Consider the following 57671-nt stretch of genomic DNA (forward strand, 5'->3'; position numbering starts at 1 on the left):
AGGGGGGGCAAATTATCGGCCAAGGCGCGCATCTGCTCCTGGGCCATCACCGTAATCAGCGCATATTGCCCCATCCGGGCAAGCCGGGCCTGTTGGGTATCCATCACCAGGGCACCCATAACAGCGGCCATCTGTTGCAGCAGATGTGCGTTGCCCACGGCCACGCAGAACGCGGGAACCAGTTCCGCCGGCATCCTGTTGGTGCGGCTTTCGCCGGTCCATGTATCGATCATGGGCTTGGTGATGGCGCGCCCGGTCAGGTCGGACATGATTTCGGCAATCTGCGGACGGCTGAACACAGACTGTTCAATGGCTTCGTTGGTCCACCGCCGGATACGGCTGGTCAGGTCCAGGGAGGCGGGTTGACGCGACGGTTCGGCGGGCACCGGAACTTGTTCAGCCGCTTCCACCATCTTGAACAGGTCGCCCTGGGTGTTATCGGCGGCGCTTGCGCGCCTATACCTTTTGCCGCGTTGGCTTGGCATGATCGAACACCTACAATCGTATCTGATTGAACCCCGCATTTCTTCGGCATCTGCCGAAGATGGGTGTTCACGCGGCCATCATGTTTTGAAGCGGATCAGCGGCATTAACGGTGTTAATGTGCTGCCCATGAAGACGACGGGGGGGATGTAAGGACAAACCGGAAGCGTCATAACGCGACGGCCAAATTTGCTCGGGGCGTACTTTCAGTACCTTGGCAATGGCGGCCTGCGCGTCATGGTACGGAAGGCGCAGGGCGTGGCGGCACGCATGATTGGGTAGGCCGCTTTCGCGGGCTAGGCCGACCAGCGAATATCCAGCCTTCGCCAACGCCGCCTTGATATCCGCCGGGTGCCAGTCTGCGGCTTTGTGTCGTTTAGCCATTGGCTCCACTTTCCAGCCGGCTCTGCCAAGCCGGCTTTCTTTGAGGGTTCGTATCTACGAATGAAACTACGATTGGAACTACGTTAGGAGGGAGAATGCCGCAGATTTGCAGCATCGATCAAGCAGAAACTTGGTGTCCGGCAAAAATAATGCCGCATTTATGCAAATTTGAGCAGATTTGCGTTATCCATCAGGGGGTTATATGAAGTCGGACAGCACAAATGTGGCCGGACGTGAGCGTCCGGGTAAAGACCTGGAAGTCGGACGACGCATATCAGCGGCATTGCGTCTCTATGACAGCAAAAATGCAGCGGCCAAAATTGCGGGCGTCTCCCCTGATCAGTTGACCCGCTATGAGCGCGGGGCAAGCACTCCGCCCTTTGATGTGGTTATACGGTTGGCAGCCGGGGTCGGTGTGTCTCTTCAGTGGCTAGCCACTGGGGAAGGTGAGATGCAACCTCACAAAGGGGATACAGCACAAGCCGGATCGTCGGAACCTGTACCGTTGGAAGCCAAGCCGACAGAGATTGATCCTCGGCTTCTGGCGATCTGTACCCAAGCGGCGGACAATGCCTTGACGGAACTTCGCGTGCACGCAGACAGGGAACAGCACGCTCAATTAGTGGCGCAGCTTTACAATCAATACCTAAAGGCGACGCCTGAGGAAATTAAGCGCGATGCTGACATTGAAAGAAAGCGCTTAATAAATAAAAGAGCAATGGAAGATAAAAAATCTAATAAAAATCTACTCGCATCATAGAACCTTATTGGGTTGCATACTTACGCATGTCGCAACCTGTTGGTTGACTTGCCATATTCTTTAGGATAGGTGTGTCAAGCCTGCGGCGCTCCAATGCCGGGGGCCGCGCCTTTGGACGGCGCGACACGAGGACGCCTATCCTCGCAAGTCAACCGATATAAGGTTGCTTCCCCGACGCCGCTTTGCGGCTGGTGGAGGCATGTTGAGGCACGCCAATGACATTGCAATACTATGGCGCGGAAACTTGTCTTGCCATCGGCACTTGGGCTTATCGCGCAATTATCTTAAACGTATTAACATCCAGTAAAGAGACGTTGCCGCCTTCAAACGATAATTCGAACGCTCAACCGGTAACCGTTCAAAACCAGGGGGAAAAATCAAACCCTTTGTCCTTCGGCGCGCTTTACCCGGTTTCGATCAAACCCAAAGCGCGCCCGCCCCTGACACGGTTTAAGCAGCCCCGATGCCTTGCAACCCCGCCAAATCCCTCGCTTTCATCCCGCCACATCCCGCGCCGTCTCACCCAATCCCACTTCGATCATCCCCTATGTCTCCCTTCAGCCGCCATGGCCCGGTCCAGCATCGCCGGGCTGATGGGGCCATAATCCACCACCTGGCCATGTTCCAACACGGCCACCTTGTTGCACAGCCGCTGGATCAGGTCGCGGCTGTGGCTGGCGATCACCATCAGGCTGGACCGGTCGATCAGCTTGTTGACCCGCACCTCCGCCCGTTCCATGAAATTGGCGTCGCCGGCGGTGATCCATTCATCCAGCAGCAGGATTTCCGGCGACACGGCGGTGGCGACGGAAAACATCAGCCGCAGCAACATGCCCGAGGAATAGGTCTTTACCGGCAGCTCCAGATATTCGCCCAGGCCGGAAAACTCCCCGATCTCGGCGGCATATTCCTCGATCTCCGCCGCCGTCATGCCCAGTAGCAGGCCGCGCAGGCGCAAATTTTCGTTCCCCGTCGCATCATGATCGATGCCCAGCATCAGATCGAACATAGGGGAGACGCGGCCGCTGACCCGGATGCGCCCGCCCGTCGGCTCATAGATGCCGGCCATGGTGCGCAGGATGGTGCTTTTCCCGGCCCCATTATGGCCGATCAGCCCCACCCGATCACCTTCCCGCAGGTCGAGATTGACATTGCGCAGCGCGTCGATATGCACCCGGCCCGACGCGCCGGAACCGATGCGCCCGCCGGTGGTGAGGCTGAGCGCCGTCTTCTTCAATGACCGCCCGTGCAGGCCGAAGATCTGAAAGCGGACGGAAACGTCCTCTAAGGTGATGTGAACGGACATGATCGCTTCAGATCCAGAAAGTGACGCGGGGGCGGGAAACGCGGAAGACCAGCAGGCCCAGCACCAGACCGGCAATGGCGATCCAGCCGACAACAATCCAGTGCATGGCGTCCACCGTACCGGTGGTCAGCGGCTGGCGCACGATCTCCACCAGATAATGAAACGGGTTGAAGCGCAGGGCCGGATGGCTGGGGTCCAGGAAATTGCCCTTCCACAGCACCGGGGTGATGAAGAAGGCACCGGTCAGGATGGTCTGGACGATCTGCGCCACATCGCGGAACCGCATACAGACACAGGCCAGCATCAGGCCCCAGCCATAGCCGCAGACCAGCAGCAACAGCACGGCGGCAATGGCCAGCCCGACGCCTGCCAGGGTCACGCCCGTCTCATAGAGCAGGCTGACGCCCACCACAATCAGTACATGATGCAGCAATATTAAGGCATTACGGGCGATGACCCGGTTGACGAACACCGTCAGCGGCAGCCGCACCTGCTTCAGATAGCCCTCCGCCCCCACCAGGGCCGTACAGCTCTCACTGATCAGGCCGGTGATCAGGGTCCATGTCACCATGCCGATGGCGACATGGGGCAGATATGCTGGCACATCAATCTTGAAGATGGCCGCATAGACAATGGCGATGCCGGCGGTGAAGGCCGCCATGCTGAGCGTCACCCACAGCGGCCCCAGGATGGAGCCACGATATTTCTGCCGGATATCGGTCCAGGCCAGGGTGAACCAGATCCGCCAGGAGGCCAGTCCCACCGCCATATCGGCGAAGGCCGCCGCCAGTGTGGCCCGTCCATCGGACGAAAAGCCCCTATACCAGCCACCGACAGCCGATGACGGTTGTTGCTGCGACATTGTTACTTCTACTCCCACTTTCCTGGCACCGGGTGCTAGTCCCTTGTTTGGCCATAACCTGCAAACATCACTCAGGTGCTGTGCTGTGTCTCAATACAACTAACATGTAGAAATTTCGACCATATCAGGGCAAGTTCACCACTGATCCCACCGGATGGGTGTCCATATCAGGTCATGCGTGCCATGTCCCCACATTCTCCCATGACCGGTTTCAGCCATCTGGACTGGCTGGAAGCCGAGAGCATCCACATAATGCGGGAGGTCGCGGCGCAGTTCCAGGCCCCGGTGATGCTCTATTCCATCGGCAAGGACAGTGCGGTCATGCTGCATCTGGCCTTGAAGGCGTTTTATCCGGCCAAGCTGCCCTTTCCGCTGCTGCATGTGGATACGACCTGGAAATTCCGGGAGATGATCGCGTTCCGCGATACGCGTGTCCGGGAGTTGGGGCTGGACCTGCTGGTCCATATCAATCCGGATGGGGTGGCCCAGGGGGTGGGGCCCTTCACCCATGGCTCGGCCGTGCATACGGATGTGATGAAGACCCAGGCCCTGAAGCAGGCCTTGAACCGTTACGGTTTTGATGCTGCCTTCGGTGGCGCGCGCCGGGACGAGGAACGGTCGCGCGCCAAGGAACGCATCTTCTCCTTCCGCAATCAGGCCCATGGCTGGGACCCCAAGAATCAACGGCCTGAATTGTGGAACCTGTATAATGGCCGCATCGCCAAGGGGGAGAGCATCCGCGTCTTCCCCCTGTCCAATTGGACCGAACGGGATGTCTGGGCTTATATCAAGCGGGAGAATATCCCCATCGTCCCGCTCTATTTCGCCAAACTCCGCCCGGTGGTGGAGCGTGATGGCGCGTTGATCATGGTGGATGATGCGCGGATGCCCTTGGCACCGGGGGAGCAGCCGGAAATGCGCTGGGTGCGGTTTCGCACGCTGGGCTGTTACCCGCTGACCGGTGCAGTGGAAAGCCGGGCGGACAGTCTGGATGCCATCATCGACGAACTGGCCGACAGCAGCCAGTCGGAGCGCCAGGGCCGGATCATCGATGCCGATGGTGCCGCCTCCATGGAGCGCAAGAAGCAGGAAGGCTACTTCTGATGGATGCGATGTTGGAAGAACGCGCCGGCCTTCCCCTGCGTTTCATCACCTGCGGGTCGGTCGATGATGGCAAGTCAACCCTGATCGGCCGGTTGCTGCATGATTGCGGTGCGGTGCCGGCGGATCAGCTGGAACAGCTGCGCCGGGACAGTGCTGCCCATGGCACCACCGGGGAAGGCACGCTGGATTTTGCCCTGCTGGTGGATGGGCTGGCGGCAGAGCGGGAGCAGGGCATCACCATTGACGTCGCCTACCGCTATTTCAGCACGGTCCGGCGCAAGTTCATTATCGCCGACACGCCGGGGCATGAACAATATACCCGCAATATGGCCACCGCCGCCTCTACGGCGGATCTGGCCGTGTTGCTGGTGGATGCGCGTAAAGGTTTGCTGCCGCAGACGCGGCGCCATGCCGGCATTGCCGCCCTGATGGGGATCCGCCGGATTGTACTGGCGGTTAACAAGATGGATGCCATTGGCTGGAATCAGCTGGCCTTCCAGGTGATTGAGGCGGATTTCCGCGCCTTTGCCGCCGCCCTTGATTTCCAATCCATCAGTGCCGTGCCGTTGTCGGCCCGAAGCGGCGACAATGTCACCCGCCGATCGGCGGCGCTGGGATGGTATGGCGGGCCGACCCTGCTGGACCTGCTGGAAAGCTGCCCGGCCACAACGGGTGACCAGGACGGGCCGTTGCGCCTGCCGGTGCAATGGGTCAACCGTCCACATCAGGATTTCCGGGGCTTTGCCGGCACCATCGCGGCGGGGCGCGTGCTGCCCGGCGATCCGGTGATGGTGCTGCCCTCCCGCCGGCAGAGCCGGGTGGCCCGCATCGTCAGCATGGATGGCGATCTTCCCAGTGCCCGGGCCGGCCAGGCGGTGACCCTGGTGCTGGCCGACGAGGTGGATGTCAGCCGGGGTGACCTGATCGCCGCCGCCGCCGCCCCGCCGCCGGTGGCCGATCAGATTTCCGCCCACCTGATCTGGATGCAGGACCGGCCATTGGTGCCGCACCGCTCCTATCTGCTGCGTCTGGGTGCGGCCTCGGTCGGGGCCCAGGTGACGGAACTGGTCCATCGATTGAATGTGGATGACTGGCAGCCCCAGTTGGGTGGCCAGCTGGGGCTGAACGATGTCGGCTATTGCCATCTGACGCTGGATCGCCCCATCGGCCTGTTGCCCTATCGCCAGTCGCGCGCCCTGGGTGGTTTCATTCTCATTGATCGGATCAGCAATGCCACCGTCGCGGCGGGCATGGTTGATGCGCCCCTGCGCCGGTCAGGCGATGTGCCCTGGCAGAATATGAAGGTGGACAAGGCCGCGCGGGTGGCCAGCCGGCCGCATCGGCCCTGTGTGCTGTGGTTTACCGGCCTGTCCGGGGCGGGCAAATCCACCATTGCGGATCTGGTGGAACAGGAACTGCACCGGCGCGGCTGCCAGACCATGGTGCTGGACGGCGACAATCTGCGCAACGGCCTCTGCCGCGACCTTGGATTCGGTGATGCCCACCGGGCGGAGAATATCCGCCGGGTGGCGGAGGTGGCGCGGCTGATGACGGATGCCGGGTTGATCGTGCTGGTCAGCCTGATCTCCCCCTTCCGGGAAGACCGGGAACGGGCTCGCGCCATCCTTCCGGCCGGCGAGATGGTGGAGATATTTGTGGATACCCCTTTGGTTGAGTGCGAACGGCGCGACGTCAAAGGCCATTACCGCCGCGCACGGGCGGGGGAGATTGCCCATTTTACGGGTGTCGACAGTCCTTATGAAGCGCCGGATAATCCCGACCTGCACCTGCGTTTTGGCGATGGTACCCCCGCCGAACAGGCGCTGCGCGTGGTGGATTGGCTGCGAGGGCGGGGATTGGTGGAATGACGCGTCGCAGCGAATTGGTTTGATCCATCCCGCAACTTTGAGGTAGTCATACGCGCTCTCTGCCGAAATGCATGGCGGGGAGAATGATTGGCGTATGCGAAGGACAGACATGTCTCAGGCGGAGCGAGCCCCTGATAGCGAGGGGATTTCCCCAGCCGACCCAGCCGTTTCGCACACGATGCTGGAGGCTTTGCGCTTCATTGCGCGCCATCATGGGCTACATCTTTCCCGTGAACAATTGTTACGCGCCTACGCGTCTGGTCCTGAAGAGGTTCGTCCGTCCATCGTTGTTGCTGCGGCTGAACAACATGGGCTGAAGGCGCGGGTGGCGCGGATGCGGTTTGACCAGCTGTTGCGGCTCGGTCGGGCGGTGCCAGCATTGATCCGCCTGCGCGATGGAACGGCGCGCGTGGTCATTTCCGTCAATCCCGGCACCTCGCCGCCGCTGGTGGTGCTTCGCCATCCCGGCGATGGCGCAACACCCGCCCCCTTTGATGCGATCGGCATGGCCGAAATCTGGGATGGAGAGGTGATTCTCTTCAAGCCACGGGGCGCGACCGACAGCCTGAATGAAACCTTCAATGCGGGCTGGCTGCTGCGTCAGGTGATGGCTGAAAAGCGGATCTTCCGCGATGTGGGCATCTCGGCGCTGATCCTCTCCATTTTTGCGCTGGTCCCGCCACTGCTTTACTTCGTTGTGATTGACCGCGTGCTGGTCCACCAGCGGATGTCGACCCTGTTTGTTCTGACGGTTGGTGTATTCTTTATCGTCGTTTTCGACACGATATTCGGCTATCTGCGGCGTTGGCTGGTGGCGGAGGGGGCGGCGCGTATTGATGCGCGTATCAGCACCTATGTGTTTGAAAAACTGATTGGGTTGCCGATTGACGTATTCGAGAGTCAGCCTACGGGTGCAATTTCCCATAAGGTCCATGAAATTTCCCGAATCCGCACCTTCATGACCGGTCAGCTCTTTTCGGTCTGTTTGGATAGTTTGACCTTGTTGGTCCTTTTGCCGGCAATGTTCTATCTGGACGTTTCGTTGACGTTTTTTGTGCTGGGCATCGCCGTCCTGATGTTCCTCATTGTCCTTTTCTACATGCCTATCGTTGGGCGTGCCTATGGCAGGGTGGTGCGGGCGGAACAGAGCCGCGGCTCGTTCCTGGTTGAAACCATTCACGGGATGCGCACCATCAAGTCTCTGGCGCTGGAAGGTGGCAAGCGGCAGGAATGGGACCGCTACTCATCGGAAGCGGTGCGAGCGCACCGGGATATGGGGTTCATCAGCAATCAGCCGCAGACCATTCTGCAACCCCTGGAAAAGCTGATCTATGCTGGCAGTCTGCTGCTGGGCTGTTATCTGGCCCTGACATCGGACGGCGCCGCGGTACTGATGGGTGGGCTGATCGCCTTTGTCATGCTGGCCGGCCGTGCCATCCAGCCGATCGTTCAGATTGCCGGCCTGCTCCAGCAGGTGCAGGAAATGCGGGGTGCCATGAATCTGGTGGCCTCCCTGGTCAATATTCCGGCGGAGGATACCCGCTCCACCCATGGGCTGCGCCCGCGTTTCCAGGGTGGCGTTGTGTTTGACGAGGTTCGCTTCCGCTATCCGGGTGCCAGCACCTATGCCCTGGACAGGGTGAGTTTCGAGATCGCCCCCGGCAGTGTCGTGGGCATCATGGGCCGCTCAGGTTCCGGCAAGACGACCATCACCCGCCTGTTGCAGGCGCTGCATCAGGACTATGATGGGCTGATCAAACTGGAAGGCAATGATCTGAAGCAGATGGATATCCACCATCTGCGCGCCAATCTCGGGGTTGTGCTGCAGGATAATTTCCTGTTCAGCGGTACCATCCGTCAGAATATCGCTGCGGCCAAGCCCGATGCCACCTTTGACGAGGTGATTGAGGCGGCCCGTCTGGCCGGGGCGGAGGAGTTCATTGAACGACAGCCCGCTGGCTATGACACCTTCCTCTCCGAGGGGGCATCCAACCTGTCCGGTGGCCAGCGCCAGCGTCTGGCCATCGCCCGTGCGCTGCTGGTTGACCCCACCATCCTGATCCTGGATGAGGCGACCAGCGCGCTGGACCCGGACAGTGAAGCGATCGTTAACAATAATTTGCGCCATATTGCCGCTGGCCGGACCATGCTGATCATCTCTCACCGGCTGGCGTCGCTGGTCGAATGTGATCAGATCATCGTGATGGAGCGGGGCCGGGTCTACGATATCGGCACGCATGAGGAATTGCTGGAGCGATGCAGCATCTACCGTCACCTCTGGTTCCAGCAGAACCGTCACCAATCCCCGACAGGAGCGAGCAATGAGCGGTCGATCGCTGGTCCTGCGTCCTGACAGCCGGGCTGCCGCCAGTGCCGATCAGGCCATCAATGATTTCCAGTCTGAAATAGCGGAGATCATTGGTGCTCCTTATCCAAATCGCGTGCGGCTGACTGTCCATATCCTGGCGGGAATGGTTCTGTTGGCGATTATCCTCGCCAATATCTTGACGCTGGATATCGTTGTGTCCTCCCGAGGGCGTATTATTTCGCGTACACCGACGATCACGATTCAGCCGCTGGAATCGTCGGTGATCCGGGAGGTTCTGGTCCGCCCAGGCCAGTTGGTGAAGAAGGGGGATGTGCTGGTGACCTTGGATCCGACCCTGACCGGGGCGGATGTGTCACAGTTGCAGTCCCGTGCAGAGACTCTGCAGGCACAGGTGGCGCGGCTGGAAGCCGAGCAGGCCGACACGCCTTTTGTGCCGCAGGACAAGACCAGCACGTCTTGGATGACCCAGCTTGATATCTGGCGTTCCCGTCAGGCGGAGCGCGAATCGCGTTTGGCTGTCTATGACCAGAAGCTCAAGTCCACCCAGGGGACGATCCAGAGCAGTACGCGAGATGCCGAATATTACCGGTCTCGTCTGGCTGTTAACAGCGAGATTGAGAAGATGCGCTCCGAGCTGGCGCGTAAGGAAGTGGGCAGTCGTCTGAACGTGCTGGTGGCGCAGGATAACAAGGCTGAAATCGCCCGTAACCTGTCGAATAGTGAACAGCAGGTCATTACAGCGAAACATGAGCTGCAATCGGTGGTGGCTGAGCGGGATGCCTATCTTCAGGAGTGGAGTTCCAAGGTTGCACAGGAACTGGTGACCCGTCGCACGGAGCTTCAGCAGGTCGCAGATGACCTGTCGAAGGCGGAGTATCGCCGCAACCTGATTGAGCTGCGCGCGGTCAGCGACGCCACCGTCGTCAAGGTGGCCGATATCGGCAACGGGGCTGTTGTTCCTTCTGGGGAGGTCATTGTTTCCCTGGTGCCAGCCAATGCTCAGTTGGAAGTGGAGGCTGATATTGCCGGTGCGGACCAGGGGTTCGTGAAGCCGGGTGATGAAACGGTGATCAAGCTGGACGCCTATCGGTTTACAGAATATGGCACCGTCGCCGGGCGCGTCCGCTCCATCAGCGCCGACAGTTTCAATCGTCTGGATGATGGTACGCCCAGCGGAATGCGCTTCTACAAGTCGCGGATTGAGATCACGCAAATGAAGCTGCGCAATGTTCCGGCGGATGTCGTCCTGTTACCGGGTATGCCGCTTCAGGCTGACATTGTGGTCGGCGATCGCACGATCATGCAGTATCTGCTGGGCAATGTGGTGAAGAACATGTCCGAGGGGCTGCGGGAGCCGTCCTGACAGAGCAGGAACCATCATGCTCTTAGGCCCGCGCCACCAGGGGACATGACCCCTGTCCCCTGGTGAGACGGAGGGGAGGGGGAGATATATCCCCCATTGCGTCCTGAAAACGCGCAGTTTCAGCGTACGATGCCGCTGAAACTGCGCGCTTCAAAATATGCCACCAGTTGTTCTGCCTGCGGATCGCCCAGATCAATGGCAGCGCGGGCCATTTCAATCGCGGCGGGGGCGTCGCGGTCAATATTCCATTTCATTTCCGCCAGAACGGTCATGGCGATGGCCATGCCATGGCTGGCGGCTTCCTGCAGGCGGGTGCGCCAGCGCTCCAGCTCCTCCAGCGGTGCCTGCCGGCTGGTCAACATGCGGACAAGATTGACCTGTGCGGGTACGTGCCCCTGTTCAGCGGCCAGGGTGAACCAATAGAGCGCTTTTTCCGGGTCGGCGGGCAGCAGTTCCTGGCCGGTTGCCAGCGCATGGGCCAACCGGAACTGGCCGGAGGGGCTGCCGAGTTCGGCGGAACGGGCATAATAGCCCATGGCCTTTTCCTGATCCCTGGCGACGCCATGTCCATGGAAATACAGCACGCCCAGGTTATAAGTGGCATTGGGATGCCCCTGTTCCGCTGCCTTCGCCAGCAGTTGGGCTGCCTTGCCATAATCTACCGGAATACCGCGCCCTTCCAGGTGGCTGATGCCAAGATGGAAGGCGGCTTCGACATGGCCGGCCTGGGTGGCCTTTTCCAGGAAATGAATGGCCCGCAGCGGGTCCAGCGGGACAAATTTGCCCGTCTGGTGGGCCAGGCCCAGGGCAGCCAGGGCCCCGGCATGTCCCAGCTCGCTGGCAGCGGTGTACCAGACGATGGCCTCCCCCGGATTGGGCACCGCGGCCTGCCGGCCCATATGCATGTCCGCCAGCAGTGCCATGCATTCTGAATCACCTTTAACCGCCCCGCGCCGCAGCCAGGTTTCGGCAATGGTGAAATTGATCGGTGCGCCGCGCCCACGGCGATGGATAATGCCCAAGGTGCGGCAGGCGGCGACAATGCCGGCTTCTGCCGCCTTGAGCAACCATTCCAGCGCCGCCGGCTGATCCGCCGCCGTGCCGATGCCCTCCAGCAGATAAAGGCCGGTATAATATTGCGCGGTGGGATCCCCCAGTCGGGCGGCCTGCTCGTAAAGGGTGAATGCCTCTGCCGGGCCCTGGCCGGTCACGCTGCCGGCAGCAATCAGGTTGGCCAAGCCCACCATGCCCTTGATGCTGCCCTGGTCGATGGTGCGTTGATACCACATGATAGATTGGGTGATATCCAGCGGCGCCTCCGGCCCGCCATCCCGGGCGTAGAGCCAGCCCAGCAGCACCTGTGCTTCGACCATCCCCTGCTCAGCCGCCAGGGATGCCCAGCGCCGTGCCTGTGCGTCGTTTTTCTCCAGCACAAAAACGTCAGGCTGGCGCTTTGCTGAGGCATCGCCAATACCATTGGCATAATGGCTGGCGAGAAAGGCCTGTGCGCGGGCCACCCCATTTTCTGCCGCAGCCTGATACCAGCGGAAGGCACTGCGTGGATTGGGCAACACCCCCCGCCCGGACTCCAAAGCCTCGGCCAGGGCCATCTGGCATTGCGGGTCGTTCTGCTTTGCCCCTTCCTGCCAGGCGGCGGCGGCATCGGCCAGCTTGCCCTTGGCTGCAAGGCGTACTCCGCGCTCATAGGACGTGCCGCGTAAACCCTTGGCCACGCTTTTTATCAGCGAGGTTAACCTGCTCTCGGTCACGATCACGTCCCTCGAATCCTGTCGGTTAAGGCGTCACCTCTAACGCAGCCGGGCCGGCGGCGAAAGGGGCAAGCATCCCCCCGGTCATACCGGGGCTTGAAAACGGTCGCGCAGCAGCCGCAGCCAAGCCGGCAGGGCGACCCAATGCAGATCATAGCGCTCCACCACGGTCTGCCGGGCGGCACGTCGCATGGCAAGGCGCTGTGTGTCAGGCATTGCCAGTGCCGCCAGCACGCCCTCTGCGATGGCCAGCGGATCGGCGAAAGGCACCAGCAGGCCGCTATGCCCATCTTCCACCACCTCCTGTACCGGTGGGGTGGCGGAGGCGACAAGGCTGACACCGGCCGCCATCGCCTCCAGCATCGACCAGCTGAGCACGAACGGATAGGTGAGATAGAGATGGGCGCGTGACAGCCGCATCAGATTGATGAACTCCTGATGCACCAGTTTGCCGGGGAAATGGACCCGGTCCATCGGCAGCTGGCCTTCCAGTTCCGCCAGCATATGGTTGCGCCAGGTACCTCCATCGGGTGGCGGATTGCCATAAGAGATGCCATCTCCGCCGACAAACACCATATGGGCATCCGGACGCCGGCGTAATATTTCCACCGCCGCCCGCATGGCGGGGCGGAAGCCGCGATAGGGCTCGAGATCGCGCGCGACGTAAGTGACGAGGGGAATGTCCGGCCCCAGGCGACGCCCGTCGGACAGAACCAGCGGGCGGGCGGGGCCAGGGCAGGCCCGCTCCGTATCAATGCCGTCATGGATCTGTACCAGCTTGTTTTGATATTCCAGCGGATAGAGTTGTTTCTGCCAGGCTGTCGGACTGACCCCCAGATCGACGGCTTCCAGCCCGAGCAGATTGATCGCATTCATGGCGCGCACGCGGGCCTGATCATCCAGAGAGCAGCGTTCCTCCGGATCAAATCCGATATCGGCCCCCTGACCGCGATAATAGAACTCAAAATAGCCAATCAGGCCTGCCTGCGGCCATAAATCCTTCAGGAACAGGATCTCGCCCCAGCCATTATGGCCAATGATCAGGTCTGGTCGATAGCCGCCTTGGGCCAGCTCCACGCAATGGGCCAGCACCGCCTGACCCCGCCAGATGGACCGGTTGGGCTCTAACAGATAGGGATGGCTGCCGCCGCCACCCCGGTTGACGAAATGATAGCTATGCTGTTCTACCCCCGCCAGCTGGGCCTGGAAATCGCTGGCCAACGCTCTGACATGCACGCCTGGAATCGTGGCCAGTTTCCTGGCGTGATGCATGAACTGGGCCGGAAATAACTTGTGCAGGAATAATATATTGTACATACCGCACTCCGGTTGGGCGAAAGGCCAAGGTGTATCGGCTGGGGATTAATCCGCAAGATATTTGGGTTTGTTTCGATCGGGCAGGTACCCATATGGTCATCTCGCCGGGGCGCCCGGATGGCGGCATGGCGTTAAGAGATAACGGGGGTTGATGTGGAATTCGTTTGGCAGTCCGACGATAGTGCACCGCTTTCTGCCATCTGCCCTGTCTGTGCCGATCCCGGCCCCCATCGCCCCATTGTGGTGATCCCCCATAGCGGACCCAAGCAGGCCGACTGGACCATTGTCCAATGCCCGTCCTGTGCTTCGCGTTTCTCCACCGATCGGGAAGGGGCGGATTACACGCCCGGTGCCTTGCCCGGCGGGGCCCTGCTCGAATTCTATGTGGAGCAGGGGGCCGGCCTGCGCCCGATGCTGGAACCGCTGGGCTGGGCAGATGTCTCGCCGGGGCGCCGGATGCTGGAAATCGGCGGCGGCTTCGGCTTTACCAGCGACTTTGTGCAAGTGGCGCTGGGCTGGAAGGCAAGAGGTTATGACCCGTCGGGGCTTGCCGCCCTGGGCCGCGACTATCTCGGCCTCGACATCGTGCTGGATTACTGGACAGACGATACGCCTCTGGCCGAACCTTACGACGTCGCCTACGCGTCGGAGGTAGTGGAGCATATCCCGGAGCCGGCTGGTTTTCTGGTGTCCATCCGCCGTGCCGTCGGCACGGCAGGGGTGGTGGTGCTGACGACTCCCAACGGGGCCGCCCTTCATCCCAGTACCAGCCCGGCACTGCTGGCCCCCATCGCTAGCCCCGGTCAGCACCTGACCCTTTTCAGTGCACAAGGGCTGGAGCAGGCCCTGCGCGCTGCCGGATTCCAGCAGGTCCGGGTGGAGGAGCGGGGAGCCACCCTGCACGCCTTTGCCAGTGACGGCAATCTGCCGGCACCCCGGCCGCTGAGTGATGCGCTTTACCGGGATTATCTCCATCGCCGCATTGCCACCCCTGGCCTGGCGCCGGCCCTGCTGTCCGGTTTGCGTTACCGGCTTTACAAGGAGATGGTCAATGCGGGGCAGGCGGCCGATGCGCTGGCGCTGTTCGCGTCCCTGGCAGAGGATGTCGCCACCCGGTTCGGTATCGACATTACCGACCCCACCGCGCTGCGCCCGCCAGTGCCGTCCGACGATGTGCAGCAATGGCTGGCCCGATATCCCGGCAATCTGACCGGTCTGCTCTATTACCGGGCGATTCTTGCCAATAACAGCGAGGGGGATCCGGGGGCGGCGGCGCTTTATACGGCGGTTGCGGCCCTGGCGGGGGCACATATGCGCCGCGTTCTGCAGAATGTGGGGATGGAGGATGGCGAAACCGAAGTGCTGACCAGCGCCGCCGTCCATCTGCACCTTCTTGCCCTGGTCTGTGCCGGGGCTGATTCTGCCCCCTTGCTGTCCGCGGTGACGCAGGGCACACCGGAGCGGGGCTTGATGATCCCCGTTTCTGATCGCCGACATATGCGTCGGGGGTTGCGCCGTGACCTGCGGGCGATGGATCATCCCGATTCCCTTTGGCGCACAGCCAGGGTGGATGTGCAGGGTGACGAATTGGACCTGCTCGCGGCTATTCTGGGGCAGCGTCCGGCCGCAGTAAGAATCGAAGCTTGGGACAGAATATCCGAAGCGCCCGACTCCGCTGCGACGATGGAGGCATTCCGGGCTATCTGGACCCTGCCCGATGCCGACCAGGCACCGACGTCCCTGCGCCATGCGCGCAAGCTGACCCTGATTCGACTGGTCCTGCTGGGGGCCTTCCACGATGCGGACGCTCTGTTCGATGCATGGGATCAAGCAGAGCTGGCAGCTGATTCCTGCGTCGAAACGGCCTTGGGCATCCTGGCCGGTGCCGACCTGCGTTAAGATTCTGTCCTCATTCCAACAGGAGTATATCCTAAAGATGAGGACAGGTGAATCGGCGCTGACCCTTCCGCAGGGGGGCGGCGCCAGATGAATACGGACCGAAGCCCCTCATCGAGAGGTGATGGTCAGGTGTTTGTTTTTGAAAGTATTTTTTGGAAAAGGGTACATCGGCGTTCCTTTCCCGTTCTTCCATTCCGCTGCGGGGTTGGGTGCTATAGCGCACTGCAATATTCGATTGCATGTGAGGGGTTCCGCTGTTATTTTCGCTGCGGTAGTAGGATTGGCGGGGCGAGTTGGTTAACACCCTCCTGGTGGGCCGCGCTCCTCACTTAATCGATTTTGGGGGTAAAAAGATGGCAACTCTGCCTGGCGGTACTACGACGAGCGGCTCCGGTCTGACGACCGCGCAGCTCACCACTGTTTCTAATCTCCTGACTCAGCAGGTTAATACTGGCGCGACTGTTAACAACACCACGCTGGGTGGCGGTACGCCGGTTGTGACTGCCCCGCTGACCACCACGGTCACCATGGGCAACCTGAGCACCAACAGCGTGCGTACGGCCGTCATTACCACTCCGACTGGCAGCAATACGCCTGCCGTGGCGGTGGTGAATACGGGTACAAGCGGCTCAACTGGCGTTCTGACCAACGTATCCGTCGCCGGTCAGGTGAACAGCATTGTCGTTGAAGGTACGGGCAATAACAACGTTGCTGCGGTGATTTTCGGCTCCAGCAGCGCGGGCAAGACGGTTGTCGGCAGCGGTAACAACGAATTCGTGGTGCTGAGCGATACCTCGGGCAGCAACACCGTGGTCGCGGGTTCTGGTAGCGACAGCGTCATCGGCGGCTCTGGTTCCGACTTCGTCTCCACCAATGGTACCGCCATCATCAATGGTGGCGGTGGTGATGACAGCATCACCGGTGGTGAGACTGGCGTGAATACGCTGGGCGGCGGCGCTGGCAACGACACCATTGTGGCTGGCGGTGGCGGCGCCTTCATCATCGGTGAATCTGGCAACGACTCGCTGGTGGCCGGTGCAGGTAAGGATGTGTTCATTTTCAGCCCGGGCGCTGGCAACGACACCATTTCGGGCTTCAACCCGACTGCTGATACGCTTGGCTTCGCGACCACCAACTATGGCAGCAGCAGCCTGAATCTGGCTTCGCTGATCTCCAACGCGCAGGTCAGCGGTGGCAACACCGTCCTGACCTTGCCCGATGGTTCCACCATCACCGTGGTGGGTCAGACCGGTATCAATGTTAACTGGTTTACTTCCAAGTAAGCCTGATTAGCATAGACGTTTGGGAAATGGCGGGCTTTGGCTCGCCATTTCTTTTTCTCGATTCTTGAATGATTTTTAGTATCAGAACTGGTTCTGCCTCTTTCCATTGTCGTTAAGTTATTTTGTTCATTTTTGCGCGTAAATATCGGATATCTTCACCATCACACGGCACCTTTGATAAGTGATGGCGATGACGACCACGACTGGTATGTTGGCAACGGCGGAACCGGAACCCACAGCGGACCGCCTGCGCAGTTCGGCTCAAGTCATTGTTCTCCCAGAGGGAACCTATATCGCGGCGGTACGGCCATCGGCGCAGCGCCCCCGTGTCATCAATGGGGTGGCATTCCCGGCCGCACAGCTCAGCTCCGTTCCGCAGCCGGGCACCTCGCCGATCCGCTTCCTGCAGAAGGGCGCTTTGGAGTCGGTGGCCTGGGTTGCTGCGGCCGATGAGGTGGTGATCTCGGTCCCTCCGGGCCCCGCGCCGCTCTTGATCACCAACTATATATTTGGCCAGGATATTCAATCCTGCGTCGATCTGGAGATACGGCCGCTGTCGCCGGCCGCACAGGCTCCGCCGGTCGGTTTGCGCCTGTTTGCCACCATCCAGCAGGTCGGTGAACAGGCCTTTGCCGCCGGCGAATGGGCAGCCGCGGAGGATGCACCCTTCTGGATTGAGGGAATCCGGGTTGAAACCAGCCCCGCCGTGGGACAGTTGCTGCAGTATCGGGTTCCAGGCTCCACCGCGACCGACGCCAATTGGACCCCGGCGCCGGGCAGCCTGGGGCTGGGTGGGGGACGGCCGCTCTCGGGTGTTGCTTTCCGTCTGATGCCGCCGCTGGCAAACAGCCACCGGGTGATCTATGCCGCGCGCTTCCTGCGCCATGGGGAGATTGAAGCGGCGGATGGAGAGCCGTGCCGTTCCCCGCAACCACAGGATCCGCTGATCGCCTTGCGGGTGGCCGTCGTTCCGCGATGAGCCGAGGCGATCTGTCTTCCGCAACCGGTGTGGGGGGAGTGTCCACACCGGTTGCGTCATCGCGTGAGATGGCCCGGTCGCACATTCTGGCAGCGCTCTCTGCCGGAGAGACCGCACAATTGGCGCTGCTGGCTCAGCGTCTATCCCGATTCGATCCACCCCATGCCGATGATCTTCTGATGGCGGCAGTTGCGCGCCTGTGGTTGCAGGATCGGGGTGGTGGTGCTGATCTGTTGCGACGCGCGTTGGTGCTGGCCCCCCGACATGTCCTGGCAGCCAAGGCCCTGGCCCGGATCGGCGGATGGACAGAGACGGTGCTGGAGGCCCTGGCCTGGCACGCCGAAACGGATGCGGAGGCGGTGGAGTTCCTGCGCCTTCACGCCCAGGGCACGGGCCGGGCTGTTGCTTTCATTGCGAATCGTGCGGTGCAATGTGCCGTCCCGCCGGGCGGGGGCCATGTGGCCCTGGAATGGGCAGGTCATGTGTTGGTGCAGCGACAGGTGCCGCCCGCTGCCGACGCCAGCTTTATTGAGTTGCCATTGCCCGATGCGCTACGCGGCGCTGTCGATCCGGAAGTTTATCTGGATGGATGCCCCGTTCTGGCCTCTGCTGTCCGGGGCGCATGGTTGCAGCCCCCCCGCCTGACGGCTGTCGTGGCGCAGGCGACGGGAGGGGAACTGCTTGTCCGGGCCATGGATCTGGCCTGTCCTGACCGTCCGGTGGCGATCATTCTCTTGGACGGTGATCAGGTTCGGGCGCAATTGAGCGTTACGCCACCACCCGGCAGTGACCTGGAAGATCTGCCGCAGCAGACGCCACAGGAACTGTCCCTTGCCGGTATAAATAATCCCCGCTTGCTGTTCGCCCTGACCGGGGAGCCGCTGGACCTGCCCCAGCCCATCCGCCGTTTGTCAGGGCCGGAACCGGTGGTGGATGTGATTGTTCCGGTTTATGGCGATATCGACGCCACACGGGTTTGTTTTGACCGGTTGCTGAATTGCGATCCGGGCCTGCCCATGCGGGTGATCGCCATTGATGACCGGGGGCCGGAGCCGGCGATTGCCCCTTTGCTGGACCGGCTGGCGGCGGCGGGGCACATTCTGCTGCGGCGCAATCCGACCAATCTGGGGTTTGTCCGCAGTGTCAATATCGGCATGGCCATCTCCGCCGGGGCCCGGGATGTGGTGCTGTTGAACGCCGATACGGCCGTGGCTACGGGCTGGCTGAAGCGGTTGCATGATGCGGCCGGCCGGGCGGCCGATATTGGCACGGTGACCCCCTGGTCCAACGATGCCACCATCTGTTCCTACCCGCGCGCCAATGAGGAGACGGCGCTGGCCGAGGTGGATGTTCCGGCCTTGAACGCCCTGGTTGGGACGGTGCTGGATGGTCAGGCCATCGATATCCCCACGGCTGTCGGCTTCTGCATGTATATCCGCCGTGATTGTCTGGCGCAGACCGGCTGGTTCGATGCCGTCACGTTTGGTACCGGCTATGGGGAAGAGAACGATTTCTGCCTGCGGGCCGGCCAGTTGGGCTGGCGGCATGTGATGGCGCTGGATGCCTATGTCGGCCATGTTGGCGGCGGCTCTTTTGGTCCGTCCAAGCAGGGCCGGGTGGATCGGGCGCTGCGGCGGCTGGCACGGCTCTATCCCGGCTATGAGCCGTCTGTTCATGCTTTCATCGACACGGATCCGTTGGCGGTTTATCGCCGGGCGCTGGATCGTGCCCGCCTTTTCAGGGATGGTGGGCAACGCCCCTTGATGATCGTCTGCGCCAGGCTGGGCGGCGGGACCGAGCGTTTCGTCCAGGAAGGGCTGGCTCGCCGTCCCGGGGGTGGGCGGGATGCGGTGCTGCTGCGACCGGAAAAGCGGGAGGGCAAGCCCCACCGCCTGAACCTGGAGCTGACCGACCGGCCGGACCTGGGCAATCTGTGCTATGACCCGGCGACAGAGCTGGATTTGCTCTGGTCCGATCTGGCTCGGCTTGGGGTGATGGAGATGGAGCTGCACCATCCGTTCCATCTGACGCCCGATACGCTGGCCGGTCTGGCAAACCGCTTCACCTACCGGATGCATCTGCATGATTATAGCTGGATTTGTCCGCGCATCACCCTGACCGATGGCACCGACCGCTATTGCGGGGAACCGGATGTCGCGGCCTGTGAGTCCTGTGTGGCGACACATGGCGATCTGTTGCAGACCGGCCTGGGGGTCGCTGATTGGCGAATGCTGACCCGCGCTGTACTGGAAAAGGCGCAGCGCCTTGATTGTGCGACACAGGAGGCGGCGCAACGGTTGCGGCGCTATGCACCTGCGGCCCGGTTGCATCTGATGCCACCGCAGGGACTGCCACCATCCCCGACCAGCGCCGTGCCGCCGCGTCAGCCTGGGGAGGTTTTACGCATCGTGGTGCCGGGGGCCATCGGTCCCCCGAAAGGCTTTCATATCCTGCTGGATTGCGCGCGCGACGCTGTTGCCCGTCAGTTGCCGCTGCGTTTCATCGTCCTTGGTTACACGCTCGATGATGATTTGCTGGTCAGTACGGGGGGGGCCATGGTGATCGGTCGCTATGAAGACACGGAATTTGGCAGTCTGCTGGCCGATATCCGCCCCCATGGTGCTTTTGTACCCTCCGTCTGGCCAGAGACATGGTGCTATGCGCTGAGCCATGTGCTGGCGGCGGGCTTGCCCACGGCTGTCTTTAACATCGGTGCCCAAGCGGAACGTCTGCGCGCCCATGGACGGGGCTTGCTGCTGCCACCAGGGCTGCCGGCTGCTGCCATCAATGATGCCTTGCTGGCCTTATCCGCGCCCTGTTGACCGGGAGGGGAGACGAAAAATCAGCATCAGTAAACGCGGTTGCGCATCGTTGCCTGTAGATGGCGGACAATCATTTCGGAATCATAATTGGATACTTCGCCGATCAGTTGCTGCCAATTGATCAAATAGGGGATTTCCATTGGGTTATGCTGTAACAGATCCCGCTTGATGAAGGGGCAGCGGTTGACGCTGATCAATTGATCCCAGAAAAAATGCGTCTGGTTCAGCGGTACGCCTCCGCGCAGGCTTTTGGCTATTCTTTCCGCATAAAGGCGCCGCTCCGCATCGCTGCCGCCCGAAGTGCTGGCCAAAAATGCATCGACCTTCGGCGCCATCGCGCCGATTAGTTGCCGATAGGGAAACATCGCTTTGCACCGCAATCCCTCTGACAGGAAAAACGGCGTCAGCCCGATTTCCCCATAGCGAACGACCCAGCGTTTGCGCCGGAAATAACGCAACCTGTTCCAGAACTTGGCAAAAGCCTGGCTGCGAATCGCGGCAGGATGGAACAGCAGGAAATAGCTTTGCAGATGGAAACGCCCATCCCAGCTGTCGGTGATGCCCCACACATCCGCCTCTTTGGGACTGGCACGCCCGATCACCTGGGCGAAATCCTGAAGCGGGCCGTACATGCTGTCATTCGTGATCAACAGCATATCCAGGGTCAGCAGGTCCGGTATCTCCGCGATACCATCTTTGAAGGCGCCGAAATCATAGCCGACATTACGGCGCCACAGAATAACCGATACCAGAGGTTTAAGCTTCTCCAGGCTGCGGTCGGGAAAACGGGGAGAGTTGCTGGTAAATATAATCGAAAAGCCTTGCCGCCGTAACTCACGCAAATAATACTCTACATATTCATGTACAATACCGCGTGTATCAAAATGATTGAAGACCACAACACGTTTGGCGCCCTGGAGGCTTACATCGCCCACCCACCGACGGCGGATGTAACGTGGCCTGATAATTGACGTGATATGGGTTCGCACATAGTCGAAAATATCGACCGTTTCAGTCAACTTCTTAATCAAAAAACGATGCAGCCGCATGGGAATGGTCAATCTGTAAATTGTCTTTGGCTAAGGCTTGTTTAAACTAAACGGTTCCTCCGTCAAAGGTAAAGGGGCCTTTTCCCGTGGAGTACCACCGTCGTTGACCTGATGTTAAGAGAGCGGCTGCCTGCCCTGCCTTGCCAGGGCAGGCAGCCGGTGGAATTTCGGCGTCGGGCAGGCGATATCAATCCCGTAAATTGCCCCGGCGCGGACGAATCCACGGGCCATGGGCGCATTCTCTTACCAACCCGCCGGCGCCAACATGCCAATGGTTTGGCTTCGCGCCGCCAGTCCGCTCAGGGCCGACATGCGTCCCGTCCTGCTTGCGCGGGCTGGATCAATCGGGCATCCAGCCCCACATCAGACCGTGGCCCGATCAAGGGCCGGTGATCGACAGGCGCGGCACTTGCTGCGGGATGACGCTGGTGGTGCCCGGCAGGTATCGGGGCCCAGAATCGGGAAGGACATGATGGCGCAAGCCCCCCATCTGATCGGCCGTACGGCCATCGCTAAGGAAATCGATGGTTTGCGGCTGTTGCAGAACAGTCTGGCTGAGCCGTTTGACCGGGTGGTGGAGACCATCCTGTCCCGCCAGGGTCGGGTCTTCGTGGCGGGTATCGGCAAGAGCGGCCATGTCGCCCGCAAGATCGCCGCCACCCTGTCTTCCACCGGAACCCAGGCCCATTTCATCCATCCGGCGGAGGCCAGCCACGGCGATCTTGGCATGATTGGCCCTGGTGATCTGGTGATGGCGCTGTCAAATTCCGGCGAAACGCAGGAATTGTCGGACCTGCTGCTTTATTGCGGCCGCTGGAGCATTCCGCTGGTCGGCATCACCAGCCGGGCCGAGTCCGTGCTGGCGCGGGCAGCCACCCTGCCGCTGGTGATGCCACAGGCGCCAGAGGCCTGCCTGGTCGGCATGGCACCCACCACCTCCACCACCATGATGATGGCGCTTGGCGATGCCATTGCCGTGGCGCTGATGACGGCGCGCGGCTTTACCGCCGGGGACTTCCGCAATTTCCACCCCGGCGGACGGCTGGGCCAGACGCTGATGCGGGTGGAGAAGATCATGCGCCGGGATGAGGCCTTGCCCCTGGTGGCGCTGAGCGCGCCCATGTCGGATGTGCTGCTGACCATCACCTCCAGAAGCCTGGGCTGCGCCGGCGTGGTGGACGGGGAAGGGCGGTTGGTCGGGGTTATTACTGACGGCGATCTGCGTCGCCATATGGACCCCCGCCTGTTGTCCCGCCGCGCCGACGAAATCATGAGCAACAGGCCCCGTGTCACAAGGCCGGACGCTTTGGTGGGCGAAAGCCTGGCCCGGATGAACCATGAAGGCATCACCTGCCTGTTCGTCACGGCGGACGAGAAGCCGGTGGGTGTCATCACCCTGCATGATTGCCTGCGCGCCGGCTTCAGCTGAGCTGCTGCCGGGTTTTCTTTCCCGGCAGGGCGTGGCGGATCAGCTTTTCCACCTCCAGCACCAGCAGCAGGGCGAGGCCGGTGCCGGCGGCCACGGCGAGTTCGCCCAGGCTCAGCGGCCGGGTGCCGAACAGTTTGTGGCACAGCGGCAGATAGGTGAAGGCAAGCTGTAGCAATACCGTGCCCGCCACGCCGATCAGCACGGCCGGGGTGCCCAGCACCCCGGTCCAGGTCAGCGAAGTCATGTGCAGGTAGCGGACGGAGAAGAGATAAAAAATCTCCATGGCCACCAGCGCATTGACCACCAGGGTCCGCGCTTCCTCCACGCTGGTTCCCCGGCCTAGCATCCAGTGCAGGGTGAATTTCACCCCGATCAGCATCAAGATGGAGGTCAACGCGATCCGCCAGACCAGGAATCGGTCCAACACCCCCTTACCCTTGCCCCCCGGGGGACGGGCCATGGCACCGGGTTCCATCGGCTCAAACGCCAGGGTCAGGCCCAGCAGCACGGCGGTGACCATATTGATCCAGAGGATTTGCACCGCCGTCATGGGCAGCAAGGTACCCATCACCAGGGCGGTGATCATGCACAGCGCTTCCCCGCCATTGGTGGGCAGAGTCCAGGCGATGACCTTGCGCACATTGTCGCCCACGGTACGGCCTTCCCGTACGGCGGCGACGATGGAGGCGAAATTATCGTCGGTCAGCACCATTTCGGCGGCTTCCTTGGCGGCTTCCGTTCCCCGCTGACCCATGGCGATACCGACATCAGCCGTTTTCAGGGCGGGGGCGTCATTTACCCCGTCGCCCGTCATGGCGACGATGCGGCCGCCGGCTTGCAAGGCCTGCACCAGCCGCAGCTTGTCCTCCGGCGTGGTGCGGGCGAACACATCCGTCACCCGCACGCAATGGGCCAGGGCGGCGTCATCCAGGGCGGCCAGATCGCGCCCCGTCACCACGCCGTCGGTCTGTTTCAGCCCCAGCGCGCGGGCGATGGCGGCGGCGGTCAGCGCATGGTCGCCGGTGATCATTTTCACCGATATGCCGGCGCGATGGCATTCGGCGATGGCCGCCATCGCCTCTGCCCGGGGGGGATCGATCAGGCCGACCAGACCCAGCAGCACCAGATCCCCCCTTTCCACGGTGGCAAAGGACAGCGTCTCTGTGCCGAAAGATGCTGTCTGTGCGGCGAAGGCCAGCACGCGCTGGCCCTGGGCGGCGAATGTTTCCACCGCCTGTCGCCAATGCGCCGCATCCAGCGGCACCGGCCCTTCCGGCCCCTGTTGCCGTTGACACATATCGATCAGCCGTTCCGGTGCCCCTTTGACCAGAATCAGCGCCCGGTCGCGCCGGTTATCGTGCAGGGTAGCCATGAAGCGATGGCCCGCATCGAAGGGGATGGCATCCCGCCGGGGCCAGGTCGCCGCTTCCACCGCCGGGTCCAGCCCGGCCTTCATGGCAAAAGCCAGCAACGCCCCCTCCATCGGGTCGCCGGCGACGCACCAGATACCGTTTTTCTGAGCCAGTTCGGCATCGTTGCACAGCAGGGCGGCCTGGGCCAGCCCGGCCAGCAGCGGATCGCCCGCCGCATCGGTCGGCCCCTGCGGGCCGGTGATATCCCCGGTCGGTCCATAGCCGGTCCCGCCTATCTGCCAGGCCCGGCCCGGCGCCAGCGCCCCATCGACAATCATTTCATTGCGGGTCAGCGTGCCGGTCTTGTCCGAACAGATGACATCGACCGCGCCCAGCGTTTCAACCGCTGCCAGCCGGCGGATGATGGCGTGTCGCCCGGCCATGCGCTGCACGCCGATGGCCAGGGTGATGGTCAGCACCGCCGGCAACCCCTCCGGGATGGCGGCCACGGCGATGCCGATCACCACCAGGAAGGCATCATCCAGCGCCATCTGGTGCTTCAGCAGACCGAAGGCCAGCAGCAGGGCCGAGAAGGCGATGATGACGAAGGAAAGCTGGCGGGCAAAGCGGTCCATCTGCACCAGCAGCGGGCTCCGCATGGCCCCCACCGACTGGATCAGGCTGCTGATACGGCCCAGCTCGCTGGCAAGGCCGGTCGCCACGACCAGCCCCTGGCCCTGGCCGGCCGTCACCAGTGTGCCGGAATAGGCCATGCAGGCCCGGTCCGCCAGAGCTGCGCTTTCCGCGACGGGCATCACCTGTTTTTCCACCGGTGCGGATTCCCCGGTCAGCGGTGCCTCATCGATTTTCAGCCCATGGGCACGGAGCAGGCGCAGGTCCGCCGGCACACGGTCGCCGGCCTCCAGCAGCACGATGTCGCCCGGCACCAGGGCGGCGGCTTCCATCTGCTGGCGATGGCCATTGCGCAGCACGATGGCCAGGGGCTGCAACATGTTGCGGATGGCGGACATGGCCCTTTCCGCCTTGCCTTCCTGGATAAAGCCCACAATGGCGTTGATCACCACCACACCGATAATGACGCCGGCATCCACCCAATGGCCCAGCAGCGCCGCCACCACCGCCGAAGCCAGCAGCAGCAGGATCAGCAGATTGTTGAACTGCTCGATAAAGCGTCGCAAGGCCCCCCGCGTCTTGGCATCCGGCAGGCTGTTGGCGCCATGGATGGCCAGCCGCCGCGCACCTTCCGCCGTCGACAGGCCGGCCGTACCCGTCTGCTGTGCGGCCAAGGCCGCGGCAGTTTCCAAGGTGTGCCAGTATATGCGCCCGGGCCCATCCGGTTGGGGGCCGGCCGGCTGTGCAGGGCGGGCAGGCATTGGCTTCTCTCTCCGCATGTTGATCATGGCCGAGACTGCCAGCTTCATGGGGCAGAAGCCTTGACACAGGTCATATGTGTCGGTTGGTGAATGAATCCGATCCGGATGCCGTTACGGAAACGGTACCCTTGATGCAAATCAAGGCTGCTTGGGGTCTTTGGTGCCAGTCTGCTGTCATCTTTGGAAACCATGCCCGAACAGGGAGGCAGGACCATGCCTGCAGGGACGACCAGCACCGTCAGCGCGATCACCCGGGTGAAGACAGCCCTGCCCGTCCCGCCTGCCCCGTCCTCTTGTGCACCAGCAGCGCTGGAGGAGGCGGCCCCGGCGGCGGCCACGCTTTCCATCCTGGACCGGATGACCCATGCCTGGATGGGGCGCTTCACCGCATCCGTTTCGCCGGCGGCACTGACCCTGGCCTGGGCGGATTGGGCCATCCATCTGGCCTCCTCCCCCGGCAAGCAGATTGAGCTGTGGCAGAAGGGCGTGCGCAAGACGGCCCGGTTGGCCCATTATGCGGCGACCTGTGGCGCGCAGGAGGGGGCGCCGCGCTGCATCGACCCGCTGCCGCAGGACCGGCGGTTTGAGCATCCCGGCTGGATGAAGCCGCCTTTCAACCTGATCCATCAGGCGTTTTTGCTGCAGCAGCAATGGTGGCACAATGCCACCACCGGCATCCGGGGCGTGGCGGAAGGCCATGAAAAGGGCGTGACCTTCACGGCCCGCCAGTTGCTGGACATGATCTCCCCCACCAACTTCCCGCTGACCAACCCGGAGGTGCTGGAAGCCACCGTGAACCAGATGGGCGTCAATCTGGCCCGTGGTTATCGCAACTGGACCGATGATGTCCGCCGGCAATTATCGGGCAAGGGCCCGGCGGGGGTGGAGGATTTCCGGGTGGGTGGCAATCTGGCCGTCACACCCGGCCGGGTGGTATTCCGTAACCGCCTGATGGAACTGATCCAGTACAGCCCCAGCACCGGAGAGGTGCGGCCGGAACCGATATTGATCGTGCCGGCCTGGATCATGAAATATTATATCCTGGACCTGTCACCGCAGAATTCCCTGATCAGCTATCTGGTGTCACGTGGCTATACGGTCTTCTGCGTCAGCTGGAAGAATCCGGGGCCGGAGGATCGTGACCTCGGCATGGAGGATTATCAGCGCCTGGGTATTCTGGACGCGCTGCGGGTGATCAATATGGTGGTGCCGGGGATGCCGGTCCATGCCATGGGCTATTGCCTGGGCGGCACGCTGCTCTCCATCGTGGCGGCGGCACTGGCCCGTGATGGTGACCAGCGGCTGGCCAGCATGACCCTGCTGGCTGCCCAGACCGATTTCACCGAAGCGGGCGAACTGACCCTGTTCATCGATGAAAGCCAGCTTTCCTTCCTGGAAGATGGCATGTGGAGTCAGGGCTATCTGGACACCACGCAGATGGCCGGCGCCTTCCAGTTGCTGCGCTCCAACGACCTGATCTGGTCGAAGATGGTGCGGGAATATCTGCTGGGTGAGCGGGAGCCGATGATCGACCTGATGGCCTGGAACGCCGACAGCACCCGGATGCCCTATCGGATGCATTCGGAGTATCTGCGCCGGTTGTTCCTGGAGAATGAGCTGGCCGGCGGCCGCTACCGGGTGGATGGCCGCCCGGTGGCCCTGGGCGATATACGCTGCCCCGTCTTTGCCGTGGGCACAGAGACGGACCATGTGGCCCCCTGGCATTCCGTCTATCGCGCCCGGCTGCTGCTGGATACGGAACTGACCTTCTGCCTGACCAATGGCGGGCACAATGCCGGCATCGTCTCGGAACCCGGCCGCCCGCGCCGCCGTCACCGGCTGGAAACCATCCAGCCTGATCAACCCTATATGGATGCCGATACCTGGATGGCAGCCACGCAGCCGCGCGAGGGTTCCTGGTGGCCGTCCTGGGTGGATTGGCTGGACGAACGCTCCGGTGCTCCGGTGCCACCGCCCCCCATGGGCTGCAAGGAGGCTGGATTGCCGCCGTTGGAGGCGGCACCGGGGACGTATGTACATATGCGGTGAGGGGGGCGTATCCTGTCTCTACGCGCATGTTGATTTCATTACCTTGATGTCTCTCCAGCACTTCTTCTCCCGTCACCCCGGTGCAGGCCGGGGGCCAGTTCGTAGCGTGATGCGCCCTTTGATTCTGGACACCGGCCTGCGCCGGGGTGACAGTTAAGGAGAGGGCGCTCCCCAGGAACCTGTGTGAATGAATGAACTGACGTTGCTGAGCCGGTTGGCGGTGGCCCTGGCGATCGGCCTGCTGGTGGGGCTGGAGCGCGGCTGGAAAACCCGTGAGGTCGGCGACGGTCAGCGGGCCGCTGGCCTGCGCACCTTCGCGCTGTCCGGCCTGCTGGGCGGGGTGGCGGGGGCCTTGTCGCAGATCACCAGTTCCTGGGTGCTGGCGGCGGCCTTGCTGGGCCATGCCGGCACCTTCGCCGCCTTCCGCCTGCTGGAGGCGCGCGACGACCGTGATGTCAGCGCCACCGGCACGGTGGCGGCCATCCTGACCTTCATGCTGGGGGCCTTCGCCGTGCTGGGCGAAGTGCGGGTCGCAGTGGCCGCTGCGGTGGCCATGACCCTGCTGCTGGCGCTGCGTGATCCGCTGCACCGATGGCTGCGTGGCCTGCGGTGGGAGGAAATCCGCGCCATCCTGGTGCTGCTGTCCATGTCCTTCCTGCTGCTGCCGGTCTTGCCCAACCGCACCATTGACCCCTGGGGGGCGGTAAACCCGGCGGAAATCTGGTTCCTGGCTATTCTGATCGCCGCCATTTCCTTTGGCGGGTATGTGGCCATTCGCCTGTTCGGGGACCGTTTGGGCGTATTGATGGCGGCACTGGCCGGCGGGCTGGCCAGTTCCACGGCCACCACGCTGACCCTGTCGCGCTTTGCCCGCAGCACGCCGGGGCTGGAAAATACCCTGTCCGCCGGCATTCTGCTGGCTGGCGCGGTGATGGCGGTGCGGGTCTGCGTCATTGTTGGCCTGTTGAACCAGGGGTTGGCATTGGAACTGGTATTGCCGCTGGCCGCCATGCTGGCGGTGATGGGGTTGGGCATTCTGGTGCTGCTGTTCAGCCGTCGTCACACGATGAGCGGCAATCAGGCGGCCCTGGCCACCAGCAACCCGCTGGAGCTGGCCACTGCCCTGAAACTCTCTGCCTTCATTGCCATCGTGCTGCTGGCCGCCGGGGCCGCCAAGGCCTATATCGGCGACAGTGCCGTGCTGGCCGTGGCGGCGGTGTCCGGCATCGCCGATGTCGATGCCGTCACCATTTCAATGGCCCGGCTGGGAGGCCAATCCATCGGGTCGGAAACGGCCCTGATCGCCATCGCCATTGCCATCGCCGTCAATACCCTGACCAAATCGGTGATGGCTGCCTTTATCGGGGGGCGTGGCGTGGGGGTGCCGGTGATGGTGATCAACCTGTTAGCCCTGGCGGCGGGAACATTGCTGCTGCTGCTGCTGCCCTGAGCCCGTTATTGTGCCATCATTTCTGCTGCAGGGGGCTGCTGGAAAGAACATTTCCTGGAATGTGCCCTGACTTGTTAGAACAGTCGGGTGGCACTACCTGGGGGTGGCATGAGTGTGGTGACCCTGTTGCTGGTTAATATGCTTTTGCATTTGACAGCCGGCGTCTGTCTGTTTGTGGCGGGGCGATCATTACGGGCGGGGGCGGCATTGTCCCTGTGGGGGCTGTCGAACTTGGTCTATGCGGCTGGGTTCATTATCCTGCTCCAGCGCTTCCCGCGCAGTCTGGACGCCTATATCAGCCTGGGCGGCAATCTGCTGATTGATCTTGGGGCGGCCATCGCCTTTCTCAGTTTGCATCAGTTTCTGAGCGGTTCCAGGCGTGATCTCTGGCCGTTGCTGCCCGCCGGTCTGCTGTCGCTGGCCAAGATCGCCATCACGCTGGCGCTGGAATATAATCTCTCCCTCAATGTCGTGCTGGGCTGCCTGTCGCGGGCCTTGTTGGCCGCGATGGGCAGCTGGCTGCTGCTGCGCCGGGCGGAACCCTGGCTGCGGCCGGCCTCCTGGACGGTGGCAGGGTTCCAGTTGCTCTGGGTATTGCTGCTGCTGATTCGGGGGGGCTGGGAATTTGCCTGGATGCTGGAACCGGATGCCGCGATGATGGGGTTGTTGCGCGATCCGACCTCGGCCATTTCCCTGCTGCTGCGCTCCGCCATCACGTTCATCATGACGGTGGGTTTTCTCTGGATGATGGGTCGCCGGTTGGAGGCGACGCTGGTGCGGCAGGCGACGGAGGATCCGCTGACCGGGGTGGCCAACCGCCGCGCCCTGTGGGAAAAGGCGGAACGGCTGGTCGGCCGCGCCGTCCCGCGTGGCGCACCGCTGGCTGTGCTGATGGTGGATATCGACCATTTCAAAAGCGTCAACGACCGCTGGGGCCACGGCATGGGCGACCGGCTGCTAAAGGCGGTGGCGCGGACTTTGGCGGACGGGGTGCGGGCCGATGATATGGTGGCCCGCGTGGGGGGCGAGGAATTCGCCGTCCTGCTGCCCGATGCCGATGCGGCCATGGCGGCGGCCGTGGCAGAACGGGTGCGGGCGGCGGTGGCGCTGTTGCAGGTGGAAGGTGACGATGGCGCGTTGTCCTGCACCGTCAGCATCGGCCATGCCTCCCTTGCCCCCGGCCTGTCCTGGGAAGGGCTGGTGAAGGCGGCGGATGAGGCGCTCTACCGCGCCAAACGCGGCGGCCGCAACCGGGTGGAGGCGGCGGCCGCCCCTGTCGCCTGATCCCCCTTACCCCCGCGAGATGGACACCCCGCCATCCACCAGCAGGCTGGTGCCGGTGACGAAGCTGGCCCCATCGGACGCCAGATAGAGAGCGGCCTGGGCGATCTCCATCGGCTCGGCCAGCCGTTTCAGCGCGTGCAAGCCCTCCACATACTGCCGTGCCTCCGGCGTGGCGGCCGCAGCCCTGCCCATGGGCGTGTCGGTGCCGCCGGGCAACAGGGCATTGGCGCGGATATTATGCGGCCCATATTCCGCCGCGATCACCTGCACCAGCCCGCCCAGCCCCGCCTTGGACGCCGCATAGGCGGCCATGCCGGGAAAGCCCACCGTATGGCCGACAAAGCTGGAGGTGAAGATCAGCGACCCGCCGCCGCGTTCCAGCATGGCCTGAACCTGATAGCGCGCGGCCAGGAAGGCGCTGGTCAGGTTGACATCCAGCACATAGCGCCAATTCTCCACACTCAGGCCCGTCAGCGGTGCGCTCTCCCCCATGGTGCCGGCATTGTTGAAGGCGATATCCAGCCCGCCGAACCGTTCCACCGCCATTTTCACCGCCGCCGCGGCCGTTGCCTCTTCGGCCACATCGCCGGGGACCAGTGCGGCCTCGCTGCCCGCCGCGCTGATTTCCGCTGCCAGTTCGGCCAGGGCGGCCTCTCGCCGGGCGACAAGCACCAGTCGGGCGCCTTGCCGGGCGAACAGCCGTGCTGCCGCCTGGCCGATACCGGAACTGGCACCGGTGATGATGGCGACCTTGCCTGCAAGCTGTGTCATGTTTGCTGATCCCTTGTTGGTTTATGGCCAATGAAGACGCGACCATGGCGGCAGGGACAGCCCCACCGCGCTCCGTTTTTTGCCCTGGAACTGCGGCGGGGGATTTGAGAGCAAGCGGCGGAGTGGGGGGCGGGCAGGGGCCTGCTATGACAGCGGCCATGACAACCCGAAGGAATGCCAGCAATGACCGACCAGCCCGCCCGCATCGAACAAGACCCCCGCTGGGCGCAGCTGCTGGCCCGCGACCCGGCGGCAGAGGGGCAGTTCTTCTATGGGGTGAAGACCACCGGCGTCTATTGCCGCCCCACCTGCCCCTCCCGCCTGCCCAAGCCGGGTAATGTCAGCTTCCATGAAAGCTGTGCGGCGGCAGAGGCGGCGGGCCTGCGCCCCTGTCGGCGCTGCAACCCGCGCGGTCCGTCGCTGGCCGCCGCCAATGCCGCCATCGTGGCAGAGGCCTGCCGCCGGATCGAGGCGGCGGAAACCCCGCCCCGGCTGGACGATCTGGCGACCCAGATGGGCTGGAGCCCGTTTTACTTTCACCGCCAGTTCAAGGCCGTCACCGGCCTGACGCCCAAACAATATGCCACGGCGCAGCAGGCCCGCCGGGTGCGGGCCGAGCTGGCCGAAGCCGGGGGCAGCGTCACCCGCGCCATTTATGAGGCCGGCTTCAATGCCAACAGCCGGTTTTATGAGAAATCCGACCAGCTGCTGGGCATGACCCCCACCCGGTTCAAGCGTGGCGGCCAGGATGTCTCCATCCGCTTTGCGCTGGCCCAGTGCGCGCTGGGCGCCCTGCTGGTGGCCTGTTCGGACAAGGGCATCTGCGCCATCACGCTGGGTGATGATCCCGATACGCTGCTGCGCGACCTGCAGGACCGTTTCCCCCGCGCCCATCTGGTTGGCGGGGACGGGGAATTTGAACGGCTGGTCGCCCGCGTGGTGGGTTTTGTTGAGGCACCGCGTCTGGGCCTGGACCTGCCGCTGGATGTGCAGGGCACGGCCTTTCAGCAGCGGGTCTGGCAGGCCTTGCGGGAAATCCCGGTGGGCCAGACAGCCAGCTATGCCGACATCGCCGCCCGCATCGGGGAGCCCAAGGCCGTACGCGCCGTGGCCCAGGCCTGTGCTGCCAACAAGATCGCCGTGGCCATCCCCTGCCACCGCGTGGTGCGCCATGATGGCAATCTGTCGGGATATCGCTGGGGCGTGGACCGCAAACGCGCCCTGCTGGCGGCAGAGGCGGAGGGGTGAGGTTTCTATCTCTCAACATCTCCGACACCCTGGTCGCACGATGGGTGACGGGGGCTGGAAAGCGCGTCAGGGTTTCGCCCCCTATACCCGCCGTTCCATTACCGGCTGCGCGCCACCCGGCATCAGGTCCGGCACCAGGGGCGGGTGGCCCCAATGCAGGCGCACATGGCTGCCGGGCTCGACCCTTGCCAGGGCGGTTTGCAGCCGTTCGGCAAAGGCGTCCCGGTCGGGCGGTTCGGGCAGGGCGGCAATGGTGATCTCCAGCGACAGGCGACCGGGCAGGCAGAGACCCTGCACCTGCACTGCCCCCAATTCGCTGAGATGGACGCCCAGGGTGAAGGCGCTGGCCGGCAGGGTCGGCGGGCCTTCCTCTCCCGTCTCCCACTCCGGCTGGTCCTGGCCCGGCCGGTCGCGTTCCACCGGCACCACCAGCCCGCCCAGTGTGGCCAGCAGAAACACCGATGGCTTGTCACCATCCATGAAGGGCACCAGCAGGCTGGTCCAGCCCTGGCCATCACCGGCCAGCCGCGTCACCGGCACCATGGCCTGATCCAGTTCCGCCAGCGCCGCCGCCTCCCCCTTGGTGACATGCTGAAGCTGGTCATCGCCCAGCCAGGCCCGCACCCCGCCATTGCGGGCGCCGAACAGATAGAGCATCAGGGCCAGCCCGCCCAGCCGGTCCGGGCGCGGCATGAAGGCGGCCATGCGCGCCATCATGCCCGGCTGGGCCAGGGCCGCTGCCAGGGCCTGATCGGCACGGGGCGCTGCTGGCGCGCTGTCGGCCTTGCCCCTGTCCACCACCAGATCGTCTGCCAGCGGCGCGGCCATTCCCGGCGGCAGTGCCGCCTTGCCGCCGCCGGCCAGGGGGGCCTGCGGGGTGGCATGGCGCAGCAGATCCTGGGTGGCTGGCCCGCTGTCGGGGGCGACCTGGGCCACGGCCTGCGGCGTCTGTGCCAGGCTGGCCGGGGGCGCCTGGATGGCAGCGGCCAGCGGGCGCGGCTGGTTGCTGCCGGCGCTGGAGAGCAGGGCGCCGCTGGCCGCCGACAGGCTGGCCGTCTGCGGGGCGGTGGGCATGGGCTGTCCCGCCGTGCCGGCCGCCAGCACCGCCGCTGGGCTGGCCCGCAAACCGGGGATGACCGGCTGCTGCGGGGAGGTGCCATTGGCCCCGGCCAGCAACCCGCGCAGCACGGCGGCATTATCCAGCGGCTTGGTGCTGGTGACGGGGGGATTGACCGCATGGCCATCGGCCCCGGTGGCCGCAGCGGCGGCGGGCGGCCGCCCCGTCACCTCCAGATTGCCGGCCCGCGCCCCCGGCCCCAGGGTGATGTTGACGCTGCTGCCCGGCGCCAGATCGGCCGGCCAGGCCCCCGGCAGGGGGCGCAGCAGCACCGTGCCCAGGCTGGTGGCCAGCGGCACTTCCCCATCCGACAGGGCCGCACCGATGGTGCCGGCAAGCTGGGTGATCCCCACCGAAGGCAGGTCCGGCGGGCGGGACAGGATGGTGGCCTGCACCGGCAGGGTGGGCAGCGGCCGCACCAGCGGGCCGGCAACACCCCCCACCCCGGCACTGCCCGCGATGGGCCCGACCGGCTGCGGCCCGGTAAAGGCATCCCCGGCAGCCATGGTCAGTAGACCAGTTGGCTGGTGCTGTCATTGTTGGTGATGATGATCTCCCCGGCATCGGCCAGTTGCTTGGCGGTTTTCAGAATGCCCAGCCGCGCCTCTTCCACATCGCGGGCGCGCACCGCCCCCATCATTTCGATCTCGTCGCGCACCATATTGGCGGCGCGTTCGGACATGTTGGACAGGAAGCGGTTCTGCATCCCCTCATCCAGCCCCTTCAGCGCATAGGCCAACTGGTCGCCTTCGCAATTGCGGATCAGCACCTGGATGGCCTGCGGGTCCAGCCGTGCCAGATCCTCGAAGGTGAACATCAGTTGCTTGATGCGGGTGGCACTTTCCGGCATCCGGCGTTCCAGCGGGTCCATGATCATGTCGAACACGCCCCGGTCGGTGCGGTTGAGGATTTCCGCCATGATGGCGTGGCTGTCATGGCCCAGCGTGCGCACATAATTGGCCATGAACTCGCTGCGCAGGGTCTTTTCCACATCTTCCAGCACGTCGCGCGGCACGGCTTCCATCTTGATGATGCGGGCCACCACCATCTGCACCAGATTGGCGGGCAGCAGGCCCAACACCTTGGCCGCATGTTCGGGCCTGATCTTGGTCAGCACCACGGCGATGGTCTGGGGATGTTCGTTGCGCAGATATGTGGCCAGCACCTGCTCGTTCACATTGCTCATCTTCTCCCACATGGTCCGGCCGGCGGGACCACGCAGGTCGGCCATGATTTCCTGCACCCGTTCCCCGTTCATGAATTTGGACAGGAAACGTTCGGTGGTATCGAAGGTGCCGGCCAGTTCGCCTGTACCGGCGAACCGTTCGGTGAAATCGCGGATCAGCCGTTCGACAATCTTGCCCGACACGGTGCCCAGGCCCGCCATGGCATAGGAGACTTCGCGGATTTCATCATCCTCCAGCCGTTCCATCAGGCGGGAACCGCGTTCCTCCCCCAATGCCAGCAGAATGACGGCGGCCTTCTCGATCCCGTTCAGGCTTTTATAATCGCTGCGTACCTTCAACATGGGCGGAACCTCCGGCGGATCAAACGCGGTCGGGAAGGGAAGGAGGCGGGGCGGCATCGGCGCCCAGCCAGTTATTCAGGCGGTAGAGGTGGCTCAGCACTTCGGCCACGGCCATCATCGCCTCGATGGGGATGTTGTTGCCCGGCTCCACACTGGCCAGCAGGGCGGCAAGGTCGCTGTCCTCCCGCACCGGCACGCCATGGGCAAAGGCCAGATCGACGATGCGTTCAGCCACCGCGCCCCGGCCAGAGGCGACGACGCGCGGCAGGGCATCGTCACCCCGGCGGTATTGCAATGCGGCGGCGCGGGCGGAGCCGCGCGGCGTGGCCGGGCGGCAGGCGGGATCATCCCCCATCATCCACCCCCGCCATAGGAACGCACCAGGCTCTGTGCCACCAGCAGCCAGCCATCCACCAGCACAAAGAAGATGATCTTGAACGGCAGGGAGATGACGACCGGCGGCAGCATCATCATGCCCATGGCCATCAGCACGGCGGCCACAATCATGTCGATGACCAGGAAGGGCAGGAACAGCAGAAAGCCGATTTCAAACGCCCGGCGCAGTTCGGAAATCACAAAGGCCGCCACCAGGGTGCGCAGGCCCGGTTCCGCCTTGGCGGCCTCCGGGCCTTTGGGCACCCCGGCGGGGGTGGGCGATCCGGCCAACTGGCTGAAGGCCTGAAAGGCATCCAGATCCTTGGGCCGGACATGGGTTTTCATGAACTGGCGGAACGGGTCCACCGTGCGTTCCAGCGCCTGTTCCTCGGTAATCTGGCCATCCACCAGCGGCTGCACGCCGTCAGTCCAGGCGCGGTCCATGGTGGGGCCCATGATATAGGCGGTCAGCAGCAGACCCAGCCCCACCAGCACCATGTTGGGGGGCGTCTGCTGCAGGCCAAGGGCAGAGCGCAGCAGCGACAGCACCACAACGATGCGGGTGAAGCTGGTCACCATCACCAGCAGGCCCGGTGCCACCGACAGCACCGTGACCAGCGCCATGATCTGCACCAGCCGGCCGGAGAAGGAAGCACCCCCCGTGCCGGCATCCAGCGTGATTGATTGGGCATCCGCCGGCCCCGCCAGCAACAGCAGGGCCAGACCGGCGGCCAGGGCGAACGCCCCGATCCAGCCAAAGCCGCCATCGGCCGGGGGCGTTTTCAGGGGCCGTCCTTCTGAACGGTGGGGCGCGCGCATCAGATCAGCCCAAGCTCGGCCTTGACGATTTCCGTCATGGTGACGCCCAGATTGCCCTCATCGACAATCACCACCTCACCGCGCGCAATCAGCCGGTCATTGACATAAACATCCACGGCCTCCCCCACCTTGCGGTTCAGTTCCACCACCGCACCCCGGCCCAGTTTCAGCAACTGGCTGACCGGCATGGTGGTGCTGCCCAGCACCACCTGCACATTGACCGGGACGTTGAAGATGGCCTTCAACTCGTCCCGGTCCTGCGGGGCGACCGTTTCTTCGTCACCGGCGGGGGGGAAATTCGCCTGCTGTGCGACCATGGTTTGATCCTTTGTCAATGCCGGTTGGCTGTCGTCGGTTCGGGATATGTCGTCGTCCCGCCCCTCAGGGGCGGGCGATGGTCAGGCGGCTGATGGCGATGGCGACCGCATCGCCCAACTGGCGCTCCAGGCTGCGCGGGCTGTGTTCGGCCCCGCCGCTGCCCCAGTCGGCGCGCGCGGCACCGGCCGGTTGCGTTGCATCGGCGATGATGTTGATCTTGCCCCGGAATCCGGCCTTGGCGGCCAGATCGTCGATCTGCGGGCGCAGCCGTTCGGCGGCTGGCGGGGCCAGCCGCAGATCCAGCACCGGCTGGCCCACGGCGGCGGCCAGCACTTCGGCCAGCAGATTGTCCAACTCCGCCTCGGCCACCGCATCCAGCAGCGGCGGGGCCAGCCGGCCGACCAGGGCCGTCACCACCCGCACCGTATCCTGTTCCAGTTTGGTGCACAGGGCATCCAGCCGGCTGCCGGCGCTGTTAAGGGCTGCTTCCACGGCGGCCAGCGCCTGGGTCTGCTGGGCCTCCACCGACTGGCGCAGGGCCTGCTGGCCGCGTTCGAACCCGTCGCGGGCGCCCACTTCCAGCCCCTGCTTGAAGGCGCGGTCGCGCACCGCTTCCAGGTCTTCTTCGGTGAAGCCACCCATATGGAAGGCGGGCGGCTGTTCCGGCGGGCTGGCCGGATCATTGCCGATGCTGTCGGCCGGGAACTGCATATTGAACAGGAAAGGCCGCATGATCAGGAATTCCCTTCATAGATCCAGCCGCGCAGCACGTTCACGCTGTCTTCGGGATGGGTGTCGACCATGGCGGCCAGCCGGCGCAGGGCAGCGGCGCTGACCCCGCCTTCCACCGACCGCAGGTCGATCAGGCTGTCCATCTCGTCTTCCAGCGACATGCCACTGCCATTCTCATCTTCCTCGTCCCCGGCGGCAGTGGCAGCCACGGCATTATTGGGCGGCGGGGCGATCTGCGGGGCGGCGGCGGGCGCCTCGCTGGTCAGTTGCGGTGCAGCCTCACCCGCCATGTCGGACGGCACGCCGGCCAGGGCCGGCGTCGGGGCCAGTCCACGACCCAGCAAGGGGCGCAGCGCCATGACCACCAGCAGGGTGACGGCCAGGGCGGCGATGCCCCAGGGCAGATAACGCTTCCAGCCCTCATCCGCCGCTGCCACGGCGGCGGCCACCTCTGCCGGCACCGGCTCTTCCAGGAATTGCAGGTTCTCCACCGTTACCTGATCGCCCCGGTCTTCGGAAAAGCCGATGGCCGTGCGCACGACATTTTCCACCTGCCGCAACTCGGCCTCGCTGCGCGGCTGATAGGTGCTGGCCCCGTTGCCGCCGGCCAGATAGGTGCCGTTCACTACCACGGCCACCGCCAGCCGGCGGATATCGCCGGCATCCTGCACCCGCTCGCGCAGCTTGGAGCTGACCTCGTAATTGGTCGTCTCTTCCTCCCGCGCGGTGTCGGAGCGCGACCCGGTGGCCGGCGCATCATTCACATTTTCCAGCGGCAGATTCTGTTCCACCGTCGTGGCCTTTTCCGTCTGCCGGTCGCTGGAATTTTCCCGCTCATTCACCGTCTGCACCGAGCGTTCGACCCTGCCATTGGGGTCATAGGTCTGTTCGCGCAGGGTTTCGCGGCCCAGATCCAGTTCGGCCGCCACCCGCACCCGCACATTGCCGGGGCCGAATTTCGGCACCAGAATTTCCTCAATCGCGCGGGCCAGCCGCTGTTCGGTGCTGGCGCGCAGTTCTTCGGCCCGTACCAGGGCCATGCCGTCGGCGGCCCCATCCTCGGCGGCCAGCACCACGCCCGACCCGTCCATCACCGTGACATTGCCCGGCCGCAGCCCCGGCACGGCAGCCGATACCAGATGGCGCACGGCCAGCGCCTGCGACCGTTCCAGCCCCGCCCCCGCCGTGCGCACCACCACGGAGGCCGATGGCGGGGCGGTCTGTGCCTGGAATGTCTCATTATCCGGCAGGGAGAGATGCACGCGGGCCGAGCGCACGCCGTTCAGCGTCTGGATGGTGCGGGCAAGTTCGCCTTCCATCGCGCGCAGCCGGTTCATCTTCTGCATGAAGGAGGTCATGCCCAGCGCACCCTGGCTGTCGAACAGCTCATAGCCCACACCGCCGGCGCTGGGCAGGCCCTGCTGGGCCAGTTCCATGCGGATGCGGGCGATCTGTTCCACCGGCACGCGGATCACACCGGCCCCGGTGCCCACCTCGTGCGTCACATTCATGGTCTGCAACTGCGCCAGGATGCGCCCGGCCTCCGCATCGTCCAGCCCGGCATAGAGTACGCCCATGGTGGGACGGGTCACGGTGAAGGCAACCAGCCCCACCGCCAGCAGCACCAGGGCCGCTGTCACGCCCATCAGGGCCAGCCGCTTCGGTCCCAACGCCGTCAGGTTCTGAAGGAGTTTCGCCACGCTGGTGCCTCGGCTCTTTAACGTTTCTGGAAACCGGCCGCGGCTATGTTCAGCCCGTGACCTGGACGCAACCTTAGCCGAGGCACTTTTAACGGGCGTAAAAACGGCGACGGAAAAAGTTCAGACAAATTCACGAAAATACTTCGGAATTGCCCTGTATCTTCTGCGGCGGGATCGACGATGACTGACAGTACATTTGATCGACTTGAAAAGCGTCTGCCCCCGCCGGCCAAGGCGGCCACGCCGGACCGGCGGCGCCTGATGGTGATCGTGGGTGTCGGGCTGGCGGGCGGCGTGCTGGGGCTGGCGGCCGGGCGGCTGACGGCGCTGGAAGATAACAAACAGGCCGCCGATCAGGCCGCACGGGCGGCCACGGCCGCCCAGTTCGTCACCCTGCCGGAAATGCTGGTCAATCTGCGCGGCACGGCCAGCGTGCGGCTGATGAAGATCGGCGTCACCCTGCAGGTGGCCCCGGACAATAACGCCAAGCTGGCTGCCATGGCGCCGGTGCTGGTGGATGGGTTGCAATCCTATCTGCGTGGCCTGGATGAACATGATCTGGAAGGAAGGCTGGGCGTGGAAACGCTGCGCACGGAAATCCTGCGCCGGGTGCGCCTGCTGGCCGATCCGCTGCCGGTGGAAGGCGTGCTGCTGCGCACCTTGATCCTGCAATGACACGAGCGGTCGTGTCCGGCGGCGACGGCCGCCGCACCGCTCGTGATGTTGGCGGCGGCGATTGAGGGGCGGGAATAATGGAGGGAGATCGGCGATGAGCGATACCGAGATGCCGGGCATGGAAGAGGGTGGCGACGGTGGCGATGATGCCCTGGCCTGGGAATCCATGCTGGGCAGCGAAGGCGACAAGATGTTGAGCCAGAAGGAGATCGACCGCCTTTTGCAGTTCGACGATATTGCTGGTGCCGCGCCCCGCAGCGTCATTGACCAGATCGTCAATTCCAGTTTCGTCAATTACGACCGGCTGCCGATGCTGGACGTGATTTTCGACCGGCTGGTCCGCCTGCTCTCCTCCTCCTTCCGCAACATGACCACGGGCAATGTGGAAGTGACGGCGGAGGCCCCGGACTCGGTGCGCTTTGGCGATTTCCTTTCCGGGGTGCCGCTGCCCTCCCTGATCACCGTGGTGAAGGCGGAGGAATGGGACAGCACCCTGCTGCTGACCGTGGATAGCGAGCTGATCTATTCCATCGTCGATATCCTGCTGGGCGGGCGGCGCAGCGAACCGGCCCCCATCGATGGTCGCCCCTATACGGTGATTGAACGCGCCCTGGCCGAACGCGCCATCAAGATGGCGCTGCGCGACCTGTCGGCGGCCTTCGCCCCCCTGACCGTCGTGCAGTTCGCGCCGGAACGGATCGAGACGAACCCGCAGTTCGCCACCATCACCCGGGCCAATAATGCCGCCGTCGCCGTCACCTTCCGCATCATGCTGGATGGGCGGTCAGGGGGCATGAGCCTGCTGATCCCCTATGCCTCGCTGGAGCCGGTGCGCAATGTGCTGTTGCAGCAATTCATGGGCGAAAAGTTCGGCCGTGATGCGATGTGGGAAACCCATCTGAAATCGGAACTGCGCCGCACCAATGTGGACCTGTCCGCCGTGCTGGGCCAGGCCACGGTCAATCTGGCCGATATCCTGAACTGGAAGCCCGGCACCCAGTTGAAACTGGATGCACGGCCGGAAACCCGCGCCACGCTGACCTGTGGCCATGTGCAGATGTTCGCCGGCGAGATGGGCCAGCGCAATGGCCGCATCGCCATCCGCATCGAAACCGACCTGGGCGGCCAGGATGAGGTGATCCATGGTCTTCTCAAGCGTTGAGGCGCTGTCCCCCTTTCTCAATCTGGCCATGGCGGCGCTGTTTCTCGGCACCCTGTTCTATCTGGTGCGGCTGAATGAGAAGGTGACGGCGATGCGTGGGGCGCAGTCGGAACTGCGCACCCTGTTGCGTGCCTGTTCCGATCAGGTGGATGGGGCGGAAAAGGCCATCACCACCATGCGCGGCGTGGCCCAGCAACTGGCGGGCGATCTCGGCCGCTCCCTGGAAGAGGCGGACCGGATGAAGACCGCCATCGATGCCACCACCGCCGAGATTGCCGCCATGCTGGCCCGGTTGGACGCGGGGGCGGCGGCGGTGACGGCACAGCCGAACCCGGCGTCCCCGCAAGGGGCCAAGCGCGGCAAACCGGGCAAGCAAGTCCCGCCGCAGCAGCGCGGCCCCGTCCGCCCGGCCGGCCCCACCGACCAAGGCGACCGTGCCGCCGCCCTGCGCCTGTTCCGGGAGACATTCCGTGCGCTTTGATGCCAAGAAGCTGGGCCAGGGTCTGGCAAAGGGCTGGCCGGCCAAGCTGCCGCGCCCGCGCCTGCTGCCGGTGATGATCACCATCTGCGGTCTGGCCGCCCCGCTTTATGCCGCGTCGGTGGCCGCGTTCGGCGATGATCCGGTAGCGGAAAAGCCCCAGGCCGCCGCCACCCCGGCACCGGCCAATGCCCAGGCTTCGGCCGCTGCCTCCGCCAACAGCAGCGCAGATGCCGGGGTGACCGACCTGCTGGCCCACCCGCCTGCCACCGGCAATGCCAATCTTGCCAGCCTATCGGCCTGTGAACCGGGGCTGGCCGACATGCTGACGGCGGAGCGCAAGGCCCTGGCCGAACGCCGGGCGGAATTGGAGGTGCGGGCGCAGATGCTGGCCGCCGCAGAGGCCAAGGCCCGCGAACAATTGGCCCGGCTGGAGGCTGCCGGCAAGGAAGTGACCGGCCTGCTGGACCGCCGCGCCAGCATGGCCAAGGCCGATCTGCAACGGCTGGTGGCCATCTATGAAAGCATGAAGCCCAAGGATGCCGCCCGGCTGCTGAATGAAACCGACGCGGAAATCCTGGTCGATCTGATGGATCTGATGCAGGAACGCCGTTCCGCCCCCATTCTGGCGGAAATGGATGCCGCCAAGGTCAACAGCTTGACCCGCACCATGGCCCAGCGCCGCCTGCTGCCGGCCGACCGCAACGGCTCCGGCAGCAAAAGCCGCGCCCGCAGCACGACACAGACGGCGGAACGGCCGTAAAGCGCCAAAGGGGCTGCTCCTGCGTGATACGGGAACAGCCCCTATGGTGTGGTGCGATTTCATAAAGGCCGCTGAGGGTGCCAGCGCTCTTTTTCCGTTTTCTAACCCGCTACCCCGGCTTTCTCTACCGTCACCCCGGCGAAGGCCGGGGTCCAGGTTCGTAGAGCGAGGCGCCTGTGGCCCCTGGACCCCGGCCTTCGCCGGGGTGACGGTGAAGAAGCGGGATGATGGGTGAGAAAAACGACCGACCCCAGAGAAAGCGGGAGCAGCAGAAACCGCCCCCACCGCCCCCTTACGAGGCCAACTCGTCCGCGATATTCTCGCTGGTGTCATCGGTGGCGTTGATGGCCTCGGCTTCCTGCTGCACCACGCGCAGGATGCGGGTCAGGAATTCCTGCTGCCACAGGCCACGCTCAGCGGCTTCGGCCTTGGTGGGGGTGAAAGTTTCCACCTCATCGCGGGCAACCACGCCCTTGGCGGCCAGCAGGCGCTCCAAGGTATCCAGGCGCTGGCGGGTCACCGACAGTTCGGTGGCCAGCGCCATGGTGATGGTCAACAGCCGTTCGGTTTCCCAATTTTCCAGGAAACGCGGACGCTTGCCGGTGGGCTTGGCGGAGGCGGCGTACAGGGCGAACGGAACCGACATCACTTCACCTCCTTGCGGGCACCAACCACGTGCCAGGCGGCCTTGCGGCCATAATCCTCACCGTCATCCTCGGCGGCGTCGGGGAACACGCTCTTATCGACCACGGCGGTGACGCCGCCATGGATCAGGCTGTCAGCCGGGAAGCCGGCGGCAACCAGCCAGGCATCCAGATCGACCTCATGCATCTTGGTCCAGAACGGTTCGGCGTTATAGAACGCGTCCCAATCGCGCATGGCCTGTTCGAACAGCGGCATGGTGGCGGCATATTGCGGCTGTTCGACATGGGCGACGATGCCGCCCGGTGCCAGCAGGCGATAGCTTTCCTTGAAGATGCGCTGCATGGACGCGTAGCTGGTTTCATGCAGGAACATGGTGGACTGCACCCAGTCAAAGCTGCCATCGGCAAACTGGGGCAGGCTTTCCACATTGGCCTGCACGAAGGTGACATTCTTCACCCCCAGGCTCTGCGCCCGGGCCAGACCATAGCGCAGCATCGGCGCGCCGACATCCACGGCCACCACCTCGGCATCCGGATAGGCCTGGGCGATGGGCAGCACATTGTGGCCCAGGCCGCAGCCGATATCCAGAATGCGCTTGGGCTTGAAGTCCGGCAGGTTCTTTTTCACCCAGCGGGCAACGGCCTGACCACCGCCATCATTGAAGCGGCCCAACATGCCGCCGGTGGTGGCGAACAGGCCGCAATCATAATTGGCGGCATTGGCCACATCACCCGGACCATATTCGGTGTGATAGCTGCCAGGCATACAATGATGGTCGATGGCTTCCACATAGCGCGGCAGCTTCAAATCCGGGTCCAGCACCAGCCGGTCGCTATCGGCCCCGATCAGGGCGGCGGCGCGTTCCACCAGTTCTTCGCGCTGGCGCAGGGTGACCCAGCGGCCGGCCTGCTGGCGGGTTTCCATGGTGGAACGGCGCAGCGCCGACCAGAGCTGCCAATAGGGATCCTTGGCCAGGGCCTTGCGCACCTCGTGCCGATCCTTGAAATCGCGGCTGTGCTCCGCCTTGAAGGTGGGGGCGACGCGCTTGTCGAAGGCGGTCTTCACGCCCGGCATCACCTTGCCGGCCAGAAAGCGGTTCATCTGGGCCAGGAAATTGAACCGCTCAATCTCGTCATGGGTCAGCGTGGGATAGATGCCATGCTGACCGACCACGCGGTAATCCGGCGGGCCGTCATAGGCGGCCAACGCCGCCTGGGCGCGTGCATCGGTAATGTTACCCGAACCATCCATGCTTGAAGCCTCCTTATTCGCGGCCCCGGCCGTCGAGGGCCGGGGCTGATCGCTGGGATGGATAAAGCCTAGGGTCGGATGGTACCGATTGCCTCACACCCAATTGTCAAAAGCTACAAATTTTGTTTGTGACTTCGAATATGTTCGGTCAATTCACAACCCGGTTTTGTGCCGATTTTCCCGCGTGTGATTGGACAGCACACCTAAGAGTTCAGAATATGTCAGGACAAATGGGGTCGCCCGTCAGTGTCTGTCTGGAGAAGTCCTCTTCGCTTTCAACTTCACCGTTACCCCGGCCTTCGCCGGGGTAACGGGGGAACAAAGAAAAATCTCTCAGACAGACCCTGAAAGGGGGCGGCAAGCCCCATGAGCGTTCAACAGGAACAGGATCGGGTCATGGAACTGCTGGGTATGTATTTGGATGAACATCTGGTGCTGCGTTGGCTGCACATCATCGCCATGGCCTATTGGCTGGGCGGGGAATGGGGCGTGTTCAACGCGGCGCGCAATATCGCGCGGCCCGATCTGCCGCTGGATGAGCGGCTGCGCCATATGGAAACCGCCTATCGCATCGATATTCTGGCCCGCACCGGCATCATCCTGCTGCTGCCGCTGGGGCTGCATATGGGCAATAATCTGGGTGTGCAGCCGCTGGGCGGCCCCTGGCTGGTGGGCATGTGGATTTTCGTCGCCGGCTGGCTGTCGCTGACGCTCACCGCCTTTTTCCAGCGCGGCAGCGATCTGGGCATCCTGCTGACCAAGCTGGATGAGGCGATCCGGTATTTCGTCATCCCGGCCTTGTTCATCACCGGTGTCTATAGTCTGGTGACCGGCGGCCCCTTCACGGCGCATTGGTACGCCGCCAAGGCGACCCTGTTCTCCGGCCTGCTGATCATCGGGCTGATCCTGCGCTTTGTGATGCGGGACTGGGTGACCGATTTCCGCAAGCTGGTGTCGGGCGGCCCTAATGCCGCCATTGAACAGAAGATGGCCTCGGCCATGGCGTTTTCCCGCAAGCTTGCCTATTTCTACTGGGCCGGCATCATCACCATGGCCTTCCTGGGCACGGTGAAGCCGATCTGACCTTGCAGGCACAGGCCCGATGGAACTGCGCGATCTGGAATATTTCCTCACCGTGGTGGAGACGGGCAGCCTGACCCTGGCAGCCCGTCAACGGGGCCTGAGCCAGCAGGCTTTATCGAAAAGCCTCGCCCGGCTGGAGGGGGAGCTGGGTGTCGCCCTGCTGGAACGCACGCCCAAGGGCATCATGCTGACCCGCATGGGCGAGGCCTTGTTGAGCCGCGCCCAGAATGTGCTGGCGGAGGTGGCGCATTTCCGCCGCGATGTGGATGTGGCGCTGGGGCGCAGCACCACGCAATTTGCCATCGGTCTCAGCCCCATTGCCGCCTCCGGCATCGGGCGGCACGCGGTCAGCGCCCTGTTGCGGCGCTTCCCGCGCCTGGTGCTGAAGGTGGAGCCGGGGACGGCCCCGCATTTCGTCCGGCTGCTGCTGGCGGGGGAGATCGATCTGGCCGTCACCACCGGCATCCCCGGCATCGACCCGCAGATCATGGCCACCAGCTTAGGTGATGAGCGCTGGCTGGTGGTGGGGCGGGTGGGCAACCCGAAGCTGGCGGCGGCACGCTCCATCGCCGATCTGGCCGATGCCGACTGGATTTTCGGCAAGCTGCCGGACGGGCTGGATGAACGGGTGGACCAGCATTTCATTGATGCCGGCATTCCCCCCATCCAGCCGCGCATTTCCACCAGCACCAGCGATTTCGGGATGCAGATGCTGGGCAGCAGCGACATGCTGGCCATTCTGCCGCATTCCATGGTGGAAGGGGTGCCGGGTCTGATGGGGCGCGATCTGGCGGATGGGCGCTGGACCACGCCGCTGGTGCTGCTGCGCCGCCGCCGCGCCACCCTGACCCCCGTAGAGACGGAGATGATCGACCTGCTGCGCCAGGAGGCGGGGCGGTTGCGGGAGATGGCGGGGGGTGGGTGATCAGAAAATTATTTTTCCTTCCAGCGACGTGCCGTCTCACCACCGTCATTCCTGCCTGCGCGGGAATGACGGTTAGAGTTCTGAAAATAAATAGAAATTTTGTGGCCACCCTCTGAGCGAAAAAAGGAACACCCCATGCCCAGCGGTGCCGCCCCCCGGTATCAGCAGATTGCCCAGATGCTGCGGGCCCAGATCGGCAATGGCACCTATAAGGTGGGCGATACGCTGCCGACCGAGCATGAGCTGTGTGCACTTTATGATATTTCCCGGCACACGGTGCGCGATGCCCTGCGCCTGCTGACCGACGAAGGGTTGGTCAGCCGCAAGCGACGGGCCGGCACGGTGGTGACGGCTCCGCCGGAACCGGCCATGTTCGTGCAGCCGCTGGGCGGCTTTCAGGATCTGCTGCAATATGTGCGCAGCGCCCGGCTGGGCGTGATCTATTACGGTCCCGCCCCGGCTGACGGTCTGGCTGCCACCATCCAGGTGGACCCGGCGCAATGGCGCGAACTGCGTGGCCGGCGCGGCAATGGCGCCAAGACGGTGGGCCTGACGCGCATGTTGATCCGGGGCGATTGTGCGCCTGATCCGGGGGAGATTGTCGGGGCGGCCACCGTGGCCGATGCCATTGAAGCCCGGTTCGGTGTGGCCGCCAGCCGCATTGACCAGCAGATCAGCGCTATCGTGCTGGATAGCCTGCTGGCCCAGTTGCTGGGCACGGCCACGGGCAGTGCGGCGCTGCTGACCCGGCGGCTCTATCTCGATGCCCAGGGACATCTGTTCCTGGCCAGCGAAACCGTCCACCCAGCCGACCGCTTTGTTTATTCGATGAGCTACGCCCGGGAACGGGGGGAGCATTGAGGTTCCGTTTGAAGAATTTTCCTGATTTCCAGCTTGCTCCTATGGTCACTCCGGTCACCTTGGCTGTCGCCTTGCTGGAAAGCGTTCAGCCCCTGTTCCCAAATATGAATCAAATTTAACCCAATTTTATTCAAGCACTGGCCGGGCTTTTAAAGCGGCTTTAACCCGGTTCGTATCAAATTTTAGAAAAATAAGCTGTGGCGAGACGAACCACACCGACCATTGACCGAAACCGAAGGAGTGTAGAATGCCATTGGCCGATTCCCTCCAGTCCGAACTCCACATGTTGCTGGACAGGGCCGCCTCTTTCAGCGACGAGCGGGCGCTGGCCCGGCTGCACCAGATGCTCACCTGTCTGGCCGAAGGGGCCGAACTGGTGGATTACAGCCTGGATGTGCCCGATGGTCTGGGCCATATCCCGGCCTTGCAGCGGGCGATCCTGACCCAGAGCCTGTTGAAAGTGGAAGCAGCCGGCTGCTGCTGACCATAAAAAACGATGCCCTGAAGGGTGTGCTGACAACCCGTCCTTCCCGGCACAAGTCGGGAACCGGCGGTCAGCCCTTTGCGGCGGGCGGGGTTTTCAGGCGGCTTTCCGCCGCTTCCAGATCCGACCAGAATTCCTTGAACAGTTCCACCCGAAGCCCATAGCTGCCGTCGCGCTTGGCCGTATCGGGGTGGAATTTGCGGGCAAAGGCCGCTTTCAGCGCCGAGATTTCCCGCAAGGCGCTCACCGCCTCTTCCCGTACCGGGGCCGGCATGGCCACAGGCTTGGGCTTTTCCGTTGCCGGTGTGGCCGTCGGGGGGATTGTCTGCACGCTGTCGGCGATGAAACGGGCCTGGGCCGTCGGCTGGAAATAGGCCTGAATCCGCCGGGCCACCGGCACATCCAGACAGACATAGCTGACCGCCATCTGACCCCGGTCAGGATGGCTGCGCACCACGCGCAATTCCGCCGGAAAGACGAAATGCTGCGGCCCGGCCATCAGGTCAATCTCGGCCGACAGGCGGCTGCCCCGCTCCGGCAAGGGCCCGTCTGCTGCCAGCAGCAGGCCGTTCTGGCTCCAGTTCAGCAGGCCGAACGAACGGCCCCCGATCAGCGCCTGCCCGTCGGTCACCGGCTCCCGCAACTGGCGGCGTCTTTCAAAGAATTGACTGCGCATGGGACAGGTCCACCCGAGAAGGGCCTGTGGAGGGAGGCGGATACCGGCACAGTAAATCGCCGTTTGGTTAGGGCAAGATTAAGGTTGGGCACTCCCCCGCACAATCCATCCGAACGGATGGGGCATACCGGGCCATATTCGTTTCATATAAGGGAATTTGTTATAGAATGCGTCCACATGGGCAACAGGCGATGCGGATGCTGACCGGGACCGAAGGGTTATTGCAGCTATTGGCGGAAGGGCAGGCGACGGGCACGGCGGTGCTGATCGATCTGCGGGCCGTGCCCCATGCGGAGAACCCGCTGTTCCGGCAATCCATCGTCGCCTTGGTGGACCGGTTCGCCGCTCAGTTCCGGCCGGAAATTGTCGATATCGGGCGTTTCGCCCAGGTCTATCTGTTTCAGGACCGTTCGGCCGATCCCTTCATCGCCAAGCTGAATGCCGTGGCGGCCGATTTCGCCGACCAGCATATGGCGGCCCCGCGCGTCGGCGTGTTCCGCCTGCCGACGGAGGGGGCCAAGCTGGCGGCGCAATTGCGCAAGGCCGCCCCGCCGGCGGAAAAGCAGGTCGTCAGCGCCCCGCCGGCCCTGACGGCGGCGGAGGCGCAGCAGCTGGCAGCCATCCATAAGCTGGCAACCTATGAACAGGTGCTGGCGGGGGCCGATGTGTCGGCGCTGATCCGCGAATCACCGGTCTGGCGGCTGGAAGACGGGTTCTGGAACCTGCATTTCAGTGAGGTGACGGTCGCCATCGATAATCTGGAGCGCGCCGTCGGCACGCCGCTGCGCCGCGACCCCTGGCTGTTGCAGCAGATTTCCCCCATTCTGGACCGCCGGGTGATCCGGCATTTTCAGCATGAACATGTCCGCCTGTTCCGCGCCCATTCCATCAATCTGAAATGCGTCACCGTGGTGGATGCGGTGTTTCATGAATTCGTGCGCGAACTGACCTATGACCAGCGGCGCAACCTGATCGTGGAACTGTCGGTGCTGGACAGCGACCTGACAGAGGACACGATCAATGAGGCGGTGGATGTGCTGCGCCTGTGGGATTGCCGGGTCGCCATCGACCAGCTTTCGCCGCGCAATACCGATGCCGGCTTCCTGCCGCTGAAATCGGTGGACCTGCTGAAGCTGGATATCACCCGGCTGCATGTGGATGCGGCGGGCCGGCTGCCGCCCCTGCCGGACTGGATGGTGAAGTTCGGCGTCGACCGCATCGTCGCCGTGCATCCCCATGATGATCAGGTGATCGCCGCCTGCCTGGCGCTGGGCCTGCGCATGATCGAACGGCGCGACCGTCCCTCCATACCCGCCGACCGGCGGATGCTGCCGGGGCGGTAACACCCGCTTCCTCCCTTGCGCGGCCGGCCGTACCGGAACTTCCGCTCGGAATGCCCGGCACCCCCGGTTCGTCGCCACCACCAGGGGGATAGCATCAATATTGCGAATAATTTCCATTTCCATTAAGCATGGCCAGCGATAGCGGGCGCAGATATGGGGATGGGAGTGGCGGAGGGCGCGGCGGCGACGGTGATCGGCCAACTCTATGCCAGCCATGCCCATTGGCTGCAGGGTTGGCTGCGGTCGCGCACGCACTGTGCCAGCCGGGCGGCCGATCTGACGCAGGATACGTTCTGCCGGCTGCTGGAACAGCCCCGACTGCCGCCGCTGGCCAGCCCGCGCGGTTATCTGGCCACCATCGCCCGCCGTCTGCTGATCGATGATATTCGGCGGCGGGAGATTGAGCGGGCCATTGCCGATATTTGTGCGCTGCAGTCCGGTGAAGCCAACCTGCTGACGCCCGAGCGTATCGCGGAGGCAACGCAGTTTCTGGATATGGTGGCACGCCTGCTGGATACCCTGCCTGAACAGGCCCGCATCGCCTTCCTGCTCCGTCGTGTCGAGGGGTTGAGCCAGCAGGAGGTGGCGGCGGCGCTGGGCGTTTCGCTCGCCACCGTCAAGCGCTACATCGCCCTGTCCTATGCAAGCTGCCTGTCCATCATGGAGGCGGCTTGACATGCTGGGGGCGGGTGGCACCCCGGTGGAGGTCATTCAGCACGCGGCCCAGTGGGCCGCCCTGCTGGATGCCGGCGATATGGGGGAGGCTGACATGGCAGCCTGCCGGGCCTGGTGTGCGGCTGATCCGCTGCATCAGGCCACACTGGACCGTATGATGGGCTTCACCGGCCGGATGGCGACGGCAGCACCGTTCGAACAGGCGGCCTTGCGCCGGCTGCTGCGCAAGCGGTCGCGCCGGCCCCTGCTGTCCGGCGCAGCGGCGTTGGTCGTGCTGGTCTCCGGCATCTGGGCGGCCTGGCCTTTGTTGCCGCTGCTGAGATTGTTCCCCGATTACCGCACCGCTCCCGGTGAACAGCAGGTTGTCGATCTGGTTGATGGCAGCCGCCTGACCCTGGATACGGATGGGGCACTGGATGTGAAACTGGGGCAGGAACGGCGGCTGGTCCGTCTGCTGCGGGGGCAAGTCCTGGCGGAAGTGACGCCCGCCCGCGACCGTCCTTTCGTTGTGGAAACGCCGGAGGGCACCGCCACCGCCCTGGGCACCGCCTTTGTCGTGCGGCGGGAGGCGGGGGGCACGCTGGTCACGGTGGTGGAATCGCATGTCCGGGTCTGCGCCGCAGCGCCGTCCGCCCAGACGCCGCCTTGCCGCGATCTCGGCCCGGGGGAAAGCGTGCATCTGTCTGCCCGGATGGTGGCAGTACCCCACCCGGCTGATCCGGCCCGCGCCACCTTATGGACCAAAGGCTGGCTGGAGGTTGATGACCGGGAGGTGGCGGATGTGCTGGCAGAGTTGAACCGTTACCGCAACCGGCCCATTCGTTTCGATCCGGCTGCCCTGCGCGGCCTGCGGGTGACCGGCAGCTTCCCATTGACTGACATTGATCAGGCGCTGCTGGGGCTGGCCCGGACGGCGCGTCTGCATATCGACCGCGATGCCGCTGGCCCTGTCGCCGTTCGGCCGGCGGGTGCTGGCCAAAAAAACTGAGCCGTTTTTCCGCTTCGTCCGTCCCCCTGATGAGAGGGTCAGTTTCAAGGACGATACCGATGTTCAGTTTTCGCAAAACCACCCTGCGCGGGGCCGTTGCCCTGATCGCCCTGGCCGGGGCCCTGTCGCCCGCTGCGGGGGCCGATGGGGTGGTGGCCGGGCCGGTGACGGAATTCGATATTCCCGCCGGCTCTCTGGGAGCGGCCATTGCCCGCCTGGGCCGACAGGCAGGCTTGATGGTGACGGTCGATCCCGCCCTGGTACGCAACCTGCAAACCGAGGGCTTGCGCGGCCGCTACAGCCCGGCAGACGCCCTGGGCCGGCTGCTGGCCGGCAGCGACCGGCAGGCCAGGGCGGATGGGGCTGGCGGTTTCATCATTACGGCGCGGGGAAATGTCGCCAGCGCTGCCCCGGAGGGCGATATCGAGATCGTGGTGATCGGCACACCGGAATCCCGCTATGTCAGCCGCAAACCACAGGCTGGCAGCCGCATTGAAAAGGATATTCTGGATACCCCCCGCTCAGTTGATGCCATCCCGGAACAGGTGCTGCGTGATCAGCATATCCGCGAATTGAGCGAGATTTACCGTTATTCCGCCAACGTGGTGAATAATGACGGATATGGCGGCACGCGGGAGGATTACATTATCCGGGGCTTCCGCCGCCGCGATGACGTCTACCGCGACGGGGTTCGGCTGAAGACCAACAGCATCGTCGATCCCAGCACCGTCGCCAGCGTGGAATTTCTGAAAGGCCCCACCGCCGATATCGGTCAGATGACACCGGGCGGGCTGGTCAATATCATCACCAAGAAGCCGCAGCTTCAGGATTATCGCCGGATCGAGCTGAATACCGGCAACCAGGGCGAACGGCAGGCCTATGCCGATATCACCGGCGGCTTTGCCGCTGACCGCTTCGCCTATCGCCTGACCGGCAGTTACGAGAACGGCCATACGTTCCGCAATGAGTCCAAGACCAAGCGCCGTTTTGCCAATGGCAGCCTGAGCTGGTTCGGGGAAAGCGGTGCCACCGCCAATCTCACCTATGAGCATGGCAATGACGAGCGGCCATTGGATCGCGGTTTTATCACCCTGCCGGTAAGTGGCAGCAGCACCCTGCGTCAGGTGCCCGCCCTGCCGCGCTCCTCCCGCCTGGATGCCCCCTTTGCCCGGCGCTCCTCCCGCTATGATCTGGCCTCTGCCGATCTGGCAATACCGGTGACGCCGGATTGGCAGTTGGAAGCTAAACTGCTCTCCAACACCGAAAATACGGACGAAGTGCATACCGAGGTTCGTTCCATCGCGGCCAATGGCCGGTTGGTGCGGCGGGTGGAAGGCAATGATGATCGTGATCTGGAAACCCGCTTCGGGCGTTTGCAGATGCGTGGTCAGGGGGATCTGTGGCTGCCTTATAAGCTGGTGTTTGGTGTGGAATATCGTCGCCAGACGGAAAGCTGGATCAATTATGTCGGTGCCAACCAGAGTTTCGGCACCGCCTTTGATCCACAGTCGGAAATGCTGCGGAATGACGGGGCCAAACCGGTGCAGCGCACCCGACGGTCGGTGCAGCAGGAAGATTGGGGGCCCTATGCCCAGGCCGATATTCAGCTGGCCGATCCCCTGACGTTAACCCTTGGTGCCCGGCGGGAAGCCTATAAGGGGGGCTTTGCCAACCAGGTCATCATTGGCAGCGGCGGCCGGTCGGCCTTCTCCTATCCCACCAGCTACAAATTCACCAAATCCGGTGCCATCACCTATAAGCCGGAGGAAAGCTGGACGCTTTATGCCAACTATTCCGACACGTTCCAGCCGCAGAATTTCTATGAAAACAGCACCCAGATCTTTCCCGCCCAGGAAGGCCGCATGTATGAAGCGGGTGCCAAAAAGGCGCTGTTCGGCAACCGGCTGCTGTTGACTGCCGCCTATTTCGACATCAAGCAGAGCAATCTGGTGGAAGTCTCCAACGGTGTGCCCTTCCTGTCCGGCGGGCAGGTGTCACGCGGGGTGGAACTGGCCGTCATCGGCTCCCCCCTGCGGGGATTGAATGTCCGGGCCGGCTTTGGCCATGCCGATGCAGAGGTGGTCAGCCGGGATGCGGCGACCAATGGCATGTTGCCGACCAATGTGCCGCGCTATAACGCCAACGCCTATGTCAGCTATGAAATCAAGGATGAGGACAGCCCCCTGCGCGGCCTGGGCCTGGGGGTCGGGGCCGTCTATGTCTCCAACCGCTATGGTGATATCCAGCACAGCTTCTCCATCGGTGATTATGTCGTCGCCGATGCCACGGCCTGGTATTTTCTGCCGTTGGGAACGGGCCGCCAGATCCGCCTGACGGGCGGGGTGAAAAACCTGGGGGATGCGCGTTACTACACCGCATCCGGCGGCACCTATCGCATCGCGGTGGGGGCACCGCGCACCATCTTCGCCGGCCTGGCGGCGGAGTTCTGAGCCATGATGGCGCACGATCCGCAGCGAGCCTGGGCCCTGCTGGCCCTGTTCGAGCTGGCGGCCGGCGGCGCGGCCATCGCGCTGCTGGGCACCGGTCCGGGTATCATCATGGCACTGTTCCTGCTGGGCATCGGTGGCACGGTGCTCAGCTGGCTTTATCGCGGGAAGCGACGCTGATGCGTACGCTGCTTGTCACCCTGCTTACCCTGGTGGTGGGGTTGCCCGCCTGCCTGGCGCTCGCCGTCCTGCTGTTGCGGGCGGCGGGGCTGCGGGGGGATGCGCTGGGCTTTGCCGTGCTGATCACCGGCAATCTGGGCTGGATTTTGCTGCTGTTCGCCGCCCTGTGGCAAACGGTGAAGGAAAAGGACTGATGACCGCCAAGGAAATCGCCAAGCGGCTGCTGGCCATGCATGGGGCTGTCAGTCTGGTTTTTCTGTTGTTGATCTCCTGGTCGATCTGGACGGGCATCCTGTCGCTTTATGCCGATCTGGCGCGGCCGTGGCTGCGGGCCGATGTGGCCGCAGCCTTCGACAGTCCCGCCCTGTCCCCCATGGCGGTGCTGGATTTCACCCTGCAGGGCGGGGATGTGGGGGATAACTGGAATCTGCTGGCCCCCACGCCCCTGCGGCCCTTTCATGTCTATGCCGGTCCTGTTCCCGGCAGCGGGGCCCCACAGGTATTGATGGTCAACCCGGCGACCGGATTGCGGGCACCCTGGAACAATCTTGCCGCTGACGGGCTGTTCCGTCGCATCCACACCGATCTGCTGCTGCCCAAGCCCTGGGGGCGGCTGGCCATGGGGCTGACCGGGGCGCTGATCACCATTCTGGCGGGCACCGGCCTGTTCATCCATGGCAAGCAGATCCGCGATGCCTGGCGCTGGCGGCGCAGTTCGGCGCTGCTGGATCTCAGTGAAAGCCACAAGCGTATTGGCCTCTGGCTGACGCCGTTTCTGCTGCTGATGGCACTGACCGGTGCCATTCTCGGGCTGAAGATTGCAACAGCCCCCCTTTCGCAAGCGCTGGGCGTGATGGGGGAAAAGCCGGAGAAGCCAGACGCCACCCGGTCGCTCGAACTGGGACGGCTGGATCGCTGCGTTACGGACGCGCTGGCGGCCGCACCGGAGACGCGCTTTGCCGGGATCAACCGGAACGGTGACCGTGTGGAGGTTCGACTTTTGCGCCTGCGCAGCCTGCAATGGTGGGGCGAAGGCGGGGGAAGTGTGCGTGCCCTCTGCGACCTTGCCGGCGGTCCCGTCCGGCTGGTGCAGACGGCCCCGGCTGGCGGCATCTGGGGCGCGCTGGAAAGCGCGCTCCGCCCCATCCATTATGCCCGCTTCGGCAGCACCGTGGTGCTGGTCGTCTATATCCTGCTCAGCCTGCTGTGCCTGTGGGTAATCGACAGCGGCATGAAACTGCTGTGGCTGCGCAAGGCGGGAGATGGGGCCAGCAGCCTGTCCTGCCGTCTTTATCGGGCCAATAACCAGCTTTATGCCGTTCTGCCCCTGCTGTTGCTGGCGGCGAACCTGTTTGCCGGCCAGACGCCCTGGCTCCTGCTGGGGCTTACCGCCCTGGTCGTTGTAACGCTCAATCTGACCCGCTGGGCAGGGTGGCTGTATCATCCGGTCTTCGCCTGGGGGCTGGCGACGGCCTACTTGCTGTTGATTGCAGGGCGGCATTGGCTGCTGCCATGGACCGGGGGGGCGGTGATCCCTGTGCTGCTCACCGATCTCAGCCTGCTGGGCATGGCTCTCTGGCTGGTTCGCCCGGTCTGGCTTTCCTCAAGCGTCGGCACCAACAACCAGGGCATGGGCAATGCCCCTGGGTAATCCGTGCTGAACATTTGGGGGCCAAGTGACGGAATTGCTTCACGCGGGTGGGAAAAGGCCGGCGAGATCAAGCCACAGCCGGTGGTCACTCAGCGGGGTTCCTGGTGGCAGGTCCGGGTTGTTCAGCCGCAACACCCGTACCCCCAGAAAGCGGTTGGGCCGGAAAACGCCAGCGGTGGCCGGGTGGTGCTCCATGAAGCGGCGAAGGCCGCCATCCGCGACCAGCCCTTCCAGGCCCGCCTGCAGCCGCTCGGCCAATTTTACATTGTTGCGGGAGACAAACAGATACATCGGCATGGGATAGGCGATGATCAGCCGGTCATAAACCACCAGATCGTCGCCGCCGAGCGTCGCCACCTCCCCATCAATCTCATTCACCGCGCGGGGCAGGTAATCGCATTCGTGCGTGCGCATGGCCGGATAGGCCAGGTCGATCCAGTCATATTCGACCACGCGCAGGCCGCCGGCACGCAGAATGTCATTATCCGGCCAATAGGCACCCTGGCAGGCCTTGAATCGTCGCAAATCATCCAGATCGCGGATGGCATCAAAGCGGGCCACATCCTGCTTGCGGATCACCAGCGCCCGCTGGCCGGTCAATCCCATATCCAGTGGAATGCGGATGGCCAGAGCCTGGCTTTCGCGCTGCCGGCTGGTGGCGGTCCACAGTACATCCAACTGGCCATGTTCCAGCATGGCCAGCAGCCGCCCCTGCGGGCTGGAGCCCGGCACATCCACAAGGCGCGCCGGGCCGAAGCGGGCTTGGGTGCGCGCCAGCACCAGTTCGATCAGGTCACGGTAATAGGAGCGGACATTCTGCCCGGCGGCAGAGCCATTATATTCGATCCGGTATTCCACCGGGGCCTGCGCGCTGGCTGCCCCCGCCAGCAGCGCTATCAGCCAGACCCCTGCCAGAAGCCGGTTAAAGGCCGCCCGCATCGCGGACCCTCCGCTTTTGCTTGTTTTCATCATCCTAGCCAATGGGGCGGAAAATTGCAGCCTCCAACAATATCAAATTGATAGGGCCTATGCTTTTGTATGGGGTGGCCGCCCGGTGCGCCTTATCGCCACCCCACCCTTGGCAGGGGAAAAATTATCATATAAATGAGAGATAATACGACGACCGGGCAAGGGCGGATGCGCTGGGATGGGAATGGCGAGATGACAAGGCTTTACATTGCCGGTGACTGGGGGACCAGCAACCTGCGCCTTTACCTGAATGGCCCCGGTGGTGTGCAGGCGCGGGTGGATGGGCCCGGCATTGCCACAGCGGGCGGCAAGGCGGGGGAATTGCTGGACGAATTGACCCGTCCCTGGGTGGCCCAGCATGGCAGCCTGCCGGTGCTGCTGGCCGGCATGGTCGGTTCCTCCATCGGCTGGGTACAGACCCCCTATCTGGATTGCCCGGCGGGGGCGGAGGCGCTGGGATCGGCCTTGCTGGAGGTGCGGCCCGGTGTGCGCATCGTGCCAGGGCTGGCCTGTGTCAACCCGACCGGTGCCCCCGATGTGATGCGGGGGGAGGAAACCCAGCTGATCGGCCTGCTGGCGCTGCACCCGGAATTGCGCCGTGGCCGCCACCTGATCTGCTTGCCCGGCACTCATGCCAAATGGGCCCTGGTGCATGACGGCGTGGTGGAGACCTTTCAGACGGCCCTGTCCGGGGAACTGTTCGCCCTGCTGAATGGCGGGTCGGTGCTGGTGCCGCCGCCGCACCGCAAGGCCCCCACCGATGCCGCCACCTTCCGCCAGGGGGCGGAACGCGGTGTGGCGTCGGGTGGGGCCATCCTGCACCGGCTGTTTGAAACCCGCGCCCGCCAGATGCGTGGCCAGTTGGACCCGGCCCTGGCCGGCAGCTTCCTGTCCGGCCTGATCATCGGCGCCGATGTGGCCCAGGCGATCAGCCTGTTCCCGGCCACCGCCGGGGAGCGCGCCGCCACCGTCGTGCTGGTGGGCGAACCGGCCCTGACGGGGCTTTATGCCGAGGCTTTGTCGCTGCTGGCTGTGCCCAGCCGCCGGCTGGATGGTGGGGATTGCGTATTGGCGGGACTGGCCGCCGTGATGGAACGGACCCAATGGTGAGGATGATGGAAAAGAAAGCTGCCGACCTGCTGAACAAATATCTGTCCGCCGTGCCGCTGGTAGCCATCCTGCGCGGGGTGACGCCGGACGAGGTGCTGGACGTTTCCCGCGTGCTGATCGGCCATGGCATCCGGGTGATCGAGGTGCCGCTGAACTCCCCCG

Annotated in this window: 51 protein-coding genes and 1 pseudogene (2 of these 52 only partly in view); 31 read left to right on the forward strand and 21 right to left on the reverse strand. The window is 63.8% G+C overall.

Features of this window, described 5'->3' with window-relative positions; all coding sequences use genetic code 11:
- Together GE253_RS05250 and GE253_RS05255 are read right to left on the reverse strand one after the other, a co-directional pair.
- Positions 1-485: the 5' portion of a hypothetical protein gene (locus tag GE253_RS05250; RefSeq protein ID WP_153203091.1), read on the reverse strand. It extends 25 nt beyond the left edge of the window; the window shows 485 of its 510 coding nt (coding positions 1-485); it begins with the start codon at positions 483-485; the stop codon falls past the left edge of the window.
- 67 nt (positions 486-552) lie between these two features.
- Positions 553-867, reverse strand: coding sequence for a helix-turn-helix domain-containing protein (locus GE253_RS05255; protein ID WP_153203092.1), 315 nt, complete (start codon positions 865-867; stop codon positions 553-555).
- Positions 868-1069: 202 nt separating this feature from the next.
- Here GE253_RS05255 and GE253_RS05260 point away from each other — a divergent pair, with 202 nt between their 5' ends.
- Positions 1070-1627 carry a helix-turn-helix transcriptional regulator gene (locus GE253_RS05260; RefSeq protein WP_153203093.1) on the forward strand — a complete coding sequence of 186 codons (558 nt, stop codon included), beginning with the start codon at positions 1070-1072 and terminating at the stop codon, positions 1625-1627.
- Positions 1628-2165: 538 nt separating this feature from the next.
- Here GE253_RS05260 and GE253_RS05265 read toward each other — a convergent pair.
- Positions 2166-2933, reverse strand: coding sequence for an ATP-binding cassette domain-containing protein (locus GE253_RS05265; RefSeq protein WP_153203094.1), 768 nt, complete (start codon positions 2931-2933; stop codon positions 2166-2168).
- Between the two features lie 7 nt (positions 2934-2940).
- A complete protein-coding gene (locus tag GE253_RS05270) occupies positions 2941-3795 on the reverse strand; it encodes an ABC transporter permease (protein ID WP_153203095.1) in 855 nt (284 codons plus the stop codon).
- Positions 3796-3978: 183 nt separating this feature from the next.
- Here GE253_RS05270 and cysD point away from each other — a divergent pair, with 183 nt between their 5' ends.
- From cysD to GE253_RS05290, 4 genes are all read left to right on the forward strand, one after another.
- On the forward strand, positions 3979-4899 hold the full coding sequence (gene cysD, locus GE253_RS05275) for a sulfate adenylyltransferase subunit CysD (RefSeq protein WP_211101351.1): 921 nt from the start codon (positions 3979-3981) through the stop codon (positions 4897-4899).
- Positions 4899-6767 carry a sulfate adenylyltransferase subunit CysN gene (gene cysN, locus GE253_RS05280; protein ID WP_153203096.1) on the forward strand — a complete coding sequence of 623 codons (1869 nt, stop codon included), beginning with the start codon at positions 4899-4901 and terminating at the stop codon, positions 6765-6767. Before cysD ends, cysN begins: the two co-directional genes overlap by 1 nt.
- Before the next feature lie 109 nt (positions 6768-6876).
- Complete coding sequence (locus GE253_RS05285; protein ID WP_247878487.1) at positions 6877-9120, forward strand: peptidase domain-containing ABC transporter; 2244 nt, start codon at positions 6877-6879, stop codon at positions 9118-9120.
- Positions 9089-10459 carry an HlyD family type I secretion periplasmic adaptor subunit gene (locus GE253_RS05290; protein ID WP_153203098.1) on the forward strand — a complete coding sequence of 457 codons (1371 nt, stop codon included), beginning with the start codon at positions 9089-9091 and terminating at the stop codon, positions 10457-10459. The genes GE253_RS05285 and GE253_RS05290 overlap by 32 nt, the downstream gene beginning before the upstream one ends.
- A gap of 119 nt (positions 10460-10578) precedes the next feature.
- Here the strand turns inward: GE253_RS05290 and GE253_RS05295 are convergent, their stop codons facing one another.
- Both GE253_RS05295 and GE253_RS05300 read right to left on the reverse strand, forming a co-directional pair.
- Positions 10579-12234, reverse strand: coding sequence for a tetratricopeptide repeat protein (locus GE253_RS05295; protein WP_153203099.1), 1656 nt, complete (start codon positions 12232-12234; stop codon positions 10579-10581).
- A 78-nt stretch (positions 12235-12312) separates the two neighbouring features.
- Entirely contained in the window at positions 12313-13545 is a 1233-nt protein-coding gene (locus GE253_RS05300; RefSeq protein ID WP_153203100.1) for a glycosyltransferase, read from the reverse strand.
- 153 nt (positions 13546-13698) lie between these two features.
- Between GE253_RS05300 and GE253_RS05305 the strand changes: the two genes are divergently transcribed.
- The 4 genes from GE253_RS05305 (at position 13699) to GE253_RS05320 (ending at position 20528) form a co-directional block, all read left to right on the forward strand.
- The gene (locus GE253_RS05305) at positions 13699-15444 is read left to right on the forward strand and encodes a class I SAM-dependent methyltransferase (protein WP_153203101.1); all 1746 of its coding nucleotides are present in this window, start codon (positions 13699-13701) and stop codon (positions 15442-15444) included.
- A 293-nt stretch (positions 15445-15737) separates the two neighbouring features.
- Positions 15738-16727, forward strand: coding sequence for a hypothetical protein (locus tag GE253_RS05310; RefSeq protein ID WP_153203102.1), 990 nt, complete (start codon positions 15738-15740; stop codon positions 16725-16727).
- Between the two features lie 190 nt (positions 16728-16917).
- Positions 16918-17706, forward strand: coding sequence for a hypothetical protein (locus GE253_RS05315; protein WP_211101352.1), 789 nt, complete (start codon positions 16918-16920; stop codon positions 17704-17706).
- Between the two features lie 38 nt (positions 17707-17744).
- Positions 17745-20528 (forward strand): glycosyltransferase, encoded by a 2784-nt coding sequence (locus GE253_RS05320; RefSeq protein ID WP_153203104.1) that lies wholly within the window; start codon positions 17745-17747, stop codon positions 20526-20528.
- A gap of 26 nt (positions 20529-20554) precedes the next feature.
- Here GE253_RS05320 and GE253_RS05325 read toward each other — a convergent pair whose 3' ends face one another.
- On the reverse strand, positions 20555-21577 hold the full coding sequence (locus tag GE253_RS05325) for a rhamnan synthesis F family protein (RefSeq protein ID WP_173012511.1): 1023 nt from the start codon (positions 21575-21577) through the stop codon (positions 20555-20557).
- A 469-nt stretch (positions 21578-22046) separates the two neighbouring features.
- Between GE253_RS05325 and GE253_RS05330 the strand changes: the two genes are divergently transcribed.
- Positions 22047-23006: a KpsF/GutQ family sugar-phosphate isomerase gene (locus GE253_RS05330; protein ID WP_153203106.1), complete on the forward strand. Its 960-nt coding sequence runs from the start codon at positions 22047-22049 to the stop codon at positions 23004-23006.
- Here the strand turns inward: GE253_RS05330 and GE253_RS05335 are convergent.
- Positions 22999-25497, reverse strand: coding sequence for an HAD-IC family P-type ATPase (locus GE253_RS05335; RefSeq protein ID WP_348770783.1), 2499 nt, complete (start codon positions 25495-25497; stop codon positions 22999-23001). The genes GE253_RS05330 and GE253_RS05335 overlap by 8 nt on opposite strands.
- A gap of 3 nt (positions 25498-25500) precedes the next feature.
- Positions 25501-25800: pseudogene (locus GE253_RS26455) on the reverse strand (cation-transporting P-type ATPase); the annotation flags it as partial.
- A gap of 165 nt (positions 25801-25965) precedes the next feature.
- Between GE253_RS26455 and GE253_RS05340 the strand changes: the two are divergent.
- The 3 genes from GE253_RS05340 (at position 25966) to GE253_RS05350 (ending at position 30535) form a co-directional block, all read left to right on the forward strand.
- The gene (locus tag GE253_RS05340) at positions 25966-27801 is read left to right on the forward strand and encodes an alpha/beta fold hydrolase (RefSeq protein WP_153203108.1); all 1836 of its coding nucleotides are present in this window, start codon (positions 25966-25968) and stop codon (positions 27799-27801) included.
- Between the two features lie 187 nt (positions 27802-27988).
- Positions 27989-29251, forward strand: coding sequence for an MgtC/SapB family protein (locus GE253_RS05345; protein ID WP_153203109.1), 1263 nt, complete (start codon positions 27989-27991; stop codon positions 29249-29251).
- 108 nt (positions 29252-29359) lie between these two features.
- Positions 29360-30535 carry a diguanylate cyclase gene (locus GE253_RS05350; protein ID WP_153203110.1) on the forward strand — a complete coding sequence of 392 codons (1176 nt, stop codon included), beginning with the start codon at positions 29360-29362 and terminating at the stop codon, positions 30533-30535.
- 6 nt (positions 30536-30541) lie between these two features.
- Here the strand turns inward: GE253_RS05350 and GE253_RS05355 are convergent, their stop codons facing one another.
- Positions 30542-31306: an SDR family oxidoreductase gene (locus GE253_RS05355; protein WP_153203111.1), complete on the reverse strand. Its 765-nt coding sequence runs from the start codon at positions 31304-31306 to the stop codon at positions 30542-30544.
- 183 nt (positions 31307-31489) lie between these two features.
- Here GE253_RS05355 and ada point away from each other — a divergent pair, with 183 nt between their 5' ends.
- Positions 31490-32554 (forward strand): bifunctional DNA-binding transcriptional regulator/O6-methylguanine-DNA methyltransferase Ada, encoded by a 1065-nt coding sequence (ada, locus tag GE253_RS05360; protein WP_247878489.1) that lies wholly within the window; start codon positions 31490-31492, stop codon positions 32552-32554.
- 81 nt (positions 32555-32635) lie between these two features.
- On the opposite strand, the gene GE253_RS05365 is transcribed toward ada, so the two are convergent.
- The 7 genes from GE253_RS05365 to fliF form a co-directional block, all read right to left on the reverse strand.
- Positions 32636-34177: a hypothetical protein gene (locus GE253_RS05365; protein ID WP_153203113.1), complete on the reverse strand. Its 1542-nt coding sequence runs from the start codon at positions 34175-34177 to the stop codon at positions 32636-32638.
- Between the two features lie 2 nt (positions 34178-34179).
- Positions 34180-35199, reverse strand: coding sequence for a flagellar motor switch protein FliG (locus GE253_RS05370; protein WP_089288149.1), 1020 nt, complete (start codon positions 35197-35199; stop codon positions 34180-34182).
- 19 nt (positions 35200-35218) lie between these two features.
- Entirely contained in the window at positions 35219-35557 is a 339-nt protein-coding gene (locus tag GE253_RS05375) for an EscU/YscU/HrcU family type III secretion system export apparatus switch protein (RefSeq protein WP_247878490.1), read from the reverse strand.
- Complete coding sequence (gene fliP, locus GE253_RS05380) at positions 35554-36393, reverse strand: flagellar type III secretion system pore protein FliP (RefSeq protein WP_153203114.1); 840 nt, start codon at positions 36391-36393, stop codon at positions 35554-35556. The genes GE253_RS05375 and fliP overlap by 4 nt, the downstream gene beginning before the upstream one ends.
- A complete protein-coding gene (gene fliN, locus GE253_RS05385) occupies positions 36393-36710 on the reverse strand; it encodes a flagellar motor switch protein FliN (protein WP_244559509.1) in 318 nt (105 codons plus the stop codon). Before fliN ends, fliP begins: the two co-directional genes overlap by 1 nt.
- A 64-nt stretch (positions 36711-36774) precedes the next feature.
- Positions 36775-37443, reverse strand: coding sequence for a hypothetical protein (locus GE253_RS05390; protein WP_153203115.1), 669 nt, complete (start codon positions 37441-37443; stop codon positions 36775-36777).
- A gap of 2 nt (positions 37444-37445) precedes the next feature.
- Complete coding sequence (gene fliF / locus GE253_RS05395; RefSeq protein WP_153203116.1) at positions 37446-39143, reverse strand: flagellar basal-body MS-ring/collar protein FliF; 1698 nt, start codon at positions 39141-39143, stop codon at positions 37446-37448.
- A 180-nt stretch (positions 39144-39323) separates the two neighbouring features.
- On the opposite strand from fliF, the gene GE253_RS05400 reads away from it, so the two are divergent.
- From GE253_RS05400 to GE253_RS05415, 4 genes are all read left to right on the forward strand, one after another.
- Positions 39324-39818, forward strand: a complete 495-nt coding sequence (locus GE253_RS05400; RefSeq protein ID WP_153203117.1) for a flagellar basal body-associated FliL family protein — start codon at positions 39324-39326, stop codon at positions 39816-39818.
- Positions 39819-39912: 94 nt separating this feature from the next.
- Positions 39913-40980 (forward strand): flagellar motor switch protein FliM, encoded by a 1068-nt coding sequence (fliM, locus tag GE253_RS05405; RefSeq protein ID WP_247878491.1) that lies wholly within the window; start codon positions 39913-39915, stop codon positions 40978-40980.
- The gene (locus tag GE253_RS05410) at positions 40961-41461 is read left to right on the forward strand and encodes a DUF6468 domain-containing protein (protein ID WP_153203118.1); all 501 of its coding nucleotides are present in this window, start codon (positions 40961-40963) and stop codon (positions 41459-41461) included. Before fliM ends, GE253_RS05410 begins: the two co-directional genes overlap by 20 nt.
- Positions 41451-42221: a hypothetical protein gene (locus GE253_RS05415; protein ID WP_153203119.1), complete on the forward strand. Its 771-nt coding sequence runs from the start codon at positions 41451-41453 to the stop codon at positions 42219-42221. Before GE253_RS05410 ends, GE253_RS05415 begins: the two co-directional genes overlap by 11 nt.
- A 292-nt stretch (positions 42222-42513) precedes the next feature.
- Here GE253_RS05415 and GE253_RS05420 read toward each other — a convergent pair whose 3' ends face one another.
- Both GE253_RS05420 and GE253_RS05425 read right to left on the reverse strand, forming a co-directional pair.
- Positions 42514-42867, reverse strand: coding sequence for a hypothetical protein (locus tag GE253_RS05420; RefSeq protein ID WP_153203120.1), 354 nt, complete (start codon positions 42865-42867; stop codon positions 42514-42516).
- Positions 42867-44117 carry a class I SAM-dependent methyltransferase gene (locus GE253_RS05425; protein WP_153203121.1) on the reverse strand — a complete coding sequence of 417 codons (1251 nt, stop codon included), beginning with the start codon at positions 44115-44117 and terminating at the stop codon, positions 42867-42869. Before GE253_RS05425 ends, GE253_RS05420 begins: the two co-directional genes overlap by 1 nt.
- Positions 44118-44483: 366 nt before the next feature.
- Here GE253_RS05425 and GE253_RS05430 point away from each other — a divergent pair, with 366 nt between their 5' ends.
- The 4 genes from GE253_RS05430 (at position 44484) to GE253_RS05445 (ending at position 47470) form a co-directional block, all read left to right on the forward strand.
- Complete coding sequence (locus tag GE253_RS05430) at positions 44484-45200, forward strand: hypothetical protein (protein WP_211101353.1); 717 nt, start codon at positions 44484-44486, stop codon at positions 45198-45200.
- A 19-nt stretch (positions 45201-45219) separates the two neighbouring features.
- Complete coding sequence (locus GE253_RS05435; protein WP_153203122.1) at positions 45220-46125, forward strand: LysR family transcriptional regulator; 906 nt, start codon at positions 45220-45222, stop codon at positions 46123-46125.
- Between the two features lie 135 nt (positions 46126-46260).
- Entirely contained in the window at positions 46261-46986 is a 726-nt protein-coding gene (locus GE253_RS05440) for a GntR family transcriptional regulator (RefSeq protein WP_153203123.1), read from the forward strand.
- Positions 46987-47233: 247 nt separating this feature from the next.
- The gene (locus GE253_RS05445) at positions 47234-47470 is read left to right on the forward strand and encodes a hypothetical protein (protein WP_089288147.1); all 237 of its coding nucleotides are present in this window, start codon (positions 47234-47236) and stop codon (positions 47468-47470) included.
- Between the two features lie 70 nt (positions 47471-47540).
- Here GE253_RS05445 and GE253_RS05450 read toward each other — a convergent pair whose 3' ends face one another.
- Positions 47541-48146, reverse strand: coding sequence for a PilZ domain-containing protein (locus GE253_RS05450; RefSeq protein WP_153203124.1), 606 nt, complete (start codon positions 48144-48146; stop codon positions 47541-47543).
- A 197-nt stretch (positions 48147-48343) separates the two neighbouring features.
- Between GE253_RS05450 and GE253_RS05455 the strand changes: the two genes are divergently transcribed.
- The 7 genes from GE253_RS05455 to GE253_RS05485 all read left to right on the forward strand — a co-directional run bounded on the left by GE253_RS05455 (position 48344) and on the right by GE253_RS05485 (position 55430).
- Positions 48344-49489, forward strand: a complete 1146-nt coding sequence (locus GE253_RS05455) for a hypothetical protein (RefSeq protein WP_153203125.1) — start codon at positions 48344-48346, stop codon at positions 49487-49489.
- A 165-nt stretch (positions 49490-49654) separates the two neighbouring features.
- Positions 49655-50164 carry a sigma-70 family RNA polymerase sigma factor gene (locus GE253_RS05460; RefSeq protein ID WP_348770776.1) on the forward strand — a complete coding sequence of 170 codons (510 nt, stop codon included), beginning with the start codon at positions 49655-49657 and terminating at the stop codon, positions 50162-50164.
- A 1-nt stretch (position 50165) separates the two neighbouring features.
- Positions 50166-51152, forward strand: coding sequence for a FecR family protein (locus GE253_RS05465; protein ID WP_173012512.1), 987 nt, complete (start codon positions 50166-50168; stop codon positions 51150-51152).
- A 59-nt stretch (positions 51153-51211) separates the two neighbouring features.
- Complete coding sequence (locus GE253_RS05470) at positions 51212-53602, forward strand: TonB-dependent receptor (RefSeq protein ID WP_173012513.1); 2391 nt, start codon at positions 51212-51214, stop codon at positions 53600-53602.
- A gap of 3 nt (positions 53603-53605) precedes the next feature.
- Entirely contained in the window at positions 53606-53779 is a 174-nt protein-coding gene (locus GE253_RS05475) for a hypothetical protein (RefSeq protein ID WP_153203129.1), read from the forward strand.
- Entirely contained in the window at positions 53779-53973 is a 195-nt protein-coding gene (locus GE253_RS05480; protein WP_153203130.1) for a hypothetical protein, read from the forward strand. Before GE253_RS05475 ends, GE253_RS05480 begins: the two co-directional genes overlap by 1 nt.
- On the forward strand, positions 53973-55430 hold the full coding sequence (locus tag GE253_RS05485) for a PepSY-associated TM helix domain-containing protein (protein WP_153203131.1): 1458 nt from the start codon (positions 53973-53975) through the stop codon (positions 55428-55430). Before GE253_RS05480 ends, GE253_RS05485 begins: the two co-directional genes overlap by 1 nt.
- A 39-nt stretch (positions 55431-55469) precedes the next feature.
- Here GE253_RS05485 and GE253_RS05490 read toward each other — a convergent pair whose 3' ends face one another.
- A complete protein-coding gene (locus tag GE253_RS05490) occupies positions 55470-56369 on the reverse strand; it encodes a transporter substrate-binding domain-containing protein (RefSeq protein ID WP_173012514.1) in 900 nt (299 codons plus the stop codon).
- A gap of 165 nt (positions 56370-56534) precedes the next feature.
- Between GE253_RS05490 and GE253_RS05495 the strand changes: the two genes are divergently transcribed.
- Both GE253_RS05495 and GE253_RS05500 read left to right on the forward strand, forming a co-directional pair.
- Positions 56535-57509, forward strand: coding sequence for a 2-dehydro-3-deoxygalactonokinase (locus GE253_RS05495; RefSeq protein WP_153203133.1), 975 nt, complete (start codon positions 56535-56537; stop codon positions 57507-57509).
- A gap of 2 nt (positions 57510-57511) precedes the next feature.
- Positions 57512-57671, forward strand: partial view of a 2-dehydro-3-deoxy-6-phosphogalactonate aldolase gene (locus tag GE253_RS05500; protein WP_247878492.1) — the 5' end (the start) only. It continues 482 nt past the right edge of the window; the window shows 160 of its 642 coding nt (coding positions 1-160); the start codon lies at positions 57512-57514; the stop codon falls past the right edge of the window.

This window comes from Niveispirillum sp. SYP-B3756 (genome assembly GCF_009495745.1).
Taxonomy (GTDB): Bacteria; Pseudomonadota; Alphaproteobacteria; order Azospirillales; family Azospirillaceae; genus Niveispirillum.

Excerpts from the sequence above, each read along its gene's own strand:
- GE253_RS05490 (WP_173012514.1), bottom strand. The coding sequence starts at position 56,369 with ATGCGGGCGGCCTTTAACCGGCTTCTGGCAGGGGTCTGGCTGATAGCG.
- GE253_RS05420 (WP_153203120.1), bottom strand. The coding sequence starts at position 42,867 with ATGTCGGTTCCGTTCGCCCTGTACGCCGCCTCCGCCAAGCCCACCGGC.
- GE253_RS05400 (WP_153203117.1), top strand. The coding sequence starts at position 39,324 with ATGACTGACAGTACATTTGATCGACTTGAAAAGCGTCTGCCCCCGCCG.
- GE253_RS05455 (WP_153203125.1), top strand. The coding sequence starts at position 48,344 with ATGCTGACCGGGACCGAAGGGTTATTGCAGCTATTGGCGGAAGGGCAG.
- GE253_RS05345 (WP_153203109.1), top strand. The coding sequence starts at position 27,989 with ATGAATGAACTGACGTTGCTGAGCCGGTTGGCGGTGGCCCTGGCGATC.
- GE253_RS05480 (WP_153203130.1), top strand. The coding sequence starts at position 53,779 with ATGCGTACGCTGCTTGTCACCCTGCTTACCCTGGTGGTGGGGTTGCCC.
- GE253_RS05375 (WP_247878490.1), bottom strand. The coding sequence starts at position 35,557 with ATGATGGGGGATGATCCCGCCTGCCGCCCGGCCACGCCGCGCGGCTCC.
- GE253_RS05410 (WP_153203118.1), top strand. The coding sequence starts at position 40,961 with ATGGTCTTCTCAAGCGTTGAGGCGCTGTCCCCCTTTCTCAATCTGGCC.
- cysN (WP_153203096.1), top strand. The coding sequence starts at position 4,899 with ATGGATGCGATGTTGGAAGAACGCGCCGGCCTTCCCCTGCGTTTCATC.
- GE253_RS05300 (WP_153203100.1), bottom strand. The coding sequence starts at position 13,545 with ATGTACAATATATTATTCCTGCACAAGTTATTTCCGGCCCAGTTCATG.
- GE253_RS05430 (WP_211101353.1), top strand. The coding sequence starts at position 44,484 with ATGAGCGTTCAACAGGAACAGGATCGGGTCATGGAACTGCTGGGTATG.
- GE253_RS05260 (WP_153203093.1), top strand. The coding sequence starts at position 1,070 with ATGAAGTCGGACAGCACAAATGTGGCCGGACGTGAGCGTCCGGGTAAA.
- GE253_RS05425 (WP_153203121.1), bottom strand. The coding sequence starts at position 44,117 with ATGGATGGTTCGGGTAACATTACCGATGCACGCGCCCAGGCGGCGTTG.
- fliN (WP_244559509.1), bottom strand. The coding sequence starts at position 36,710 with ATGGTCGCACAGCAGGCGAATTTCCCCCCCGCCGGTGACGAAGAAACG.
- GE253_RS05255 (WP_153203092.1), bottom strand. The coding sequence starts at position 867 with ATGGCTAAACGACACAAAGCCGCAGACTGGCACCCGGCGGATATCAAG.
- GE253_RS05465 (WP_173012512.1), top strand. The coding sequence starts at position 50,166 with ATGCTGGGGGCGGGTGGCACCCCGGTGGAGGTCATTCAGCACGCGGCC.
- GE253_RS05390 (WP_153203115.1), bottom strand. The coding sequence starts at position 37,443 with ATGCGGCCTTTCCTGTTCAATATGCAGTTCCCGGCCGACAGCATCGGC.
- GE253_RS05325 (WP_173012511.1), bottom strand. The coding sequence starts at position 21,577 with ATGCGGCTGCATCGTTTTTTGATTAAGAAGTTGACTGAAACGGTCGAT.
- GE253_RS05265 (WP_153203094.1), bottom strand. The coding sequence starts at position 2,933 with ATGTCCGTTCACATCACCTTAGAGGACGTTTCCGTCCGCTTTCAGATC.
- GE253_RS05435 (WP_153203122.1), top strand. The coding sequence starts at position 45,220 with ATGGAACTGCGCGATCTGGAATATTTCCTCACCGTGGTGGAGACGGGC.
- GE253_RS05285 (WP_247878487.1), top strand. The coding sequence starts at position 6,877 with ATGTCTCAGGCGGAGCGAGCCCCTGATAGCGAGGGGATTTCCCCAGCC.
- GE253_RS05495 (WP_153203133.1), top strand. The coding sequence starts at position 56,535 with ATGAGAGATAATACGACGACCGGGCAAGGGCGGATGCGCTGGGATGGG.
- GE253_RS05330 (WP_153203106.1), top strand. The coding sequence starts at position 22,047 with ATGATGGCGCAAGCCCCCCATCTGATCGGCCGTACGGCCATCGCTAAG.
- GE253_RS05270 (WP_153203095.1), bottom strand. The coding sequence starts at position 3,795 with ATGTCGCAGCAACAACCGTCATCGGCTGTCGGTGGCTGGTATAGGGGC.
- GE253_RS05340 (WP_153203108.1), top strand. The coding sequence starts at position 25,966 with ATGCCTGCAGGGACGACCAGCACCGTCAGCGCGATCACCCGGGTGAAG.
- GE253_RS05365 (WP_153203113.1), bottom strand. The coding sequence starts at position 34,177 with ATGGCTGCCGGGGATGCCTTTACCGGGCCGCAGCCGGTCGGGCCCATC.
- GE253_RS05355 (WP_153203111.1), bottom strand. The coding sequence starts at position 31,306 with ATGACACAGCTTGCAGGCAAGGTCGCCATCATCACCGGTGCCAGTTCC.
- GE253_RS05370 (WP_089288149.1), bottom strand. The coding sequence starts at position 35,199 with ATGTTGAAGGTACGCAGCGATTATAAAAGCCTGAACGGGATCGAGAAG.
- GE253_RS05440 (WP_153203123.1), top strand. The coding sequence starts at position 46,261 with ATGCCCAGCGGTGCCGCCCCCCGGTATCAGCAGATTGCCCAGATGCTG.
- GE253_RS05450 (WP_153203124.1), bottom strand. The coding sequence starts at position 48,146 with ATGCGCAGTCAATTCTTTGAAAGACGCCGCCAGTTGCGGGAGCCGGTG.
- GE253_RS05315 (WP_211101352.1), top strand. The coding sequence starts at position 16,918 with ATGACGACCACGACTGGTATGTTGGCAACGGCGGAACCGGAACCCACA.
- GE253_RS05470 (WP_173012513.1), top strand. The coding sequence starts at position 51,212 with ATGTTCAGTTTTCGCAAAACCACCCTGCGCGGGGCCGTTGCCCTGATC.
- fliM (WP_247878491.1), top strand. The coding sequence starts at position 39,913 with ATGAGCGATACCGAGATGCCGGGCATGGAAGAGGGTGGCGACGGTGGC.
- fliP (WP_153203114.1), bottom strand. The coding sequence starts at position 36,393 with ATGCGCGCGCCCCACCGTTCAGAAGGACGGCCCCTGAAAACGCCCCCG.
- GE253_RS05350 (WP_153203110.1), top strand. The coding sequence starts at position 29,360 with ATGAGTGTGGTGACCCTGTTGCTGGTTAATATGCTTTTGCATTTGACA.
- ada (WP_247878489.1), top strand. The coding sequence starts at position 31,490 with ATGACCGACCAGCCCGCCCGCATCGAACAAGACCCCCGCTGGGCGCAG.
- GE253_RS05290 (WP_153203098.1), top strand. The coding sequence starts at position 9,089 with ATGAGCGGTCGATCGCTGGTCCTGCGTCCTGACAGCCGGGCTGCCGCC.
- GE253_RS05445 (WP_089288147.1), top strand. The coding sequence starts at position 47,234 with ATGCCATTGGCCGATTCCCTCCAGTCCGAACTCCACATGTTGCTGGAC.
- GE253_RS05475 (WP_153203129.1), top strand. The coding sequence starts at position 53,606 with ATGATGGCGCACGATCCGCAGCGAGCCTGGGCCCTGCTGGCCCTGTTC.
- cysD (WP_211101351.1), top strand. The coding sequence starts at position 3,979 with ATGTCCCCACATTCTCCCATGACCGGTTTCAGCCATCTGGACTGGCTG.
- GE253_RS05485 (WP_153203131.1), top strand. The coding sequence starts at position 53,973 with ATGACCGCCAAGGAAATCGCCAAGCGGCTGCTGGCCATGCATGGGGCT.